Annotated in this window: 46 protein-coding genes and 9 pseudogenes; 23 read left to right on the top strand and 32 right to left on the bottom strand. The window is 63.0% G+C overall.

The annotated features are described in order from the left end of the window. The 3 genes from K408_RS39710 to K408_RS39700 form a co-directional block, all read left to right on the top strand. Nucleotides 1–574, top strand: a 574-nt coding sequence (locus K408_RS39710; RefSeq protein WP_035698850.1) for an integrase core domain-containing protein, incomplete at its 5' end; no start/stop codon positions are given. A gap of 42 nt (nucleotides 575–616) precedes the next feature. Then, nucleotides 617–991 carry a nucleotidyltransferase domain-containing protein gene (locus tag K408_RS39705; RefSeq protein ID WP_051160781.1) on the top strand — a complete coding sequence of 125 codons (375 nt, stop codon included), beginning with the start codon at nucleotides 617–619 and terminating at the stop codon, nucleotides 989–991. Then, complete coding sequence (locus K408_RS39700; protein WP_063828496.1) at nucleotides 984–1325, top strand: hypothetical protein; 342 nt, start codon at nucleotides 984–986, stop codon at nucleotides 1323–1325. The genes K408_RS39705 and K408_RS39700 overlap by 8 nt, the downstream gene beginning before the upstream one ends. Before the next feature lie 189 nt (nucleotides 1326–1514). Here K408_RS39700 and K408_RS0135035 read toward each other — a convergent pair whose 3' ends face one another. The 7 genes from K408_RS0135035 to K408_RS42475 form a co-directional block, all read right to left on the bottom strand. Next, nucleotides 1515–2330: a c-type cytochrome gene (locus K408_RS0135035; RefSeq protein WP_024343189.1), complete on the bottom strand. Its 816-nt coding sequence runs from the start codon at nucleotides 2328–2330 to the stop codon at nucleotides 1515–1517. Further along, entirely contained in the window at nucleotides 2330–3952 is a 1623-nt protein-coding gene (locus tag K408_RS0135030; RefSeq protein WP_024343188.1) for a b(o/a)3-type cytochrome-c oxidase subunit 1, read from the bottom strand. The genes K408_RS0135035 and K408_RS0135030 overlap by 1 nt, the downstream gene beginning before the upstream one ends. Then, on the bottom strand, nucleotides 3939–4502 hold the full coding sequence (locus K408_RS0135025) for a cupredoxin domain-containing protein (protein ID WP_024343187.1): 564 nt from the start codon (nucleotides 4500–4502) through the stop codon (nucleotides 3939–3941). The genes K408_RS0135030 and K408_RS0135025 overlap by 14 nt, the downstream gene beginning before the upstream one ends. Continuing rightward, nucleotides 4499–4678 carry a hypothetical protein gene (locus K408_RS0135020; RefSeq protein ID WP_024343186.1) on the bottom strand — a complete coding sequence of 60 codons (180 nt, stop codon included), beginning with the start codon at nucleotides 4676–4678 and terminating at the stop codon, nucleotides 4499–4501. The genes K408_RS0135025 and K408_RS0135020 overlap by 4 nt, the downstream gene beginning before the upstream one ends. A gap of 9 nt (nucleotides 4679–4687) precedes the next feature. Further along, nucleotides 4688–5938, bottom strand: a complete 1251-nt coding sequence (locus K408_RS0135015) for a c-type cytochrome (RefSeq protein WP_024343185.1) — start codon at nucleotides 5936–5938, stop codon at nucleotides 4688–4690. Nucleotides 5939–5954: 16 nt separating this feature from the next. Next, nucleotides 5955–6662 carry a c-type cytochrome gene (locus tag K408_RS0135010; RefSeq protein WP_051160780.1) on the bottom strand — a complete coding sequence of 236 codons (708 nt, stop codon included), beginning with the start codon at nucleotides 6660–6662 and terminating at the stop codon, nucleotides 5955–5957. A 925-nt stretch (nucleotides 6663–7587) separates the two neighbouring features. Further along, on the bottom strand, nucleotides 7588–7737 hold the full coding sequence (locus K408_RS42475; RefSeq protein ID WP_155248793.1) for a hypothetical protein: 150 nt from the start codon (nucleotides 7735–7737) through the stop codon (nucleotides 7588–7590). Nucleotides 7738–8792: 1055 nt separating this feature from the next. Between K408_RS42475 and K408_RS39695 the strand changes: the two genes are divergently transcribed. The 3 genes from K408_RS39695 to K408_RS0134975 all read left to right on the top strand — a co-directional run bounded on the left by K408_RS39695 (nucleotide 8793) and on the right by K408_RS0134975 (nucleotide 11392). Continuing rightward, nucleotides 8793–9740, top strand: a complete 948-nt coding sequence (locus K408_RS39695; protein WP_051160779.1) for a PDC sensor domain-containing protein — start codon at nucleotides 8793–8795, stop codon at nucleotides 9738–9740. Continuing rightward, on the top strand, nucleotides 9644–9844 hold the full coding sequence (locus K408_RS44220) for a hypothetical protein (RefSeq protein ID WP_349509784.1): 201 nt from the start codon (nucleotides 9644–9646) through the stop codon (nucleotides 9842–9844). The genes K408_RS39695 and K408_RS44220 overlap by 97 nt, the downstream gene beginning before the upstream one ends. Before the next feature lie 1194 nt (nucleotides 9845–11038). Beyond that, the gene (locus tag K408_RS0134975) at nucleotides 11039–11392 is read left to right on the top strand and encodes a hypothetical protein (RefSeq protein ID WP_024343182.1); all 354 of its coding nucleotides are present in this window, start codon (nucleotides 11039–11041) and stop codon (nucleotides 11390–11392) included. Nucleotides 11393–11555: 163 nt separating this feature from the next. Here the strand turns inward: K408_RS0134975 and K408_RS0134970 are convergent, their stop codons facing one another. Together K408_RS0134970 and K408_RS39685 are read right to left on the bottom strand one after the other, a co-directional pair. Beyond that, complete coding sequence (locus K408_RS0134970; RefSeq protein ID WP_024343181.1) at nucleotides 11556–12425, bottom strand: DUF3800 domain-containing protein; 870 nt, start codon at nucleotides 12423–12425, stop codon at nucleotides 11556–11558. Between the two features lie 1447 nt (nucleotides 12426–13872). Then, nucleotides 13873–15255, bottom strand: a pseudogene (locus K408_RS39685) (IS1380 family transposase). Nucleotides 15256–16015: 760 nt separating this feature from the next. On the opposite strand from K408_RS39685, the pseudogene K408_RS43775 reads away from it, so the two are divergent. Continuing rightward, nucleotides 16016–16374, top strand: a pseudogene (locus tag K408_RS43775) (hypothetical protein); the annotation flags it as partial. 128 nt (nucleotides 16375–16502) lie between these two features. Beyond that, complete coding sequence (locus K408_RS0134955; RefSeq protein WP_024343179.1) at nucleotides 16503–17852, top strand: caspase family protein; 1350 nt, start codon at nucleotides 16503–16505, stop codon at nucleotides 17850–17852. Nucleotides 17853–18461: 609 nt separating this feature from the next. Here the strand turns inward: K408_RS0134955 and K408_RS39680 are convergent. The 4 genes and pseudogenes from K408_RS39680 to K408_RS42465 form a co-directional block, all read right to left on the bottom strand. Next, nucleotides 18462–18908: pseudogene (locus K408_RS39680) on the bottom strand (low affinity iron permease family protein). A gap of 84 nt (nucleotides 18909–18992) precedes the next feature. After that, complete coding sequence (locus K408_RS0134945) at nucleotides 18993–19406, bottom strand: hypothetical protein (RefSeq protein WP_024343178.1); 414 nt, start codon at nucleotides 19404–19406, stop codon at nucleotides 18993–18995. 15 nt (nucleotides 19407–19421) lie between these two features. Beyond that, complete coding sequence (locus tag K408_RS0134940) at nucleotides 19422–19622, bottom strand: hypothetical protein (protein ID WP_024343177.1); 201 nt, start codon at nucleotides 19620–19622, stop codon at nucleotides 19422–19424. A gap of 592 nt (nucleotides 19623–20214) precedes the next feature. Further along, nucleotides 20215–20358, bottom strand: coding sequence for a hypothetical protein (locus K408_RS42465; protein ID WP_155248791.1), 144 nt, complete (start codon nucleotides 20356–20358; stop codon nucleotides 20215–20217). Between the two features lie 192 nt (nucleotides 20359–20550). Here K408_RS42465 and K408_RS40595 point away from each other — a divergent pair, with 192 nt between their 5' ends. Together K408_RS40595 and K408_RS40590 are read left to right on the top strand one after the other, a co-directional pair. Continuing rightward, a complete protein-coding gene (locus K408_RS40595; protein ID WP_024343176.1) occupies nucleotides 20551–20889 on the top strand; it encodes an ATP-binding protein in 339 nt (112 codons plus the stop codon). 27 nt (nucleotides 20890–20916) lie between these two features. After that, nucleotides 20917–21198, top strand: a complete 282-nt coding sequence (locus tag K408_RS40590; protein ID WP_024343175.1) for a hypothetical protein — start codon at nucleotides 20917–20919, stop codon at nucleotides 21196–21198. Between the two features lie 307 nt (nucleotides 21199–21505). Here K408_RS40590 and K408_RS0134910 read toward each other — a convergent pair whose 3' ends face one another. Then, the gene (locus K408_RS0134910; protein WP_024343174.1) at nucleotides 21506–21748 is read right to left on the bottom strand and encodes a hypothetical protein; all 243 of its coding nucleotides are present in this window, start codon (nucleotides 21746–21748) and stop codon (nucleotides 21506–21508) included. 690 nt (nucleotides 21749–22438) lie between these two features. Here K408_RS0134910 and K408_RS0134905 point away from each other — a divergent pair. Further along, complete coding sequence (locus K408_RS0134905; RefSeq protein ID WP_028146136.1) at nucleotides 22439–23584, top strand: YihY/virulence factor BrkB family protein; 1146 nt, start codon at nucleotides 22439–22441, stop codon at nucleotides 23582–23584. A 673-nt stretch (nucleotides 23585–24257) separates the two neighbouring features. On the opposite strand, the gene K408_RS39670 is transcribed toward K408_RS0134905, so the two are convergent. From K408_RS39670 to K408_RS0134875, 5 genes are all read right to left on the bottom strand, one after another. Continuing rightward, on the bottom strand, nucleotides 24258–26711 hold the full coding sequence (locus K408_RS39670; RefSeq protein WP_196232445.1) for a bifunctional diguanylate cyclase/phosphodiesterase: 2454 nt from the start codon (nucleotides 26709–26711) through the stop codon (nucleotides 24258–24260). 1086 nt (nucleotides 26712–27797) lie between these two features. Continuing rightward, nucleotides 27798–28871, bottom strand: coding sequence for a GGDEF domain-containing protein (locus K408_RS42460; protein WP_155248790.1), 1074 nt, complete (start codon nucleotides 28869–28871; stop codon nucleotides 27798–27800). Next, on the bottom strand, nucleotides 28865–29713 hold the full coding sequence (locus K408_RS42455) for a cache domain-containing protein (RefSeq protein WP_035698847.1): 849 nt from the start codon (nucleotides 29711–29713) through the stop codon (nucleotides 28865–28867). Before K408_RS42455 ends, K408_RS42460 begins: the two co-directional genes overlap by 7 nt. 1678 nt (nucleotides 29714–31391) lie before the next feature. Next, entirely contained in the window at nucleotides 31392–31811 is a 420-nt protein-coding gene (locus tag K408_RS0134880; RefSeq protein WP_024343170.1) for a HepT-like ribonuclease domain-containing protein, read from the bottom strand. Beyond that, nucleotides 31801–32127 (bottom strand): nucleotidyltransferase family protein, encoded by a 327-nt coding sequence (locus K408_RS0134875; RefSeq protein ID WP_029674730.1) that lies wholly within the window; start codon nucleotides 32125–32127, stop codon nucleotides 31801–31803. Before K408_RS0134875 ends, K408_RS0134880 begins: the two co-directional genes overlap by 11 nt. Nucleotides 32128–32634: 507 nt before the next feature. Between K408_RS0134875 and K408_RS39655 the strand changes: the two are divergent. From K408_RS39655 to K408_RS39640, 6 genes and pseudogenes are all read left to right on the top strand, one after another. Then, nucleotides 32635–33138: pseudogene (locus tag K408_RS39655) on the top strand (DUF2249 domain-containing protein). Beyond that, a complete protein-coding gene (locus tag K408_RS39650; RefSeq protein WP_051160778.1) occupies nucleotides 33135–33431 on the top strand; it encodes a metal-sulfur cluster assembly factor in 297 nt (98 codons plus the stop codon). Before K408_RS39655 ends, K408_RS39650 begins: the two are co-directional and overlap by 4 nt. 9 nt (nucleotides 33432–33440) lie before the next feature. Beyond that, a complete protein-coding gene (gene ccoG / locus K408_RS0134860) occupies nucleotides 33441–34865 on the top strand; it encodes a cytochrome c oxidase accessory protein CcoG (protein WP_028146134.1) in 1425 nt (474 codons plus the stop codon). 1319 nt (nucleotides 34866–36184) lie between these two features. Beyond that, the gene (locus tag K408_RS39645; RefSeq protein WP_024343167.1) at nucleotides 36185–36466 is read left to right on the top strand and encodes a helix-turn-helix transcriptional regulator; all 282 of its coding nucleotides are present in this window, start codon (nucleotides 36185–36187) and stop codon (nucleotides 36464–36466) included. Further along, a complete protein-coding gene (locus K408_RS0134845; protein ID WP_024343166.1) occupies nucleotides 36463–37824 on the top strand; it encodes a type II toxin-antitoxin system HipA family toxin in 1362 nt (453 codons plus the stop codon). Before K408_RS39645 ends, K408_RS0134845 begins: the two co-directional genes overlap by 4 nt. 320 nt (nucleotides 37825–38144) lie before the next feature. Further along, a complete protein-coding gene (locus K408_RS39640) occupies nucleotides 38145–38738 on the top strand; it encodes a 3'-5' exonuclease (protein WP_349509781.1) in 594 nt (197 codons plus the stop codon). Between the two features lie 235 nt (nucleotides 38739–38973). Here K408_RS39640 and K408_RS43765 read toward each other — a convergent pair whose 3' ends face one another. The 4 genes and pseudogenes from K408_RS43765 to K408_RS0134820 form a co-directional block, all read right to left on the bottom strand. Continuing rightward, nucleotides 38974–39273, bottom strand: a complete 300-nt coding sequence (locus K408_RS43765) for a hypothetical protein (RefSeq protein WP_024343165.1) — start codon at nucleotides 39271–39273, stop codon at nucleotides 38974–38976. Nucleotides 39274–39338: 65 nt separating this feature from the next. Further along, nucleotides 39339–39551: pseudogene (locus K408_RS43760) on the bottom strand (ImmA/IrrE family metallo-endopeptidase); the annotation flags it as partial. Nucleotides 39552–39608: 57 nt separating this feature from the next. Then, the gene (locus tag K408_RS44040; protein WP_283805301.1) at nucleotides 39609–39737 is read right to left on the bottom strand and encodes a hypothetical protein; all 129 of its coding nucleotides are present in this window, start codon (nucleotides 39735–39737) and stop codon (nucleotides 39609–39611) included. Then, a complete protein-coding gene (locus K408_RS0134820) occupies nucleotides 39734–40291 on the bottom strand; it encodes a hypothetical protein (protein WP_155248789.1) in 558 nt (185 codons plus the stop codon). The genes K408_RS44040 and K408_RS0134820 overlap by 4 nt, the downstream gene beginning before the upstream one ends. Nucleotides 40292–40786: 495 nt before the next feature. Here K408_RS0134820 and K408_RS44215 point away from each other — a divergent pair. The 6 genes and pseudogenes from K408_RS44215 to K408_RS44025 form a co-directional block, all read left to right on the top strand. After that, nucleotides 40787–41257 (top strand): annotated as a pseudogene (locus K408_RS44215) (phospholipase effector Tle1 domain-containing protein); the annotation flags it as partial. A gap of 66 nt (nucleotides 41258–41323) precedes the next feature. After that, complete coding sequence (locus tag K408_RS43755) at nucleotides 41324–41713, top strand: hypothetical protein (RefSeq protein ID WP_245265985.1); 390 nt, start codon at nucleotides 41324–41326, stop codon at nucleotides 41711–41713. A 22-nt stretch (nucleotides 41714–41735) separates the two neighbouring features. After that, nucleotides 41736–41972, top strand: a complete 237-nt coding sequence (locus K408_RS44035; RefSeq protein ID WP_349509783.1) for an SMODS domain-containing nucleotidyltransferase — start codon at nucleotides 41736–41738, stop codon at nucleotides 41970–41972. Beyond that, nucleotides 41950–42873, top strand: coding sequence for an SMODS domain-containing nucleotidyltransferase (locus tag K408_RS39625; protein ID WP_283805300.1), 924 nt, complete (start codon nucleotides 41950–41952; stop codon nucleotides 42871–42873). Before K408_RS44035 ends, K408_RS39625 begins: the two co-directional genes overlap by 23 nt. Nucleotides 42874–43152: 279 nt before the next feature. Next, nucleotides 43153–43365 (top strand): S-4TM family putative pore-forming effector, encoded by a 213-nt coding sequence (locus K408_RS44030; protein WP_024343160.1) that lies wholly within the window; start codon nucleotides 43153–43155, stop codon nucleotides 43363–43365. After that, nucleotides 43362–44017, top strand: a pseudogene (locus K408_RS44025) (S-4TM family putative pore-forming effector). Before K408_RS44030 ends, K408_RS44025 begins: the two are co-directional and overlap by 4 nt. Before the next feature lie 166 nt (nucleotides 44018–44183). Here the strand turns inward: K408_RS44025 and K408_RS0134780 are convergent. The 9 genes and pseudogenes from K408_RS0134780 to K408_RS39595 form a co-directional block, all read right to left on the bottom strand. Further along, the gene (locus K408_RS0134780; RefSeq protein WP_155248788.1) at nucleotides 44184–44408 is read right to left on the bottom strand and encodes a hypothetical protein; all 225 of its coding nucleotides are present in this window, start codon (nucleotides 44406–44408) and stop codon (nucleotides 44184–44186) included. A gap of 22 nt (nucleotides 44409–44430) precedes the next feature. Then, nucleotides 44431–44793: a CoA transferase gene (locus tag K408_RS43745; protein ID WP_080655003.1), complete on the bottom strand. Its 363-nt coding sequence runs from the start codon at nucleotides 44791–44793 to the stop codon at nucleotides 44431–44433. A gap of 128 nt (nucleotides 44794–44921) precedes the next feature. Continuing rightward, complete coding sequence (locus K408_RS43740) at nucleotides 44922–45308, bottom strand: CoA transferase (RefSeq protein ID WP_245265984.1); 387 nt, start codon at nucleotides 45306–45308, stop codon at nucleotides 44922–44924. Nucleotides 45309–45408: 100 nt separating this feature from the next. Then, a pseudogene (mog, locus tag K408_RS42445) lies at nucleotides 45409–45975 on the bottom strand (molybdopterin adenylyltransferase). 285 nt (nucleotides 45976–46260) lie between these two features. Further along, nucleotides 46261–46750, bottom strand: a pseudogene (locus K408_RS39610) (DUF2249 domain-containing protein). A gap of 22 nt (nucleotides 46751–46772) precedes the next feature. Then, on the bottom strand, nucleotides 46773–47105 hold the full coding sequence (locus tag K408_RS44210; RefSeq protein ID WP_024343156.1) for a hypothetical protein: 333 nt from the start codon (nucleotides 47103–47105) through the stop codon (nucleotides 46773–46775). 68 nt (nucleotides 47106–47173) lie between these two features. Further along, complete coding sequence (locus K408_RS44205) at nucleotides 47174–47467, bottom strand: hypothetical protein (protein ID WP_230646806.1); 294 nt, start codon at nucleotides 47465–47467, stop codon at nucleotides 47174–47176. 242 nt (nucleotides 47468–47709) lie between these two features. Next, nucleotides 47710–48069 (bottom strand): hypothetical protein, encoded by a 360-nt coding sequence (locus K408_RS44200; RefSeq protein WP_051160776.1) that lies wholly within the window; start codon nucleotides 48067–48069, stop codon nucleotides 47710–47712. 175 nt (nucleotides 48070–48244) lie between these two features. Continuing rightward, nucleotides 48245–48756, bottom strand: a 512-nt coding sequence (locus K408_RS39595; RefSeq protein ID WP_024343154.1) for a U32 family peptidase, incomplete at its 5' end; no start/stop codon positions are given.

Here is a 48756-nt window from a genome sequence, read left to right as displayed (position 1 = left end):
CCTCGACTTTCTGTCGGATGCCTTCGTCGATGGTCGGCGCTTCCGCATTCTCTCGGTCGTCGACGACTTTACCCGCGAATGCCTGGCGCTGGTCGCCGACACTTCCTTACCCGGCTTGCGTGTCGTGCGCGAGCTCGAGGCGATCGTCGCCCGGCGTGGCCGTCCGGCCATGTGTGTCTCAGACAACGGCACCGAGTTCACCGGTATGGCGGTTCTGCGCTGGTGCCAGGAGATCCGGATCGAGTGGCACTACATTGCGCCCGGCAAGCCAACGCAGAACGCCTTCATCGAGAGCTTCAACGGCCGGCTACGCGACGAGTTGCTCAACGAGACGCTGTTCACCTCGCTCTCTCAGGCTCACGCCGTTCTGGCTGCATGGAAGGACGACTACAACAACGTTCGTCCACACAGTTCGCTCGGCGATCTCACGCCGAGCGAATTCATCGATCGCAGTGCTTGCCGACCGCAACGGGGCGAGGCGCTGCGCTATGCCGGGGGCTCCGCGCCCCACCCCGTTGCTTCACCGAGCCCATTGGGCTCAAATGTCACCGGGACTCTACTCATCGGTGGATGAAAGTTGGGGCTCAGGTCACAAGCAGAAACATTACAGCGCGAATTGCAGTTCGCCAGTTTCCCCGAATTGCGTAGTCTGATCGCGAAAACGGTCGGCCTCCGCGAGCCGCTCCGCCGCGCACTGTTGCCGCATTCGGATCGTGTCGCCGCAGCCTTCGTGTTCGGGTCCGTCGCCAAGGCAAGCGACACGGCGACGAGCGATGTCGACGTGATGGCGGTCGGGGACGACCTCGATTATGCCCTCCTCTACGAGGTCTTCCAGGCGGCGGAGACCGACCTGGGGCGGTCCGTGAACCCAATCTTCATGACGCCCGAGGAATGGAAGCGCAAGAAGGCCAGGCCGGATTCCTTCGTGGACCGGATTTCCGGACAGCCCAAGATCTTCCTGATCGGCAACGAGGAGGAGCTGCATGGGTAAAGAGCAGCTCGATGCGCTCGTCGACAGGAATGTCTTGCATGTCGGGCCGCCTGGGCGGGACGAGTTCGACGGTCTCGTCGCTTCCGCGGGCAAACGGCTGAATGACGCGCGGAACGACGGCTTGTCTCCCGAAAGCCGTTTCGATCTCGCCTACAATGCCTCGCACGCGCTGGCATTGGCAGCCCTTCGGCGGCTCGGTGGTTCGCAGAACCGATACGTGGTCTTCCAGGCGTTGGTGCACACCGTGACAATCTCGATCCAACGGTATCTCGCGTGTTCGCAAGATGTCACAACGAGTGCAACAAGGTCGAATACGAGGGGATCGCCGAAATAGACGGGAAGCTTCTCGCTGCTCTGATTGATTGCGCGAGGAAGCTTGAGGCGGCCGTTCTCGCGCTTGATCCGCCGCCTCCCGCCGCGAAGCTCGCTAGGCTCCCGTCTCGCGCGCTGATGCGCCCCGCCTTCGTCAACGTCGACGACAACAAGACCTGCCGCAGCACGATCGAGAGGCCAGATTTTCCAGTCAGTCCACGGCCTTCACGACGTCGGGCGGCTGCGAGGCGTAATACGCCGCGGCCTCGTCGATCTCCTGTTGCGTCATCGCGCGCGCGATGTTGCGCATCTGCTGGCTGATGTCATTGCGGCGTTGCCCCGAGGCGAAGGCCAGCAGTTGCTCCCTCATGTAGACCTCCGATTGACCCTCCAGCCACGGACTGCCGACCTTGTTGTCGAGGCTGCCGTGGCAGGAGCCGCAGGGCGCGATGCCCCGCAGCGGTGCGCCGTAGATCACGATGCGCGGCTTGGGCGCCTTGCGCTCGGGATGATAGGCCGGCAGCCGCGGCAGGTAGGCGTAGTATGCGGCGACGTCGGCGATTTCCTGATCTGTGAGGTCGGCGGCGAAGGGCGACATGATCGCGCTGGTCCGCGCGCCCGAGCGGAAGTCGAGCATCTGCTTGTAGATCACGCTTGCGTACTGCCCCGCGAGATTGGGGGAATCGGCGCGGCTCAGGCCGGTCGGGCCGTGGCAGATTGCGCAGCGGTGCGCAAGCGTCGCGCCCCGTCCGATGGACTCCTGGCTCGGCCTGGCGAGCATCGTCGGCGTCAGGACCGCTTCGGTGAGGCGAGGTCCCACTTTGCCCGTCGCCACCGCGGCCGCCCGCTGCGGCAGCCCGGCCGCGCTGCAGATGGCGTCCCAGAGGCTGGCGAACCGAACTTCCTTCTGGAGATATGGCAACAAAATGAACCCGCCCAGCGCGGTCAGCACGAACAGACCGGCGGTGATACCTACGCTCGCAGAAAAATAGGCATTTTTGAACGTGAAGAGTTCGCGGGTGCTCATCACTGCGCTCCCACGTAGACGGCGGGAACGGACGTGTCCGAACGCGCGGCCAGCGTCAGGATCGGGTAGCCGTAGTTCGTGATCGTCAGCCCGATCATCAGCGCCACCCAGATGGCGAAGGTGTTCAAGGCGAGCGGGACCGACCGCACCGGATGAATGGGGAGGCTGAAGCGGTACTCGCTGGCCTCGGAGGCCGGCTGCCGATGGGCCGTCGCCAGAATGAACAGGAACAGCAGGCCGGAAATCAGCAGGATGAACGCTCCGATCGCCGATAGCGTGACGGAGAACGCCTGAGGCGCGATCGCCGGGTCCGCGTAGTCGTAGTACGCCATGCGGCGCGGCATGCCGAGGATGCCGACCCAGTGCCAGGGGAACGTGGTCACGATCATGCCGACGAACCAGAGCCAGAGCTGGGTGCGGACCAGCTTCAGGCTCGGCAGCGCGCGCCCGGTCAGGTGCGGCCACAGATCGTAGGCGATGGCGAAATACATGATGACGATGGCCCCGCCGAAGATCAGGTGGAAGTGCCCCGTGATCCACTGCGTATTGTGGACGGCACTGTCGAGCTGATAGCTCATGTTGATCAGCCCTCCGGCGCCGCCAAAACCGAGCAGCACGAACGAGAACGCCACCGCCAGCATGATCGGATTCCGCCATGGCAGCGCCGGGATCCAGCCGAAGGGACCACGGCCGCCGCGCAAACGGGCGGCGATCTCGACCGAGGCGCAGATCGTGAACACGGTCAGCAAGGTCGGAAGCGCGACCAGCGCGGTGAAGGCAGAATGGATGAACTTGAAGCCGGCACCGACCTGCGGGTCGGCGAAGGTGTGGTGAATGCCGATCGGCATCGCCACCACCAGGAACAGGATGAAGGCGATGCGCCCCATGGTGTCGCTGTAGAGCCGGCCGCCGATCGCGCGCGGCACGATGGTGTAGTAGGCGATGTAGGTCGGCATCAGCCAGAAATAGACGATGGCATGCAGCGTCCAGGAGAAGAACACGCGGGCGAGCCCGGCGTCGATCGTGGTCCTCCAGCCGAGCGCGACCGGAATGATCTGCAGCAGGAGCTCGAGCGCGGCTCCCACCGCGGTCCAGGCCCAGAGGTAGGATCCGGCGACGTTCGCGAACATCGCGAGCGGTACCGGCTCGCCGGGGTGTGTTCGGCGCCAGACCCGCAGGTTGATCGACATCAGCGCGACCCAGATCCAGGAGCCGACGACGACCAGCACGACGCCGATGTAGTAGAACGCGTTGCCGATCAATGGCGGATAGAACGTGTAGAGCACCGACGCCCGGCCGAGCGCCACGGGCACCATCGCCATGATGCTTCCTGTCACGATCAGCCAGAAGCCAACCCAGGCCCAACGCACGCCGACGAGGCGCTGCTTCAGCGCCGATTCGGTGATCGCATAGCCGAACCCCATGGCGACGAGGGTCGGAAAGACATAGCCCATCACCGTGCCGTGGGCGGTCAGCGACCGGTAGTACCACTCCGGATTGCTGATCCAGGTGTAGAGCGGGCTGCGGACGAACATCTGCCAGGCGCCCATCAAAAGGGCCAGGCCGAAGGCGGCGAACGCGAGCCAGAAGTGAGCGAGGATGAGCTTCCTATTCTCCAACACAGCTCAGCCTCCCGCCGTTCTTGGCGCGCTCCGCGAACGCCGCCTTGTCGATCACCTTCACTTTACCCCACATGCCTTCGTGGCCGAAGCTGCAGAACTCCTGGCAGGGCATCAGGTAATCGCCGGTCTTCTCGAACCGCATGAACTGTTCCGACACGTAGCCGGGCACCAGCATGGCGTTGACGTTGGTGGCCTGGATAAGGATGCCGTGGACCACGTCGGCGCTGGTCGCCCGTAGCGTGATCGGGGTCTGCGCCGGCACCAGGAGGCAGGCCGGCGTGAACGAGTATTGCTGGCCGATTGCCCTCACGGTCACCGTGCCATTCGATTCGAGCATGCTGCCGAGATTGGACTCGACGAATTCACCGGACACGTGCAGTCGTGTCGGATCGATGGTCTCGACGCGGGCCTGCGGCATGGTCGCGCGATGGATGCCAGCAAAGGCGGCCAGTACCGCGAGGAGAATGATGATGAGAACGGAGATAATCGCCCACCGCTTCTCGGTCCGCACGGCGACCTCGGCGCCGTGATGGTCCTCCTGCACCGTCATTGCAGCGGCCCGCGCGGCAGGAAGACGAACAGATAGAAGGCGAACCACATCGCTACCACCAGCGCGGTGGCTAGCCCGGCAACCATGAGCGCGCCGCCGGGTCCGGCGGCCACGATGCGGTTGACGCGATCGTCGGCGGTGTTCTCGACCTGCTCCGGAAGCTCCGAGTTGATCATCAGCATGCCTCAGTTCAGCGGAGCCGAGCGCAATTCGTTGGCTTCCCGCGCTCTCACCGGGGCGCCGCGGTTGCCCCATGCCGTCCGGATATAGGACACGACGGCGGCGACCTCGTTGTCCGAGAGGAGCCCCGCGAACGGCGGCATGCCGTAGGGGCGGGGATTTCCCTCGGTGCTCGGCGGGTAGCCGCCGTTCAGCACCATCCGGATCGCGTTGACCGCCGATTCCATCTCGATCGACTGGTTGTTGGCGAGCGGCGGCCAGTGCGGCGGCTTGCCTTCGCCCTGCGCGCCATGGCAGCTCGCGCAGCGCGCGTCGTAGACGGTCTTGCCGAGACTGATCAGGAGACTGCTCTCGCTCGTCGGCAACTTTGTCGCGGCTGGCGGAGGTGACGCGGGCTCCGCGATGCTCTTCAGGTAAACCGCCATCGCCTTGGTGTCCTCGTCGGTGAGGTACTGCAGACTGTTGTGCACGACCTCGGCCATCGGTCCATACACGACGCCGCGCGCCGATACGCCGGTCTTCAGAAGGTCGACGATATCCTTGATGCTCCAATCGCCGAGCCCGGCCTCGCGATTCGAGGTGAGCGACGGCGCGTACCAGTTCTGCATCGGAATGAGCCCACCCTTGAAGGCGTCGGACTGCGATGTGCCGCCGAGCGCGTTGATGGGCGAATGGCACATGCCGCAATGGCCGAGCCCTTCGACCAGATACGCGCCGCGATTCCATTCCGCGGACTTTGAAGGATCGGGCTTGTACTCGCCCTCGCTGAAGTACAGCGTGCGCCAGCCGAGGATCAATTGGCGGTTGTTGTAGGGAAAACGGAGGTCGTGCTCGCGGTTCTTCTGGTTCACCGGCGGAATCGACTTCAGGTAGGCGAAGATCGCGTCGCTGTCGGCGCGCGTCACCTTGGTATAGGAGGCGAACGGCATGGCTGGATAGATCAGGCCTCCGTCGGGGAAGCGGCCCCTGTGCATCGTGATGTAGAAGTCGTCGGCGCTCCACTTGCCGATGCCGGTGTCGCGATCGGGAGTGATGTTAGACGAGAACAGCGTGCCGAACGGGGTCGGCATCGCGCGTCCGCCAGCGAAGGCGCGGCCCTCAGGAGCGGTGTGGCACGCGATGCAGTCGCCGGCGCGAGCGAGGTACTCGCCGCGCTTGACGATCTCGCCGCCGGCCTCGGATTTCTGCTGCTGCGCATCCGCGGTGGGTGCCGCTAGGAGGGACAGCAGGGCCAGGCCTAGGATTCGTGAGGGCACGCGCATCTCCGCCTTCTCAGTCCGACTGGCTGCCGCAGGCGAAGGGGAGCACGTAGGCGCCCTTCTGGCCTGGAGCGTTGTTGATCGGAGCGGGCCGGCTCGCGAGATAGGCGGCTACGGCGGTGACGTCGGCCTCCGTGAGCCGCGCCGCGACCTGCTGCATGCAATCCGGGGCCTTCGCGGTCCGCGTGCCGTAACGCCATGCGCCCAGCTGCGCGCTGACGTAGTTCGGACGGAGTCCCAGCAGGCCAGGAATGCCGGGTTCCATGCCCGTGAGATTCGGTCCGTGGCAACTGCCGCACGCCGGTATCTGCCGGGCCGGGTCACCGCGCGTGACCAGTGCCTGCCCTTGCTGCATGACTGGCTGGCTCACGTCGCTCGCTGGGCTCGCAGGCAACGGCGGGCGCTGTTCGGCGAAGTGTTCGGCCATCTCCTGCAGGTACGGGTCGGCGAGGTATTCGAGCAGGTAGTTCATCGGCGGATACTTCCGCCGGCCGTTCTTGAAGGCTAGGAGCTGGTTGTAGAGGTAACCGGCCGGCTTGCCGGCCAGGCGGGGGAAGTAGACGTCGCTGGTGCCCTCGCCATCCTTGCCATGACAGGGCGTGCAGGCTTCGACGCGGGCCGCCATCGTATCCGGCGGCTGGCTGGGCGTCTGAGCAGAAGCGGGAGAAGCCTGAATGGATAGACCCAACCCGAACCCGAGAAGCACGTTTTGCAACCGCACGCGGCACCCCAAAGCTGCGCAAGAAGGTGCAAAACGTGCGGCCGTCCGATTTGTTCCTGTCGTCGGAACTGATCCGAGCGCAACGAGGCTCCGGAGTGCCTAGGAATCCAAAAGCCTCGCAACCGGAACGACACGCATTGCCGCTCGGTAGGGTCGCAAGGTACGCTCGCGACGACGGTTCGCATTGAGCGAAATGCCTGCGTGAAGCTCGCGCGTAGGTCCGCCGAGGGGCAGCGCCGGAATTTCCGATCCGGGCGTAGTCACGGGAAGACCCTCCTCCTGGAAACAGGTCCTCAACGAGGTCTGAGGCACGGGAGGTCTCGGACTGCTCGAGTTCGTGGGCCAGGACGCCGCCGATCTGACATCGATCTTCGCGGTGGCTGCCCGCGATCTGACGGATGCGTTCGGCTACGCTTTCCGGACACGATTCGGAGCGGCGACGATCCCGCCCCCCTTGAGCTGGACGTATTTTCCCGCGCGCGCGCATGATCCGACAACTTCTGAGAGCGTCACGCTCCATCAATTGCCTTGATCGGTGGCGTTGTGATGCCGTCGTGAGCAACGGTCCAGCATCCGAATTCACCGGTTCGGAGTTGTCGACGCCTGCGTTCAGCGTTCATATTTCGCAGCAGCCTGGCAAGGCCTCGTCTCGGCTCGGATTTCGTGGAGAAGACGGCTACCTCAAGGTCGCCGCCTCTCGTCGCCGCCAACATTGGAGTACAAGATGTGCGATGCGCCGCTGCGACGGCGGGACGCCAACCGCAGATGGAATGAACGCACGCCCGATCCTATCTCCTCCCGCTCATGAGTGGGGGTGCGGGTGGGATCTTCCGAGATGAACGCGACCCCAGCATCGATGATCCCGGCATAACGGCCGACTTGCTCATTACCGAAAGTCTATTCGTTTCCCGCAGGATTTTCTGATTTAAGCCGCTCCCTCTTCGATCACGCTCCGCGCGATGTCCATTACGCCGAATTCGGAAGATGCGCCGCGCTCAGCTTGCCGCAGGCCAGCCGCGAGTTCGCGCTTGAGAGGCTCCATCTTTTCGGCCTCACTTTCGCGGTCGCGCTTCATCAGCCTAAATGCATCGCGCACCACTGGCGGTAGCGTCGTCGCCGCTCGCAATCTCTTCCGCGGCGAAGCTCGTCATTTCCTCGGCGACGTTAACATTCATAGTGGGCATGTGATGGAGCTCCGAAAACCGCCAAGTAGATTCTAGCAACATTTGTCAAATCCGGTTGGTAAAACCCGTCAACGACGACAGCGTATCGGGCTCCTCGTGGCTGGAGGGAAACGAGGCAGCCGATAAGGGGACCGCGAGGAGCTGGGCAGCCGCGCCTCCCGGGTCGTAGGCGCCGGGTAGGTGAAGCCGGGGAAGGTCAACGACATGCGTGCAGCCCGCCCCACCGCAGGCCGCGGTCGGCGAGCCGACGCTTCCGGCTATCAGCCCAACAGACCCAAGGGCGGACCGACGGCGACTGCGCAATGCGGCCCTGAGCCCCGTTGCGCTTACGGAAAGCGGCCGGGTCACCATCCGCAGGCGCGCTGATTGTCGCGTCGACGACCTCCGGAGCCAAGGCCTGAAAGACCGAAACAGGGCGGGCCTCCATGGTGGTTGCGGCAGACACCGCAAGGCCGTCGACTGCTCGGATCGTTGGCGGCGCGCTGGCGAGGACATCTCCGTGCAGGCTTGAGCAGCCGCGCCTTCTCCGTTCCATGACATCCAACTCGCTCTCGCGGGCCAGTCGCGTGGTTAAGGGACGATCACCCTAAAACGTAAGATCCCGGACACCACGATGAAACAATGCTTACCCGGACGGCGCATCCTGTCGCCGCTGCAAATCCGCCGTTTACGCGCAGGTGCGAGCTTGGGCGAAAAGGAGCCATTGTCCGATGCCAACCACCCGCCGCGAGGTTGACAATGCTCGCTTCCCGCTGTGGGCGGCGGCATTCGTCGCGCTGGCCTGCGTGGCCATTCTGGCGCTGAGCGGATGGCGGGAATGGGAATCCCGCCAAGTCGAGTTGCGCAACGCGGAAGTCGACATGGCCAACCTCGCCCAGTCGCTGACGCAGATGCGGAAGACACGTTCGAGCTCGCCGACACCGTTCTCGCCGGAATGGTCGACCGGATGGAAGTCGGCGGGAGGAGCCCGGCCGCAGTTGCTAGAATCCAGACCTTCCTGCAGGCCCGCAAATACAACCGACAGCGCATCCCCGGCATCTTCGTCTACGACGAAACCGGCCGCTGGCTGGCGACCACCGAAGATGGCGATTTCTCCGACTTCAACAACAGCGACCGAGACTACTTCCAGCGCCACCGCGCCTCAGCGGATCGCGGCACCTTGATAGGTCGGCCGGTGAAGAGCCGGTCCGGCGGGCAGTGGATCATCACCGCGTCCCAACGCTTCGATCATCCCGACGGCAGCTTCGCCGGCGTGGTGACGAGCGTTGACGTCGCCTATTTCATGCACTTCTACCGGCGCTTCGACATCGGGCCGAACGGCGCTGTCTCGTTGCTGAACGCCGACGGCACAATGCTGGCCAGAAGCGGCGACGAGAGCGGCGACTACGTCGGCCGCGACATGTCGGGCTCTCCGTTATTCCGGACCATGGACCAACGTCCGGATGCGGGCGCCTACTACTTCAAGTCGCCGCTGGATGGACAGGAGCGGCTGAGCTTCTACCGGAAGAGCGGCCGGTATCCGCTCGTCGTGCTGGCCACGAAGGCGCAGAGCGATGTTCTCGCCCCATGGCGCCGGCAGGGCGTCACGCGCTTCGGCATCGTCACTGGTCTGACCATGTCGATGGCGCTGATCGGCTTCTTCCTGGTGCGTCATCTCGCGAAGGGACAGCGCATGGCGGCGGCGCTCGTCGCCAAGGAGGGTGACTTCCGCCTGATCGCGGAACAGTGCAGCGACGTCGTGATGCGGGTCGGGCTGGACGAGCGGATCCTCTCGCCTCCCCGTCCTGCGCCCGTATCCTGGGTTGGGACCCCGCGAGGCTGCTGGGGACCCCGGCTCTCGCCGGCGTCCACAGGGAGGACCGGCCGCGCATGGAGCAGGTCATCTCCGCTCTGAAGGCCGGAGAAGCCGAGGAGGCGCGCATCATCTACCGCGCCAACCACCGCCAGAAGAAAGAACTTCAAGAAGTTCAACGATCAGTATGGCCAGCAAGCGCGTGACCCGCATCGCCGTCTCCACCCAGATCTGGAGTCCCCACGGCGGCACCATTTCGCGGGAACATTTCTCGCATGCGGGAGGGCGTCACGTGCCAAATGGGGGCTGGCGCCGCAACTTGGGAAACTACGGGTGATTCAAGGGACCTCCCCGTTGGTTTGCCAGCACCTCGTTGAACATCTCCACCGCTTGTCCGTCGCATCGCGGACCGATGGCATCGCTCGCGCGACTTCCGCTACGTCAGGTCGGTGGGGCCGCCAGCAATGAGAAGCTGGGAAAGGGTGGTAACAAGCTGGGCAGGCGCGAAGGGCATGGCGAGAAGGATGCACTTGGGCACCCCGAGTCTGGCCCAGCCGCCGGCGGCGGTGCCGGTCATATAGATGACGGGAAAGTCGGGTCCCCCTTTCTGACGAGAGGGCGAGGTCCCACGCGCTCGTTGCGCGCTTCAGATTCACGTCGGTCCAAGGACTCGGAATTCTTATATTCCGGACTTCAGAGTCGAACTCAGAAACCAATCGTAGGTCGGCCCGCCGCACGGGTGTACAAATGCCTCCCGCGCCTGCGTATTACCTCTGCCTCTGTACGAGAACTGGGCGAGCCGTCTACCGTCGGCGCAAGCGGGGCCGCTGCGATCATGATCTTGAAATCGGTGCGCGTGAGTCCGTGACGCCGAACGCAAGCGAACGCGGCCGCGATCGCCGCGGCACGGTCGCCTCCGCTCTGCCGGGACGAAGCCGCGGTGCCCTCGAGCACATCGCTTGTCTTTCCGCACCAAATCCCGTCTGGTAGGTTGGCGGCGTTGGCGCGGGCATTCTGCGATGCAGGCGAGGGTTTTCGATCGCATCCAGAGGCTGGCGACGCTGGCCCCTGATCGCGCTCGCCGCAACAACGTCACCCGCATCGGCCGAGAAAGACAAGCGAGTTTGACGTCCCCGTCGAACCCGCCTGTTGTAAGCAACGCTTCTGATGCGCGACCGTCCGCTCACCGGCAATGCCTTCTCGGAGAACGAGTAGTCGACCCTGCGCCTCATGCTTCGGCGTGCTGCGCCGATGTGCGTATATGGCGCGGTTGCGGAGTTCGTCTTGATCGGTCAGGCGCTCAAGCACCCTGTCGTCTGAGAACACCTCGTTGATTTAGTGTATCGCCCAGGTAGGTCTCGAGCGCTGTCACGCTGCGAGAAGACCAGGCGGCTGACGAGATGACGGCCGTCCTCGGTGCCTTGTCCAGCGAGCAGACCTATCGTGCCTCGGTAGGATTGCATGAAAACCCAAAACGGATCATCGGGCGGCGCGGAGTCCAGTCATTCATCCAGTTCGCGCGGCTCATGTTGCAGGCCGTAGTCAAAGTCCTGCAGGAGCTCGTGCTGCCCGACATCAGTATCAGTATCTTGGTAATTCTCGACGCCGACTGGGTACTCCCACAGACTCCAAGTGAGGGTGCCGAGATCGGCATGTTCGACGACGCTTCGTGGCGGAACTCGGGCCCCATGTTCTGCTCATCGCTGCCGACCATGTCCCAGTCAAGCTCGTCGTCCTCCACTTCAAAGACTTGACCGGTCTGGCGATGCCGAATACGGACCGTCCCGGTGCAGTAGACTTCCATTTTTGCCTGTCCGTTAGTCCAAAAAGCTCATTGAACTTTTACGCATCCGATGTATTTAGATCGCAGGCATTGCCTGCAGGTCTTCCGTATGGGGGCCGCATCAGAGGTCGGGGTCACACCCGGCCTTTGTTGTTTCTGGACTGCTTAACCAATTCAAAACAATAGGTTTTCACACCCAGGATAGGGGCGTGCTCGATGGCGACCTGGCTGGTCACCAGGCGTCCTGATTCGGCCAGACGGCGGTAGATGCCGAACTTTCGGTCGTAGCTGCCCCGGGCGATGGCGTACACGTACGTGTCGGCGACTTGCATCAACCGGTTCGATTTGTCCTTCCCCTCAATGTCCAAAAGAAGGTGCTGGAAGTCGGCCGCGGTCAGCGGCAGGTATTTCGCCGAGTTATGCGCATCGAAGCCCATGCCAGCGGTTTTGATCCGGTCGAAATAGCCCTCGATCATCGCATTGGTAGCCGGGTCGGCCATTTCGTAGAATATCTTCAGGCGGCGGCCCTGCTGCTTGGCCAGCTTGGCCGCCCTCTCCACTACGATGTCGAAGGCGCTGCGGCACAGCAGCCACTTGGAATCGCCTTCCCGCTTTCCGTAGCCGCGGGCGACATAGCCGGGCCGATCGATTACGCACGCCGTCCCGGCTACCGGGATGCCGGCAAGGAAGGTCCGGAAGCCCGACCAGAACCTGTCTCTTTCGGTCCCTGAGAGTCTGCCGATCCACGCGAATTTCTTCTTTTCCGACCGCATGTCGGTGAGGTGCAGCGGGGCGGTGATCTGCGGCCAGTGCTTCTTGAAGTCGGCCAGCGCCGTCTTGACGGCCTCCTCGTCTTCCGCCCTCACCAGAAACCCGCCGATGGCGAACCAGTCGTTGCCATGCTTGGTCTGGACCGCGGCCCGGTCGGGATGACGGGGTCCGGTCTCGTCAAGATAAAGGTGCAGCAGCGGCTGCTTCGGATTCGGATTCGGTGCTGTCGGCATGCCGTCAGCGATACCATTGCTTCGGTTGCATTTCCAATGGCGGCACGAATCCGGGAAATCCGTGGATCTGAGCGACGGATCGCTTGGTCTGCATGTCCGGATTATTAAATGGCCGGCCTTTTGCCGCGTCGTGCGGCCGCGAAGGATTCGGCGTCTTCCGCATGTCCTCGGAGCTACGTTCGCCATGGTCTACCGGCTGGGAAAGCGTGCGATTTCGCAGTTCATCCGGTCCGATTGCCAGCGCCGAGTCCGGCTCGACCTGTACAAGGGGGTCGTCCGACCGCGCTGCGGCGCGCGCTCCTGAACGGGACGTCTTCCCCCCGGCTTCGCTCTGGCGATCCAGGTGGGACGGATCCATAACGGCGCAAGTTCAACGAACTGGCGGGTGTCCTGCCGGGACTGCTGGTGCATGGCAACATCCGCGAGTTTGCCGAGGGTGAGGAGCGTGCTTTCGGCGAGATCTCGCTCGCGGACCACATCGAGCGGGCGACGGACCACCAGATCTTCATCCAGCAGCCAGCGGGGCAAGTAAACTCGCTTCCCGGAGGTCCGATGAGCATCCAGCCAAGACCTGCGATCATCGTTGGGGTCTTTTCCTTCGACGTCCTTGATCGAGACCCGAGCGCTAGGCTGCGGGATTTTCGAAGCCTCGAAGCGTCGCCACTGTCCTGCAGATCGAAGAGGCTCTTCTCATGACCGTCCATAGGCGGCACCACGACGGTACGTGGACCGACGAATCGATCCAGGACCTCGGCACCGTCATCCCGCTTCCCTCACCTCGCGGCATCCATCACTGTGCAGGGGATCTACGATACGCTCGAAACAGGAAGGCGGGTTGGAAGAGACCATCGACTTCTCGCTGAACATGACGGCTAGGTTAGCGAGATTTGGAACGCGCCAGCGTACTAAGGCAAGCTAAGGCAAGCGCCGCGTCGGAGGGAACCATGAACTAGCCCCCTCGTCGCGACATTCCGGGCTCAGCTCGCCTGCAGCTCCACGATCAGGTCGTCGGACACGGAGCGGCCTAACATTTTTGACCGGGAGCCGCCTCATCCTCCTCCGAAAGAAATATCGGGTACCGGCGAACGGACAGGCACGAAGCCGATCTGGAAGCCGAAGGCCCGTCCGACTTTGAGGAGTGTCTCCGCCGTCGGGATCGCGGCCCCGTTCAATGTCCGCGACCTGGCGCGTCGTAAGCTTGAACAGCTTAGCGAATTCGGGCTGCGAAAGCCCTAGCCCGGATTTCTCACGCGACGGTGCATTAGGCATGGTTGCGAGCGAATTGCGGTCCTGTGGCGACTTCCGAGTTGGGGCTTCGAGCCGGCTATGGGCAAGCGGCTCGCGGCAAGCGAGTCTGAGATCGGGTGCGCACGGCATGCGGGTAAGTCGGGGCGCGCCGAGGCCACTATGGGCGCACGATCGGCGATATCGGCGAGGTCGTGCTGGCTCAGCCGGTATTGGCGGCAGCGGCGAGGGCTTGATGCGCGCTGGCAAAGACCGCCTTGTACGGACAGCCGGATGCCATGGCGAACTTGATGCGGCGGACCCGATCTTGAACAGCTTGCGGCGGATCGTGCCGCAGCTCGCATCTGCCAGGTCGGTCGCCCGCAAAGCGATGCGGCGCAGGTTCTCGACCAGCACATAGGCCATTGAGGCAAACCATAGCCGCAATTGATTGGCCTTGATGGTGCCGGCGGAGGTGCGATCGGCGAACAAGTCCATCTGGCATCTTTGATGCGGTTCTCCATCTCGCCGCGGGCGCAGTAGACCTCTTCATAGAGGTGGCGGCCGTCGCCATCGGCTGCCGTCAGCGAGGTGACGATGAAGCGCGGATTGGCCTCGCCCTTCGTCCACTCGGCCTTGGCGATGACCCGGCGCTTGCGGCTCCAGCTCTTGCGGGTCGACCAGATCAGCTCCTTGAAGCGGCGCGCAGGCTGATCGGTCGCCTGGCTTTCCTCGCGCGCCTCGGCCAGTTCGGCCTCGATCGTGCCGGCGAGCCGCGCGTTCCTGGCCAGTCCGAAGATGAAGTCCACCCCATTGCCTTCGCACACCACGTCATCAGCGCGTCGCGCGCAAAACCGGAATCGGCGCGCAGGATGATGCGCGTTTGCGGCCAGACCGCGCGGATCTGCGCCACGATCCGCGCGATCTCCCCGACCGACCCTGCCGAGGCATCGATGTTCGCAGGTCGCAGCTTCGCCGCCAGCAGGTGATCGCCGCAGAAGATGTACAGTGGCAGATAGCAGTAGCAGTCGTAGTAACCGTGAAAGAATCGCCCCTCCTGATGCCCGTGCAGCGGATCGTCCGTGGCGTCGAGATCGAGGATGATCTCCTTGGGCGGCACCTTGTGCGCCTCCAGGAACAGCGTGACGAATAGCCCTTCAATGGCTGCCGGGTCATGGCCGATCTTGTGATATCGCGTCACCCGATCGCGGCTCAGCTCGAGCCGGTTCAGTGTCGACTTGCCCGCCACCGGCGCACAGTCCGCCCGTCGGGCTCTAAGCTTGCCCGCCATCACCGCCATCACCGGATCGTGCCGCAGCTCGTCGTGGTCGTTGACGTCCTCATAGCCGAGCGCAATTCCGAATACGCGTTGCCCCACCAAAGCGGCGACCCGGTGCTCGACGTATTCCGCGCGCCGGCCATCGAGGAAGCACCCGGCAAAACGCCCGAGCAGACCGATCGCCCGATCCGTCGCGCCCAACAGCAACGCGCCAGCGTCCGACGTGATCGCTCCACCGTCAAATCCCGCCACCACGGCGCAGCCTTCCACAGGGCCAAACTCGAATAGTTCGCCGCGAACCGGTTCTGCGCTACACTCCGTCGGCATCGGGGCGCTCCTCGAATCATCGCAAAGTGCTTCTCGCAAAAGAACTTTCGCTGATTCGGCGCTTCGATGCGCTCAATCCTGTGAGATATCCGGGCTAGCGCGTGCCGCATCTCCGCTACCACATGCGGCAATCGGAGCGTCCCAGCACGCGCCTTGGCCGCGATCTCCGCGCGACGTGCCTGCATCTCGTCCTTGGTCAGTTTGCGCCATCTCGACATGTCGATCACCCGTAGGTCGGAAGGTTGCGAAGCTTGGCCACGCCGTCCGCCATCTCTTCGTGCTTGACGATGGCGAGGTCGACGACGGTCCGAGGGACACATGCCTTTGCGCGATCTCCGGAAGGGCGCGAAAGCAGATCTTCCTTGCCAGCGAGCGCCCCCTAACTGCTTCGGGCACCTCCGGACGCACAACGGCTTCGCAGACCTCCCGCCAATCCGGGCTGGTGTCCCGGTTGGATCGACGCATGCACTCCCAATTGGTCGCACGATGATCGACGAGGCGTCGATTCTCGTCGGACCGACGTCGAACAACGGCGCCAGGCGGACGCTGCCGTCCGAAAACTTAGGCAGGGCGGAATTGCGGCCCTGATTGTCCGGATTGCCCATCGCGAGATTGGGGATATCGCGCAACAGACATTCGACCATATCCTGAACCGGATTGGCGGAGACTTCCTGGATCATCGCGAGATAGGTTTCGTGCCGACCTCTGGCGCCGAACTCCGCCACGCCACAATACTCTCCTGCCCGAAGCGCACTACCCCTCGCGCCCGCTCGCCTGCTTCGTCGGCATCTGGACCAACTGGACATCCGTCATAAAGGTCAAGGAAGGAGACCACCAACGACCTCTATGCCCTCCTGACGACCGAGGCCAACGCCGAAGTCTTCGTCATCCACCCGAGGCGGTGCCGGTGATCCTGACGACCGCCGACGAGGTCGAGACCTGGACCGCGGGGCGACAAGGCCCCTGAAGCTGCAGCGCACGCTTCCGGACGGGACGCTGCGGATCGTAATCCGCTGCGTGAAGGAAGATGCGCTGCCGCAGCTTCGGGGCGACCCGCTATCGCACGGGCGCCGCTTACGCGACGATGATATCTGCCGTTGCCTGTCTGAAACCAACTAACACGACCGCCCGGCGACGCCGCCGGGAACGGCTGTCCGATTGCATCGAAAGCAGTGTTGCACGTTCGCTCCGTCTTTCCGCACGAAGCGCCGTCTGGTACGCTTGCCGCGTTTGTTCGAGGATTTTCGATGCACGCGAGGTTTTTCAGTCCCGTATCCTTCGTCGCCATAGCCCTGATGACGGCCCTTTGGGCCGCGCAAACGAGCCCAGCTGCCGCCGAGAAGCGCATCGCGCTGGTCGTCGGCAATTCCGCGTACAAGAACATCACGCCGCTTGACAACCCGTCGAAGGACGCAAGTCTGATGGCGGAGACGCTGGGTACGCTCGGTTTCACGCTGATCGGCGGCCGCGCCCAGCTCGATCTCGACAAGGGCGGGATGGACGTCGCGGTCCAGAGCTTCGGCCGGCAGGTCCAGGGCGCCGACGTCGCGCTGTTCTACTATGCCGGACACGGCGTGCAGGTCGCGGGCCCCAACTTTCTCGTGCCGGTCGGCGCCAATCCGACGCGCGAGGCCGATGTCGACTTCCAGATGACCGGCGTCAACATGGTGCTGCGGCAGATGCAGGGCTCCGGCACGCGCCTCAACCTCGTGATCCTGGATGCCTGCCGCAACAACCCGTTCGGATCGCGCGGCCTGCGGGCCTCGGACGGCGGCCTCGCCCAGATGCGCGCGCCGGAGGGCACGCTGGTCTCCTATGCGACCCAGCCCGGTAACGTCGCGCAGGACGGCACCGACGGCCACAGCCCCTACACCAGGGCGCTGGCCACCACGATCCGGGTCGCGGGTCTCGACGTGTTCCAGACCTTCAATCAGGTCCGCCTCGCCGTGAAGCGCGCCACCGCGGGCGCGCAGCAGCCCTGGGTCTCGTCCTCGCCGATCGACGGCACGTTCTATTTCGTGCCGCCGACGCACACGGCCCCGCCTCAGATCGCGACGATGCAGCCGGATCCCCTGTCCGCGGATCGCCTGCGCGCCGATCCCGACCGCGTCCCCTTGCGCGACGCCGCGCTGCTCAGCGAGGTCAGCCAACGCCTCTACGATCTCAATTTCGATCCTGACACGGCCGACGGTCTGACGCGCGCCATCACCAGGCTGCAGCAGCGTATTGCGATGGCGCCGACGGGCGAAGCGACCGAAGGCCTGCTGCTGCGGATGCGCAAGATGCAGGATCTCAAGCCTTGGGGCTCGATCGTCTACGGCCCGGACAGCAGCAAATGGGGCATCTCCTGGAATCACGCCTCGCGGCGCGCAGGGGTGGCGGACGCGCGCGGCAACTGCGGCGGCGCCAAATGCCCGATCGAGCTGTCGTTCTACGGCAAGAGCTGCGGCGCGTTTGCGATCTCGGACAAATCCTGGTCGCTGGTTCAGCGCGAGGGCGTGCAGCGCGCGAGGGACGCCGCGCTTGACGAATGCGGCAAGACTGGCAAAGCTTGCCGCATTGTCGGAGCGGTCTGCGCCGGCGGCTCCGGCCGCTGACTTCGTTCTTCTCCGTATTGCAGCTCATGACCATTGCCCTTCTCCGCAGCGTCGCTTTCGGCTCCTTGCTCGCTCTCGCGACCGCGGCGTCCGCACTCGCCCAATCCGGCAGCGCGGGCGGCTCGATCGGCAACGACGAGAAGTCGCTGTCGGGCTCGCGGCCGAATCGGTCGACTGAGCCTGCCCTGTCCACTAGGCGGAGCAAGCCTGCGACGGAGGAGCCGCGCCCCTCTCGACGGGTGAGCCGAGACGGCGGAGGCGCCGGTGCTTACGACGGCAGCTGGATATTCAACGGCACCAGCACGAATTGCCAAGGAAGCGGTAGCGGCGCCTTCACCGTGTCCGGCACCCGCGTCACGGTCGCCGGAGGAGGCGGAGGAAGCGTCAGCCCATCCGGATCATTTCAGGCGACGACGGTCACCGGCGGGGTGACCCTGACGGCGAGGGGCCGCCTGTCGGGCAGCAGCGGAGGCGGCTCCTACACGCGAAGCGATGCTGCGTCGGCCGATGGACGGCCTCCCGGTAGATCCCGCGGCGGAAGTCGTATCTCTCGGCGGCATGCAGCAGCCCGCAGTGCTGAAGCAGCTTCCAGCTCGTCTTGCACGTCACTTAATTCGCCGCCTGCTCGGCGGCCCGTCGTCCGGTCGTCTTGACATGCTCGTTCGTCACCTTCTCCGCCTTGGCGCGCGATTCGTATTTCTTCCGCAGGTCTTCGATCTCCTCGTCGGTGAGGTGCTCGATGCCGACCAGCGAATTCCGCGCCGCCCCGACCCGGATCAGTTCGTCGAGCTTGACTTACATGGCCGCGCTGTGGCGGTTGTGCGAATTCTGAATGAGAAAGACCATCAGGAAGGTGACGATGGTGGTGCCGGTGTTGATGATCAGCTGCCATGTGTCGGAATAGCCGAACAGCGGTCCCGTCACGGCCCACACGACGACCACGAGGGCGGCGAGCACGAAGGCCGACGCGCGGCCCGCAGCCTGCGAAGTACGGGTGGCAAACTCGCCGAAGAAGGAGGCAGCGCCGCCCTCCTTTTTCTTCCGCCTGTCGTTCATGAGACCTCCGACGACGGCAGAACGGGCGAAGGGGTTCGCGGGTTCCCGCTACGCAAGTTGTCCTGCCCCTGATCAGACAGTTACTCAAGACGCTTTGGCGCGGGCCCGCTCGCGCGCCTCGCGGTGCCGCTCTCGGCGCTCGCGCCTGAGCTTCGCCCTGTCGACCGGCTGCCTTAGAGCAGCCGCGGGCGCTGGCTCGCCTTCGGCCGCGGAAACCGCGACTGGTGCCGACGCGACCCCCACTGTCGGGCGCGCCTCCATGAACTCGAGGACCGCCCTTCCTTTCGGTGTGACCTTCCACCCTCCGGATTCACGATCCACCAGCCCCTGAGAGAAGATGTCCAGGTCCGGCACCCGCGCCGCAAGTCGCCTCGTCCGGTCCGCCCACTCGCGGCCGCTGGTCGCCAGGATAGCCATGTCCCGCTTGAGATCCTCCATCACAGCGAATCCTTCCGGATAACTCACCAGTATCTTCAGGACGGTCACCTGAAAATTCACGCACGGCTCCGGATGTCAAAGCCACATGGTGGGGGCGCGGGAAAGCGCGTCGCGCCCGACCTGACGCAACTGCTCTGGGGAAAGCTCCCCCTGCCTAGCGGCTTCGAGTATCTTGCTCGCGACGTGCGTGCGCATGCCCGTCTCGGCGGTCGCGACGTTTCGACAGACCTCATCCAGGACCGACCGCAAAAGAGCGGTCGTAGCGTCGTCAAACATGCAAACCCCTCCCCTACAATGCTCTTTCTGAAGTTCGCCCCTACGGGGACGTCTCATCTCATACGTAATCCGCGCCGAGGGCAACCGATTCAGACGCTGCGACGCAAAAAACGCATACGTGTTCCTACCCAGCCGGGATGAGAACGAACCTCACGTTGGAAGTGTCAGCTACAAGTTGGCAACCTGCGCGCCTAGACGGGCGTCATTCGGGGGGAAGTGACCATGCATAAGCATCATCTCGTCGACGAAAACCGATCCTTGGAAGAGCCTCCGGCCCGGCCCTGCGGATGCGCGAATAACGGCGAGCATGCGCCGATGGCGGCCCATCGACGACCGCGCGGTCTGAAGGAATCGGCGGGATGCAGGACATGGTCTCGCAGCCGGAAAAGCTCAGGACCGGCTCGGCCGAGTGCAAGCTGATCAGCGATCTTGCTACGGATCGACCAAGCGGGAACTCTTCGCGCGGATCGCCAAGCACCTCGCTGTTCTGGCCGACGAGGTCGAGCGCGCAATAGCCAAGCGACCCACCCGTACGGATTAGAGTCACTATCGCCGGCCAGACGTCGGTCGGCTCTCGCCGCAGGCGGATAGATTAGCCGGTGGCGTGCCGCTGCTGCGAAAAGCGCTCGACGGATGCGGAGCGCTGCAGCCGCCCATAATCGTCATGGCCGCACTTGGCGCATTTGAGCCGGAAGTCGCGCTGCCCGTAGTCGCCTTTCGGCTCGCGGGCGGCCATCGGCCAAGCTCCGCAGCTCGGACAGTTTACGAGGAGGGTCTCCGTTAGAATCATGCGCCTCTCCACAGGCTGCGCCCCAAGTCTGGTCAACGTGCGGAGTTCGGGTTGGTTTCTGGCGCCCTAGCCGTTACCTGAATGGCCTGGTTCGGGATATAACGGAGTTCTTGCATCACGCTTGGAGAGCAGATCGAGTTGGAAGGCCCCTCGCTTGTGGACAATGCGGACGCCAATCAGCTCGAGAGCGCGATCCTGAAGCTCGACGTAAACGCGCGAGATGCGATGCCTGACGGCGGCAAGCTCACGATCGGGACAGCGAACACGTTCCTCGACGAGCGGTATGTCGAGAACGCCGCCGAAGTCGTACCGGGCCAGTACGTGGTCATCAGCGTCGCCGATTCGGGCGCGGGCATTTCGAAAGACGGTGTCGGTTCGAGCCTTTCTATATCACCAAGGCAGCGGGACGGGGCACGGGCCTTGGGCTTAGCGTTGTCCACGGGTTCGGCAATCCGACGGTCACGTCACGTTCTATAGCGAGGTGGGTGAAGGAACCGCCGTAAAATGCACTTCCCGCGCTATCGCGGCGACGGTGAAGTCAAGGAAGCTGCCGATCGGGTCCTGGCCGGCGGCAGCGAGGTCATCCTGGTCGTAGAGGACAACGAGGAAGTCCGCACCTATAGCATGATGATCTTGAGCGAAGTTCTCGAGGCGAAGGCTGCCGACGCAGCAATCGGCTCTGCAGTCCGATCAGCGCATCGATCTCCTGTTCATGGACGTGGTGCTTCCTGGCAAGAGCGGCAAGGTTTAGCCGATGAGACCACGAAGCTTCGCCCAGGACTGTAATCGTGTTCACTACAGCCTACTCCAGAAACGCAATCGTTCATCATGGACGCGTCGATCTCGGCGTGGAGCTCCTCTCCAAGCCGGTCACTTATGAGCAGCTGCGGCCAGAGTCGGCGACGTCCTGGATAAGCCTTGAAGCTTCTGCCTCAAGCTACTGGCGACGGGGCTCAACGTGCTGGACCTGCCGGCGCCATCCTGTCGTCCTTCGGCGACGGTACGCCTCGGAGCCCTGTCCAAAGTCGCTGATGGCCGCATCACCTTGCGTTTGAGCGCCGATGGTCTGATCCGCCTATCGTTTTAGCCAAAGCTATAGTCCGCCTTCATCCGCCACCCGTACTCTGGTCTTATGGAAAATGAGCCAAAGAAACGGCGCCGGCGATTCAAGCAGACCGTTCCGCTGGCTGAACGATTGCGCGCGGCCGCCGACCTCGCACGCCAGCGTGCAGAAGGCGCAGCGGAAAGCGTGCAACGAGAGCTTCTGTTGAAGGAGGCGCTCGCCGCCGAGAACGTCGCGCAAATCGGGAATGTTCTGGCGGGCGGCCAGACGCATGTCCCGGCCCGCGCAAGGCCCTCGAGGCAGAAATTAGCCGCCCCCTGACGGACCGCACTGGAACCTCGATCTCGACCAGTTGCGGGATATCGGCTCGTCCGAGCGTTGGAGTCTAGGCCGATGTGATGTCCGACCGCCCGGACGAGGTGCTCCGCGCCAGGTCAAGCTCGGCATGGTCTGCGGCGCTCATTCGGCCGGCATCAGCACTCTCGAGCCCGATGCCGGCCCGCCCGCAGCGCGGAGACCAAGGAGGAATTCGCAGAAGCCTTATCAGGACGTCTGCACGCGGGCGGAAACTGACGCGCTGATCCGCCGATCCTCGGCACGAATGTGGCCGCGGTCGCCAGCTTCTCCGATGTCCTTCGTCCGCACGAGCGAAAGGCGTCGGTACTTGGAGGACCGCCTCCCTGAACCACGAGGGCGGCTCCATAACCGCCGCATGGTCGATGACAGGGGATCGTGTCCGAATGGAGTGGACCGAGAGCGGCGCCTGCAATGTCCAGGCGCCGGGAACCCGGCTTCGGCACCAGGTTAGTCGAGACAACCATCGAGCGCATCGACGGCAAGATCGCGCGCGACTGGCGACCGCAAGGGCTCCCACGTCAGCATCGAGCTACCAGTGAGCTCGCTGCGAAGCTGAGCCGGGAAACCAAATCCCCGCGATGCGATTGAGCTCGCGGAGGACCTTGCATGGCTCACACGCAAAAGACGGACGTACTACGGAATGACGGCATCGGATGGAGCTTGGCTGGAGCTCTCGGCCTCGTCGCGGTAGCGTTCCTGCTCGACCGCATCGCCACGCCGGACCATGGGGACCGGCCCGAAAGGGCAGATAAATTCCCGGAGACCAGAGAGGCCGAGCACGGCGCCTCGCCCGCGGCGACCGAACGCGGAGACCGCGGACGCCAAGCGACTTCGCCTAGCGACATCCCGGCAAGAGGATGGAAGGACATTCTCTGGCGGGTCTATGGCAATATCGGCACCCACCGCATCCTCGCGCTTGCCGCCGGCATCACGTACTACAGCCTGCTCGCGATCTTTCCCGCGATCGCGGCACTCGTCGCCATCTACGGCCTGTTCGCTGATCCGAGCACCATCGCAAAGCATCTCGACGACGTCGCCGGCTTCATCCCGGGCGGGGCCGTCGACGTCGCGCGCGAGCAGCTCACGCGCGTCGCGACGAAGGGCAACCGCACCCTCGGCTTCGCGTTCGCGAGCGGACTGGCGATCTCGCTGTGGAGCGCCAACGCGGCCATGAAGTCGCTGTTCGACACGCTGAACATCGTCTACGGCGAGCAGGAAAAGCGCGGCTTCTTCAAGTTGAACGCGATCTCGCTAGGATTCACAGTCGGCGGCATCGTTTTCATCCTCGCGGCGCTGGGCGGCGTCGTCGCGGTCCCCGTGGTGCTTCAGTACGTCGGTCTCTCGAACGCCGTCGACATCTTGATCCGGTTCGGACGCTGGCCCGCTCTCTTCGTTGCGCTCGCGCTCGCCCTCTCCTGCATCTACCGCTTCGGCCCCAGCCGGGACGCTCCCCGATGGAGGTGGATCACATGGGGAAGCGCGGCGGCCACCCTGCTCTGGCTCGCGGCATCGGGTTTGTTTTCCTTCTACGCCGCGAACTTCGGCTCCTTCAACGAGACGTACGGATCCTTGGGTGCCGTCATAGGCTTCATGACCTGGCTTTGGCTGTCCGCGATCGTGGTCCTATTAGGCGCGGAGCTCAACGCCGAGATGGAGCATCAGACCGCCCGCGACACCACGACCGGTCGGCCCAAACCGCTGGGCGCGCGTGGCGCCAAGATGGCGGACACCCTGGGAACGGCGAGATCCTGAACCGCCGCGCGCTGAAGGCTGACTCATGAACCGCTCATATCTCGTGCAGATTGCCGTGCCGAAGGAGACCGGCAAGGGCGAGCCGATCCCCCAAGGACCGGTCCGACGATCTCCTCCGGGAATCGACCGACAAGCTCGCGGCGCGACCCGCTTCGTACGCTCGTCCGGCCAAGGGCTTTGGCGCAACGGCGGGACGACATAGCCGTGGTCGAAGTCATGGCTTCGGTGCGCAGACTCGCCAGGCGCAGACGGCCTGGGCTCATCGTCCGGCCCGTCGGGCCGGCCGGCCTACGCGATCCAGTTCGGTGAAACGTAAAGTCCTTCCGGAACCACGTTCAAATCCGAATAGCCGAAATACGAACGGCGAAGCGCTGTTCTGCGGGCGGGACCCGCCGGCCCACATCGGCGCCGCCCGTTCGAGACGTCTCCGATCGCTCCGAATCCCAAGGTTGACGCCCCGAATCGCAGAACGGGTACACGGCGGCGGTCACAATCCCGACCTCGCTATTTCGGACCGCTTGTTCTGCGGCGGATTCCGCGCGATCGGTCTCACACTCTTCACTATCGATCGAAGCTTGACCGCATGCCCTCATCCTCATCGCACCGCTTCCGGACGGCCTTACTGAGCGTGACATGCACTAGCTGATATCATCAGACGCCGGAAGGCCAGGCGTCACGCATTCTTCCCCTTCGCCTGCCCAGACGAGGGAGGGAGATGGGACCTTCTGCTATCGCTGCCACCTAGCAACCGCGAAATTTCATCGGCCGAAACCGGGCGGCCGAACAGGAAGCCTTGAAATTCATGACAGTTGAAATCCTTTAGAATGGCGTCTTGTTCGGCGGTCTCGACGCCCTCGGCAACTACGGTCAGACCGAGTGCCTGTCCGAGCGTAATGATGGCTGCGGAAATAGCGCGATCTTGAGCGCTTTCACCGATTCCGCCAACGAAGCAACGGTCGATCTTTATCGTGTCGATCGGGAAACATTTCACCAGGGAGAGAGACGAATAGCCCGTGCCGAAGTCGTCAATTGCCAGACGAACACCGCGGCGATTGATGGCCTGCATGAGGCCAGTCGCACGCGCGACGTCCTGCATCACCATACTCTCGGTCACCTCGAGTTGCAGAAGCTCGGGAGCTAAGCCTGTCTCGCCCAAGACCCGGTCGAGAAACCCCAGCAGCTCATGATCAGTGAACTGCTTCGGCGATAGATTGACGGCCACAGAGATGGCCGGCAATCCCAGAGACTGCCACACAATACTCTGCCGGCAAGCTGTTTCCAGTACCCATCTGCCTATCGGGATGATCAGGCCGCTCTCCTCGGCCATCGGTATGAACGCTGCGGGGGCGATGATGCCCTTCTGTGGATGCTGCCAGCGCAAAAGCGCCTCAACGCCGACAATGCGACGCGCGGAATCTACCTTCGGCTGATAATGCAGAAACAGCTCGTCGCGTTCAATCGCTCGGCGCAGGTCCGCTTCCAGAACAAGGTGCTTCAGCGATTGTGACTGCAGTTCCATCGAAAAGAAGCGGTATGCATTCTTTCCACCTGCCTTGGCCGCATACATTGCGGTGTCCGCCTGCTTGACGAGCTCCTCGGGATCGGACGCATCATCCGGGAAAATGGCGATTCCGATGCTACCGCTGATGCGGCATTCGTGTCCGCACAGGGGGAAAGGTAGCTCGAGTGCTTCCAGAAGCCGTTGGGCAATCGCGGTGGCCTGATCCTTGCCGGCCAACTGGTCAATCAAAACCACGAACTCGTCGCCCCCCAACCTGGCCAGCACGTCCTCCGCCCGAATATTTGCACGCATACGCCTTGACGCTTCGATGAGCAATTGATCTCCGGCAGTGTGACCGAGCGAGTCGTTGACCATCTTGAAGCGGTCAAGGTCTACGAAAAGAACCGCGAACCGGCGCCCCGGTGCCCTACTCGCGCGCTGATGCGCTTCAGAGACCATCGTGTTGAACATCGAGCGGTTCGGGATGCTCGTCAAAGCATCGTGGGTCGCCAGGAAGCGGATGCGCTCTTCGGCGATCTTGTTTGCGTCTGCCCGGTCGAAATTGTGGAGGGCGAAGGAAACGTTTTCCGCCAACCTGGCCAGCAGTTCAACGATTTCGCAGGTGAAGATGCCTTCCTTGCTGGCCAGGAAGAGCAGAACTCCGATGGCCTCGCCATCCCTGAAGAGAGGAAAGCTCGCGCCAGCGCGTGTCCCCCCTTTCTCCGCAAGCTGGTGCCAGTGGCTTGTTCCTGCATCGCGCAAGAACTCGTTCTTGATGCAGGGTTGTTTCGTGCGAAACGAGGTGCCGGTTAGCCCCTTTCCCTGAGGATGGTCCGCCAAGACCGAAAACGCTGTGCTGCGGACCCGATCGGCGTTTTGTCCTTTGGTGGATACAATCTTCAAGAAGTGATCGTCGGGCTGGGTCAAGGCAATTGTCGTCGAGGTAAAATGCCCGCCCAGAACCGCTGCCTCGCAAACGAGATCGTAGAGCTCTTGACGTGAGCCGGCGCGCATCATGGCTTCGTTTGTCTTGCAAAGCGCGATGTACATACGGTGCAACGCAGCTTCTTTGTTCTCTGCCTCGCGCTGCGCGAGCTCCGCTCGGTTCTGACGTTCGGCCCCCTCGAACCTCTCCAGAGCGAATGCGACATTCTCGACCACGCGTTCGAGGAGCGCACTTATTTCGCCGGTGATAGAGTCGGGTGCTGCAAAGCAGAACAGAAAGACGCCGATGCTTCGCGCGCGCTGGATAATCGGGACCGCCAAGGCGGAACCAACGCCGCAGGCAATCGAATGCTCTCGCCACGGCTTCAACGTATCGTCCTGAATCACGTCATTGCTGAGAGCAGGACGCCCGGATCGATAGGCCCGTCCCGCAAGTCCGTGGCCGTGGACCGAAGCCTCATCGACGGAAACGCTAATTTGCGGGATAAATCCCCTCTCGCTCGTTGCAGCGACGACGTCTAGCGATCCGGCAACGTTTGGGACAAGGACAGCGGCAATTCGGATGTGGCCCCCGTGGACGGCGGCATCACAAACCCGCTGGTAAAGTTCGGAGCTACTCGTCGAACGTAGAATGGCTTCGTTCGTGGCGTTCAATGCCGCGAACATGAGTTCGTGGTTCATGGCTTCCCCCATAAACATCCTAATGAACTCGAGGAAACAACAAGTTAGAATTAATGCTTTAGGACTTCTTAACGGGATCGCGGGTCATTCGGACCGGCCAAGGCGCAATCTGTGGGCGCTCCGCCTAATGGGGGGGCATTTTGAAGAAAGACTGGTACGTACTCGGATGCTGCAGCTGTCCGGCCTCCGGCGCAGCGATGGACGCGGTCGCAGTTGAAGCTGCGAACAGGCTGACGGCAGCAGCTCCCAGCCATATGCATCCAGGACGTCCTGCACGATGGTAAGACCCAAACCCGCAGCGCCACCTCGCTCGTCCAGGCCAGCGTCACGCTCGAGCAAGCGCGAGCTGGTTCGGTTCGATTCCCTCGCCACCGTCTTCGATGACCAGGAATGGGCGAGCGTCCATGCACGCGGTATGACCGGTGGCCTCGCCGGAAACGGCGCCATCGACGCTTCTTGCCAGCCGTCGCAATCCGTCGACCCGCGCCCGGAGTTCCTTTATTCGCGAAGTTGTCGATCGAGGGTGCGGAGGCGCTGCTCGGCTAGATTGAATTGCACACTACAGAAGGGATTCGATTTAGTGCTCCATTTCCGGCAAGATCTGACCCGCCAAGACGCCGCTTGGAATTCGTCGAGAAGTAGACCGCGGTCAACCGTTCGATTAGACCAGTCCTCTCGGGCCCAAGGGTGCAAATGATCTCGTCGATGGCAGATTCCATCAATTCACTTATTGCTTCATCGGCGGCGATAACTCGCTTTGCGAGCGCGAGCCGGGAACGCGGTCACGACTTCAAGCTTGATAGAAGCAAGTCTTTCCGGGCGGAACAGAGGGGACCAGGTGACGAAGCGGACCCAATGCCTTCTTCCCGCGATCTTTGACCCGTCTGGAGACGTTTCCGTTCGGCGCAATCACCAGAAAAAAGGTCTTCAGTACGCCTCCGCCCTGTGAGGTCCCCTTAGATCGATAGTATGGCCCCCCCTCGAAGCGTTTCGCAAGCGTGCACCGAGGGACCAGGTGCCAGTAGTTTTCGAACCAGTCGAATGGCACGCGCGTCGCTGTACGCTCTTCCCTGCTGCTCATGGCGCCTACCCCACGTCGGATATTGCGGGCACCAAAGAGGCCAGCTCCAGACTACCCGGCACCAGGGTTGAACTAGCGACTGTGCAGTCTCTGCCATGCTCCTTGGCCTGATACAGAGCAATGTCAGCTTCGCGTGTGAGAGCCAACTCGCTCTCAGTGGTTGCACTCTTCTCAGCGACCCCCACGCTTATCGTGACTCGCTTCCGCGGTGACCGTGGGTGGTCGATGCTCAATCGCGAGACGAGCAACCGGATCGCGTCGGCTACCTTAACCGCCTTGGCTTCGGCGACGCCTGGCAGGACTACCGCAAACTCCTCACCGCCGTACCGCGCCGAAAACCCGCCTGTCTCAGCCGTTGCACTACCAATGGTCTGGGCGATTTGCTGCAAACATCGGTCGCCAGCTTGATGCCCCAGCGCATCGTTGAAACCCTTGAAGTGATCGATGTCGATGAGCAAGACCGAAAGCACCGGATATCTTGCGTACGCCTCCCGGAGGAAGGCATCGAAGCTCCGGCGATTGGCGAGGCGAGTTAGACCATCCGTCGTCGCAAGCTGGGCAAGTCTCAGGTTGGCTGACGACAGCTCTTGTTCGAGCCTCTGCTGTCTTGTAACGTCCCGGAGCACGCCGACAATTTCGGGTTTTCGGCCGGATGAGTATCCGGCCATTTTGAAGCGGCACTCCAACCAGATGGTCTCGCCACCACTGCGCTGCATGCGGAACCGAACTGACGGACAGGCCCCTGCTTCCTTCAGTCGTCGACTGGCTCCTGCAATCTTTTCGCGGTCGTCCTCATGGACCATCTCAAGACAGGCCCGCCCCAGGAAGGCGTTCTCTTCCATCCCCAGAACGGCTGCAACCGAGGGTGAAACGTATTGAAGGCATCCCTTGCGGTCAATCACGATGACGATGTCCGCGATGTTGTCCGTAAGCAGCCGAACGCGGGCCTCTCTGTCCCTGAGAAAATGCTCGAGTCTCGCGCGAAAATGGAATTGGCCGTTCAACAGTGCGGCCATTCCGGCCATGATCGCGACCAAAAGGCCAGCAACGAGAGCATCGGATGTTAGGTCGCTCACCATCCCTCCAGAATCTGCTGCTCCGATCGCGCTACAGTCACAACGACCGGATATTCTGAGGCCTGCTCATAGGCGATGTATTTCTTCAAACCGTCGAATGGCGACGCAATCAAGTAAGAGCCGGCATGACCTTCGTCGAGACGCTTTCGGAACAATGAAGTATCGGTGAGTTTCAGCAGAGACGAGGGCGCAGGCCAGCGGGCCAACACCGTTCCTTCCCTCAAAACAAGGGTGATCCCGCCTTCACTACCGATGTTGAATTCGCTGTAGAACGAGCTGAAGAACTCGCAGTCGATCGTCGCAATCAACACTCCGATAAAATCGCCGGCCACATTGCTGATCCGCTTCGACAGGATGATCGTGGGACGGCCGGTGAGACGAGAGTCAACCGGACCGCTAATCAGCAGTTTGGCGCTGGAATTGTCGCGATGATACGCGAAATATGGTCTGTCGGAGTTGTTGTGGTTCGGTAGTTGCGCCAAAGAGGAATAGCGCCAGGTTCCATCGGCATTGAACACACCGAAGAACTGGATTTGGGGCATTGCCCTGGTTGAAGCCTGCAAATACTCGTTGAACCGCTCGGGCAGGGGGTTCTGATACTTCAGCAGCTCCACCATCCCCGTCATCGCCACGTCGGGCGACTTGATAGTGTTAGCCGCATGTTGGGAGAGGGAACGGGCCAAGTTCATCAGGTCCTCCTGTGCCCGAACCAATGTGCTCTCCCTGAACGCGGAAGCCTTCCACGCCACCAGACCCAATACGCACGCGACCATCAGCCCCAAGAAGGCACCGACGATCACCTGCGGCTTGCGGTGAATAGATTGCTGCAGCGAGAGCGCTACCATCACACCTACCCCAATGTAGGCATCATGATCACCATCGTACCCTTAGAATTGAGCTAATCGACGACCGAGAGTTTCGAGCAAATGCGAACCTCCCTAACGATCGGTAGAATGGCGTGTCGAAATTTGGCAGCTGCCCCGCGATATCTCCGAACCGGGAGCTTCGGTCGGCCAATGTGGCTGGGTGGTCGAGCGGACGGATTGGCCTGTGACTGCAAGCGTCGAGCCTCGCCCTTCTCCCGATCGGTTGGGACCGTTCGTTCGATTGAACGGTAGCATGGTGCGACTGCTCTTCTTTGAGCTCCATCAATGCGATCCACAAACGACCGCAAACACCTAGACGCGGTACATTCGCCGAAATCCGATAGTCCGAGCGATTGATCATCAGTCTTCAAATGATATGCAACATATCATTCAAGAAAACATCTAGTCGGATCTGGCTACCGAAGGGGGCTGCATGATCGACGCAATACAGGAGGCTCCTCTCACGGCGAACGCCGGCAACGGCGCTTCGGCGGCATCGATGCGGACCGAAAACAGGGCCCCCTTGGCGCATCTTCGCAGCCGCTTCGCGCGCGATCCGCGCGAACAGGCTGTCGGTTGGACTCTCTCATGGCAATGCTTCAGGCGCACCGGAAAGCACGTTCACTCCCGAGGCTGGCCCGTTCCGTTCAGCTGCCGCCGACTGGTCTCTACTTCGATCCGTCTCTCGCGGCCGCTCTCCTCGCCCGGTTCGTTTCCGGAGGTCTGAATTCGGATGCGCTCCCGAAGCCGTTCGAAAACCCTCATATGACGTACTCCGATGGTCGATAGGCTTATCGCACCGCAGAAGCTCGGCTTCTTTGCGAGACCGCAAAGTTCTCGACGGCGCGTCCGGTGGCTTGCATCTCCCGCAGAGACTATCGAAGTCGGCCTGATCTGGACGTACCGTTGGCCACCTTGGAGAATGATCAGTCAATCACGATCAGCGGCGGTCGCCATGTTCATGCTCGCGCCTGACGTGGAGTACTGGCAGAGCCGCCTCGCGCTGGTTGCGGGCACGCTTGGCCTCACTGCGACCGTCGGCGGCGGAGCCGCACCGATCGGATTCGACTTGGGGCTGAGTACCGTGCTCTCGTTGCCTCCTTTTTCCGCCTTGTCTGCGCCGTCCTCTACGGGCGCGATCTCGTCCTCATCTTCCTAGCCCGCAGCCCCATCTCGAGCTCAACATGCGGATGGCCATGCCGTCGTTCGCGAGCCTGGCAGCAACCGGGCTGCCAGGAATCACGCTCGCTTCAACGGGAACGCTATCAGGGCATTTGGGCGCCTTCAGTTTTCTGGCAGCGTTCGGTATTCTTACGGGCTGGTGCTGGCCAAGTTATACATAGTCGTCGCCTTCATCGCTTGGCTCGAAACCTACGCTCGCTCTCCTGGCGGGAGAGCCGAACGACTTTCGGATCGCGGCGGCGGCGATGAGCCTTGAGGTTGCCGGCATCCTGCACGAAATCGTCCGGATCCGGCGTCTGGAAGGCATAGCGCCGCCGCTGCGTCTGCCTCAACGCGCCGTAACGCCCATCCGCTATTCGCGAAGCGATGACCGCCTCGCAACGATGCGGTGCCCGCCCGTTCCGCGCAAAGCGAGACGGTCTGCCTTGATACGTACTCGTCGTGGGGCGAAGGGACCGATCAAGCGGCGGCGAGGCTACCGCGGCCGAGTCGGACCGTGCCGCGCTTCATCGGTGTCGTCCTGCTGCAGGCGGACGATCTCTTGGTGCGCGGCGTCTCGGACCGGACTGATGCGACCTGTTGCGGTGGTCCAGATCAGTCTGACGTCAAGCTCGTCGTACACATGGCGAACAATGCTGGACAGGCCGCGGACATCTCGCCAAGGAACGTCCGGATAGAGCCTCTCCATCAGTCCGCACTCGCCGAGACGCCTTTCCTCCTTATCGAGTCGGATCGCGGCTTCGCCGACCGTCTGCAGGGAGTACAGCACTGCGTTGTATGTCCGGCGATCCGCCTCGAACGCCGCCTGCGTGAACCCGACAAGAAACTGCTCCACCTGATCGCAGTATTTCACGATGTCGCGCAGGCTATCGATCCTGCGTCGTTCAGTAGACATTCACCGCATCCCTGGCGATTTCTGCAGCCATCTCCGGCTGACGCTTCCCATTCTTTGGCGTGATATCCACGGGACGTCCGATCAGTTCCTGAAGCGTCCGCTGCACGCGGCTGTAAGCGAAGAGGTCGCCCACGATCTCGGGATCAAGATCGACCAGAATGTCGACGTCACTTGCGGACTCGTCTTCACCGCGTGCGACGGATCCGAAGATGTCGGCGTGGCGAAGTCCAATCTTCTCCAAATCAGTCCGATTGTGACGGATCAGGCGCAACACCTCGACCAATAAAGGGCGCGGCCTTTCTTCTAAGTCGCTCATCACGAGTTCCTCCAAGTAGGCCGTTAGATTCCTGCCGCCGGCTGAGGCCTTGGCGCGCGCCTGCGAAGCCGCCGAAGAGCTCACCCGGAATGATAGGACTTCTCTCATGCTATGCCTGTATACGTTGTATACATCTAATCATCTCACAGGCTCTTGTCGAGGCTTCCAGGTTCAAAGGCGGGAGCAGTTGGTCTGCCGCATCCTAGGCCGATGGCCGACCCAAGGTGTAGGGCCGCCGCGGTCATCGGTCGTTCGGAATCGACAGACGTTCCGCCGGCTGGCCAGGCAACAGAGTCTGTTCGATCTGATCGGGGTCCGCCGATTCTTTGCGATGGCGCAACCATTTCTCTCGAAGGTCGGGATACGTTGCCTCACGCATATCGGAGCGTGCAAAAACAGCCCATGCGAGCGCCAGTCGCCGGCCGTTTCGCCAAAGCTGAATTTCTGAGCGTCCGGCCGCGGACGGTCGTGCTGCATCTGTGGTCGCCCGCCCCTGAGGAGATCGCCATGACCGATTACTTAGATCTCGATGTACGACCGATCCTGCGCGGCGGCGGCGAGCCGTTCGCGGTCATCATGCGGCGGTGGAGGGCTTGGAAGAGGGGCGCGGGCTCCGCCTCTACGCGCCGTTCAAGCCGGTCTCTCTTCGCCGTCATGGCCGAGAAGGGGTTCGCCCACTCCGACCGCGCCCTCGACGGCGAGGATTGGTGCTGTTCACGCCTACGGAGGCCCAAGCCGGAGACCACATCGTTTGACGCAAACAATTCACCCTTCGGCCCTTGGCCCGAGCCTGTCGTGGAGCTCGACAACCGCGACCTCGACCCTCCAGAAGCCATGGTCCGAATCCTCGCTGCCGCGGAAAGGCTCCGGACCGGCGAGACGCTGTCCTCGCTTCTGCAGCGGGAGCCCGTCTTCCTGCTCCCGCAGTTCGAAACGCGCGGCTTTCGCTGGCTCGGTGGATTTCATCATGACGGCGCCACCTACGAACTGACCGTGAGGGCGCCGTCATGACAGATCAGCCCATCGCACGCGTCGGGGACGCGCTGTGCGTCGTGATCAATCCCGAACTGGGAGAGAAAATCGTCGTCTACGACATTGCGGTCGTGGATAGGGCGGTCCGCATCACGATGAGCCCAACGACGCCGGGGCGTCCAGCGACGTCCCTCCTGAAGGAAGGAGCGCATGAGGAAGCGTCGACCGTTCCAGGGGTCGTTTCCGTCGACGTGGCGATGACCTTCGAGCCGCTCGGACTCCCGACCTCCTCGGACCGGCGGTCCGGGCCTCGCTCGGCTTCGCCGCGGTGAACTGACGGTATGGCGGTCACTCTCGAGATCGATCATGCGAAGGCGCGCGCGAAGGCTGCAGCGGCGGCCGGTTTGCCCGTGGTGCCGCAGGCGGTCCAGGGGCCGATCCGCCGGAACAAATGGGGCATCCTGCTGCTGACGCTGTCGATCTACTACGTCACGCCGTTCATCCGCTGGGATCGGGGGCCGAACGCGCCCGACCAGGCGGTGCTGCTCGACTTCGCCAACGGGCGCCTCTACGCGTTCTTCGTCGAGATATGGCCTCAGGATCTCTATCTCGTCACGGGCCTCCTGGTGCTCGCTTCGACTATCCTGATCCTCACGAATGCACTGGCGGGCCGCCTCTGGTGTGGCTTCGCTTGTCCCCAAACGGTCTGGACCGATCTGTTCCTGCTCGTCGAGCGCCTGACCGAAGGCGATCGGCGCCAGCGCCTGAGGAATATCGGAGTGCCGCTCACGCCGAAACGAGCCGTCCGGATCGTCGCAAAGCACGCGACGTGGCTTCTGATCTCGCTGGCGACGGGCGGCACGCTAATCTTCTACTTCACCGACGCGCCGGGCCTGCTGCGCGGCTTGGGTGCCGGTAACTTTTCCGCCATCGCCCTTACCTGGATCGCGGTGTTCACGGGCACGACGTACGGGCTTGCGGGTTTCGCGCGCGAGCAGGTCTGCACCTTCATGTGTCCTTGGCCGCGCCTGCAGGGTGCGATCTGGGATCCGGAGGCCTACACCGTCAACTATCGGGACTATCGCGGCGAGCAGCGGACCTCCGCGAAGAAGGCCGCCGAGTTGCGCCTGCGGGGTGAGGCGGCAGGAGATTGCGTGGACTGCGGCCAGTGCGTGGCGGTCTGCCCGATCGGGATCGACATCCGGGAGGGGCCGAACTTCGCATGCATCAATTGCGGCCTATGCGTCGATGCCTGCGACGGCGTGATGGCGAAGCTCGGGCGCCCGAGAGGCCTGATCGATTACGAAAGCTGGGCGAACATCGAACGGGGCCGCAGCAAGGAATCCCTTCGCAACCGTCTGCTGCGGCCCAAGACAGTCGGCTTGGCGGCGGCCTGCCTGGCGTTGGCCGGAACCATCGGGGTCGCATTCGCGATGAGGACCACCGCGACATTGTCGGTCCAGCACGATCGCGATCCCGTAGCTGTCCGGCTATCGGACGGGTCGTTGCGCAATGCCTACACCGTGAAGCTGCTCAACAAATCGGCGAGCCCTCATCGTTACACGCTCTCCGTCGGCGGCATCGACGCAAGGCTCTCCATCGTGGGCGGTGATGGTGTCGCTCCCATCAAGGTCGCCGCCGAGTCCTCGGAGTCCTTGCGCGTCACCTTGACGGCGGCGGACGCCGAGCAGAAGGACGTCGTGTTCATTGCTCGGGACGAGACCGGTAGCACGCTCTACGCCACGGACCGGTTCGTTGAGAGGTAGCGTCCAAGAAGCGGGTCTAGAGCGAACGGCCGAAGGCCGAGATGTCGTTTCCGCCCAGGCTGTTGCGCAGATCGACCGCTTCCCAATAAGACGAAGGCGCCGGAATCCCGTTCCGTCGCTCGATCTTGATATCCGCGTTCGGAAACGTCAGTCGCGCATCGCGCTCGTCGTCGTCGATGAATGCGTGCGTAGATGCTGTCGGCGATCCGGCTGAGGCCGCCCAGCTTCAGCTTCGCTTTCTGCTTTTCGTCCTCAGACGCGTTTTCATCGAGGAGAGTGGCTTCGAGGTCGTCGCGCTCGGCGAGTTCAGCCAAGGTCCTGGACAGGGTTTTTGCCAGCCGGCCGGTCGAACGGGGCAGCCGCAGCGGCGTTCTGCTCGGGCTGGAGAACCCTCCCGGGCCCCGCCAGCTCGGCAAGGATCTCGGACCAGCGACTGGGCGGCATCGCGTTCAGGCGCGGCTCCAAACCTTCCATGACGAAGGGCGTGCGTGGTGGTGCCCGCGTATTTCTTGTGTTCGAGACCCTACGCTCGACCGCAGCCGCGTGGCTGCGCTCGTACGCGCTCTCAGAAGGCGTCATGCGTTCGCGAGAGTAGGTCCATCCTAAAATCCCTAGCCGATCAACAAGCTGGGACAGAGTGTCGAACGACCCGTAAAGGCCGCGACCGCCCACCATATTAGCTGACGGTTTGGTGAGGTCGGTCTTAACGCTGCTGACGCAATCGCGAGGAGGCACGACTCTCATAATACCGTTAGGGCGAGCGAGGGCGCGGGATCTTTGATCCAGGTCAATCGTCCCGGCGGGCCGCCGGTCGATCCTGAGCAGATGAAATCACCTAACGAGAGGCTGCCTAGCAGGAGGCCACCAAAACCGGCGCTGCCGAATCCGGACGAGATGCTTCGGAGGTCGAGGAATACGCGGACGATCTGCGGGAGATCAGGGGGCGCGTTCACTGAGCCTAAGCGGTCAGGGGTCGCTCGGCTCTCCGCTCCCGGCACTCGATCGCTATTCTGCCCAGGAGCGACGGCGAGGCGTGCTCCTTGAAATTGTCGATTTACCGACCGATAAATTCTGCGGCAACTTGCCTCCGACGCTGTCAGAGATTCCCGGTCGGTAAATTTCACGTCCTGGCTCCCTCCAAAAACCCACAAAAATTCCCGCTCGGGAAATTAGGTTTCTCATTTCCGATTACGCATCTATATTCCCGCGCGGGAAATTTCACGCCCTAGTTCCCCTCAAAAACCACAAAACTTCCCGCACGGGAAATTAATCTTGTCATTTACCATTCCGCAATCTATATTCCCGCTCGGGAAATTGGCATGGCAATAACATCCACCGCCGAAATCGGCGAACTGATCCGGAACCGGCGCGCCTCCTTGGGGCTCCGGCAGCAGGACGTTGCCTTGGCGGCCAACGTAGGCGTCCGCTTTATCGTTGATATCGAAAACGGCAAGGACACCAGCCAGATCGGCCTCGTCCTCCGCCTGCTGCAGGCGCTCGGCATCCGACTGACGCCGGAGATGAGCCCCGTGCCGTCGCCACCGCCGGCGGCCAAGGAATCCGAAGCATTCGATCCCGACAACTTCTCCCCGACACCATGACGAGCAAACCGAAGCCGGGCGAGGCCGGAGAGACCCTCGAAGTCCGGTACGGCGGTCTGCTCGTCGGGCTGCTGCGCCGGCGCTCGGAGGAGATCCAAGACATCGAGTTCGTCTACGACGAGGCGTGGACGAAGGATCCGAACGCGTTCGCCGTCTCGACCCGGATGCCGCTTGCGAAGCCCGTCCACGAACCGGACGTGGTGTACCGATGGTTCTTGAACCTGTTGCCCGAAGGCCGGACGCTGAAGACGGTCGGTACCATCCTCAAGATTCCGGAAGCCAACGTGTTCGCGCTTCTTGAGGAGTTGGGAGAGGATCTCCCCGGTGCGCTCGAAGTCTTGCGGCCCGCCGACCAGCGGCCGAAGCGGACGCCGCGCTACAGGCGGCTTTCCGAAGCCGAACGGGCCGCGGCCATCCGCCGCCTTCCCGAGAAGCCGCTTCTGGTCGGCGAGGAAGGCATCCACATGTCGCTCGCCGGCGCGCAGGACAAGCTTCCCGTCGCCCGGTATCCGGACGGAGGCATCGGCCTCGCGCTCGACGGCGCGCCGACGACGCACATCCTCAAACCGGCCAACAAGCACTTCCACAGCGCGGTCGAGAACGAGGCGTTCTGTCTTCGCCTGGCGGCGAAGGTGAAGCTACCCGTCGCCGAGTGCACGATCGACAAGGCCGAGGACCTCGACTATCTGCTGGTGAGGCGCTACGACCGCGTTCCTGAGGGACGCAGCCTACGCAGGCTGCATCAGGAGGATTTCTGCCAAGCGACCGGCCACATTCCATCCACGAAATACGAAGCCAACCCAGCGACGAGGCTGCGCGGGCCGAGCATGAAGGACTGCTTCGACGTCATCCGGAAGACGGACAACGGCGCGGCCAACGCCGCGCGCTTCCTCGACTTCTTCGTCTTCAACGTCCTCTGCGGAAACGTCGACGCGCACTCGAAGAACTATTCGCTGCTGCTGCTACCCGGCGGCGCCGTTACCATGGCGCCGCTCTACGACGTGATGAACGGCGACATCTATCCGGACGTGACCCGGAATTTAGCCATGAAGATCGCCGACAAGAACCGCGGTCGCTACATCCATGCGCGCCACTGGGACCACATGGCGGAGGAGAACCAGATCTCCGGCACTCAGGTGAGGCGCCGCGTCGGGGAGCTTTCCCAGGCGGTGCTGGATGCGCTGCCGTCCGTCGTCGATGAATTGAACGCGCTCAAGAAGTCGCCGGTCTATCAGCAGATATCGGACTGCGTCGCCGTCAATTGTCGGGACATGTTGCGGAATCTGAAGAGCGACGTCGAGGACGAGCCTGAGGAAGATCCGGAGCCACCAGGCGCGCGCCCTCCGGGCTTTTCCTGAGCGCTTGAATGTAGGAGACACACTCTTAAGCCATCCGCGGATGATCCGGGTGACCGCCGGATATTGCCCGCAGCGGGCTCCCCGCGGCACGACGGGATCGACTGAACGTTCCCGAAAAGCACTTGGATCGCCTGTTTTGCAGTACCTCATCGCGGGCGCGCCGGGTATTGTAGTGGCGGATGAACGCACTGCCGCACCCCCTCCGAACCGAGATGTTTCAGGGTACAGCAGATCTGGCGGCGATGGCCGACGCGCTGGCCCGGTCGCCGGACTACCGGATCCTGCAGCGTCTGGCTGCGCGCCCGAGATAGGTCCCCAGCATGGGACAGGAGGTCAGGACCTGCGTTCTGCTCGACACCGAGACGACCGGTCTCGATCACACCAAGGACGAGATCATCGAGCTCGGGATGGTCAAGTTCGACTACACGACGGACGGGCGGATCGTCGGGTTGCGAGGCACGCTCTCCGCGTTCAACGAGCCTAGCGCTCCCATCTCGGCGGAAGTGACGGCACTAACCGGCATTACCGACGCGGTGGTGGCCGGCCAAAGATTCGACGGCTCGGCCATCACGGCCTTCGCGGAGGATGCGGTCATCGTCATTGCGCACTACAGTGCGTTCGACAGGAAGTTCGCCGAGCGCTACAGGCCAGTGTTCGAGCACAAGGCCTGGGCCTGCAGCATGAGCGAGATCGACTGGCGCAAGCACGGATTCGCCGGCGCGCAGTTGGGTTACCTGCTGAACGGTGCCGGCTACTTCCACCACGCGCACCGCACCGTCGATGACTGCCACGCGCTGCTCGAAGTGCTCGCCTTCGAGCTTCCGACCACGGGCGCGCCGGCGCTGGCACTCCTGCTTGAGACGGCACGGAAGAAGACGGTCCGGCTTTGGGCGAGCAGTCGCCGTTTGAATTGAGGGATTCGCTGAGCGCCTTGGCTACCGCTGGTCCGACGGCGCGGACGGTCGTCCGAAGAGCTGGTACGTCGACGTCTGCGAGACCGCGCTCGATGACGAGATCGCGTTCCTAAAAGCCGAGATCTATCAGCGCGACATTTCGCCGACGATGCAGACGCTGACCGCTTTCACGAAGTTTTCGGCGAGGATCTAGCAAACTCAAGCGGCCGATGCTGTGTGGTGACACGGACGCGGTCTAAGCGACTGCTTCATCGGGTAACTTGAGGATCGTCAGGATCTCGTCGTTCGGCAGCAGGAATGACTGCTCCTCGACCTCCGAACGGTCGCAGCCTTTGAAGCTGAACCAGGTTTCCGCGGGCGTTTTCCTGGGAAAGTTCTGCTCGGCCTCGCCGTTGAACAGCATGCGTCCGGCATAGCTTTCGCGGTCGAGCGTATCCGACGGAAACACCAGTTCTGAATCATTTTCGAGCGCCTGAACCAGCGCCGACGCGTCTTGCCGTGACAGATCACGATTATGGGGAACTGATTCCGGCACGCGATCTTGACGGCCGTCGCCGTGTCGCTGACGCGAAACTCGTCGGCGAGTTCGCGAATGGCCGACAATGTGGGTCGCTTCATCTTGCGCATGCGCGGAGTGACCATGAAGTCCGGCAGGATGAGATCGGAGGCGAAGTCGTCGGCGTGGCGCTCGGGGTTGAGGGGGTCGTCGCGAAAGCTGCATACTTCGTCCTTGCCGCAGAAGTGAATGCGGCCGCGATGGTGATGCCAGTGGCCCAGTTCGTGGGCCAGGGAAAACCGCCTCCGCTCGGGCATGCTGAGGCTGTTCACCGAGATCACGGCCTTGCGCTTCGTGCCGATGATCCTCGCTTCTCATCCGTCCATCGGACGATAGTTGACGACCGCGCCTCTGGTCCACGCGATGACGTCCAGATCGATATCCTTCGGTTGCGATATGCCGAGATCGATCAAGATGCGTTCCGCGGGAGTGATTGCGGTCATTCCTCCGGGTCGCCTTCGTTCTCTAGCGCTTCCAGTTGGGCCAGGTCGTCTAGGGCGCCCTCTTCGTCGCGCGCCGAGAGCTTCTTTCCTCGGCGGGCCGCCGTCATCATGCCTTCCATGTTTTCGCCGGCGCCGGAACGTATAGCTCCGAGCTTGCCTCGGACACACTCCCTATCGATCGCGGAAACGTTCGAGGGCTCCGACCCGCGGGCGGCTATCGCGGCCTTGGCCTGATCGAGCTTGGGCCTTCCAAAGGAACGCTTCGCCTGCTCAAGTATGGCGTCCATTTCCGCGACGACCTTGGTCTGGTCCAGGCCTTCTTCGGCCAAGAGCTCCCGCAGTTGCGCCGGCGAGGCGTTCAGGATGTCCTCGTCGAAGGCGTCGGAAATGCGCTGCAGTTCGTTGCGTCCGCGATTCTTCCTGGTCATGACGAAAGCCCTTCTGGGAACCTCTCCTTCATGGCCTTCTTGATCCGCCGCATGGCGTAGTCGTACGCCGCCTGATCGATGGCTGAAGCGCGAGCGGAAGAACGCGAAATCGAACGCGGAGGACATCCAGGATCTGCAGGTCCTCACCGAGCACAATCCGGAACTGTCGCTCATCGAACAGGAAGATACCGACACCGTGACCGCGATCTACGGATGCCTCGACGGAGACGAGGAAGCGCAGTTCGTCCTTCGCACGACGGTGGTACGCTAGGTTCTGCATCGTCTTCGCGAGGAAGGCGATCAGGGGAACGTCGAGCGGGCACTTCCGCCTGCCGATCAAGGTGAGGCAGAGGGCTTCGTGGTAGAGTTCGCCCTCACCGAAATCGGTCGTCATGGCGATCGCGGACGGAAAACGAGGAAAGGAATTGAGGTACCGCAAGCAGGTCAAGGACATCGCCAGGGAGGCGGTCGACACCGTGCTAGAGCTCGGCACCGGCCATCCGCGCGAGCAGTACGAAAGCCGAGCGCCTCGAACTGGCGCGGCGCTTCCAGATCAAATACGGCTCCGGAGACGGCAGCGACTCCAACGTCGCACCCTACTTCATCGGGGTCTTCGACACCGTGGCGGCTCTCGGCGCGAGCGGCCTGCGCTACTTCGTCATCCAGGCGGGGCTGCCGCCGGCGTCGCCGCCGCGGCGTTCGTCGGCGGATTCCTGCCGGCCGTCGGGATCGCGCTGCTGTGTTCCTGGCTGGGCGCCGGCTTCATGCTCTCCGGCTTCCTCGCGCAGATCGTCATCGTCGCCGGCGCGCTCGGGGCGTTCTGGTATTGGCAGAACAAGTCCACGACCAAGACGATCGTCGACTACCCCACCCCCGGAGAATCCCGCTCGCACAAGGCAGAGTGGAAGGGAGCCAACTTCGACAGGCTGCCGCCACGTCGCGTTCGCGCGCTCCGCCAACGCGATCGACGAGCGGCGGAAGGACTTCGACCGCGTCGGCTGGGGCGGCGGCAACGAGGGCGCCCCGGTCTTCCCCGGGCACGAACGGCTGCGCCAGTGGTTTTTCGCCGGCAATCATTCCGACGTCGGCGGCTCCTACCCGGAGCCCGAGTCCCGGCTGTCCGATGTCGCGCTGGAATGGATGTGCCGGGAAGCGATCTTGGTCCCCGACGGCCTGATCACCGGCCCCATCTACGTCGACGGCATCCAGATGGAAAGGTCCGGTGACGTCGGCCAGGCGCTGAATATCCGCCCAGACGCCGGCGGCGAGCAGCACTGCGAAATCGCCGGCATGCGCGACACCATCGATGCCATGGCCGGCTCGTTGCCTAACTGGAGGTGGCTGCGCCACCTGCTCGGCCGTCAGACCTCGGAGGTCAAGATTCGCGACATCGGCAACGCTTCCAAGGTCTACCCGACGGTCGGCCGGCGGTTCGAGCTTCCGTCGGTCGTGCAGTGCTCGGCAGGATCGGCTCCGTATCGACCGGACGCGCTGGCCGGACACGACGACTTCAAGCGGTACTATCCGACCAAGGCGGACGCGACATGAAGCTGGTCTCGCTATTTGACGAATTCCTGAAGGATACGGTCAACCTCAACAAGACCCAGGATCGATCTTCCTGGAAGCCAGCATCCCGGCGCTCAGGTCGTTCGTCCGTGATTCCGACTGGAAGCCGAAGGTCCGCAGCTTCGTCGAGCAGGGATCTTGGGCGCACCAGACGATCATCCGTCCCGTCGACGGCGGCGAATTCGACGCCGACCTGCTCGTCATGGTGGATCCGGTCGATGGGTGGACCGCGGCCGACTAGCCTCGGCCGCGTCTTCTCTGACAGCAGGACCTACGAAGACAAGACGAAGACGTGGGACTACCGCATCACGATCACCTACGCCGGGGACAGCAGGGTGGACCTCGCTTCCTGCGTCGTCAGCCGGCTGTGGGAAGGTAGTCTGGAGGTCTGCAACCGCAAGGGAAGCTTCGAACTTACGTCGCCGGTCGAATACACCGAGTGGATGAAGGAGAGGAACGCGTATTTGGGGAACAATTCCTTCCGCAAGGTGACGCGCCTCGTGAAGTATCTGCGCGACATCAAGGAGACCTTCACCTGCCCGTCCGTCCTCCTCACGAACCTGCTCGGTAACGAGATCCAGTGGTTTGAAAAAGGCACCGACGAGTTCGCCGACGTGCCGACCACCCTCAAGACGCTGATGGGCCGTCTCGATAATCGACTCCGGATGTACCCGACGAGGCCGACAGTGACGAACCCGAAACTCCGGAGCGAGGATTTTTCGCCGCTCTTCGGCACCGACGAGCAATATTCGAACTTCCGCACGGTCATCGCGCGCTACCGGAAATGGATCGACGAGGCTCACGCGATGGAAGGGCGCCAGGAATCCATCAAGGCGTGGCAAACGGTGTTCGGACCGGAGTTCGCCGAGGCGGATGTGGTGAAGGCCGCAGCGGACGGGATGAGCGAAAGCGCGGGCACCTCCCTCGTCGGCCGATTCCTGGACTCGACCGCGGCCCATCTCGGGGGAATAGTTGACATGGTCCGCGACTATGGATTGTCGATCCTTCCGGCCGGCTTCGCGCGACCGCCCCACATCCAGGCGCAGCGTCGCGCATCCGGCGGAAATCGCCGTGACGGCCGAGTGGCGCTCCGCCAGCCACGTGCAGGGTGGACGGATGGTGGCCGCGGGCCAGTTGCTTAAGGGTCAAGGCGGCCTGTACTTCCGCGCCTCGCTTGCAGACGGTACCCCCGTGCCGCCGGAATATTCCGTCGATTGGCGCATCACCAACACCGCCGAGGCGATGTCCAAGAAGGCAGGCCGGGGCGGGTTCGAGATATCGAACAAGGGGCGGCAGATGGGAGCAGTTGATGTATCGGGGCAGCCACATGGCCGAAGCATTCGTCGTCCGGCGCAGCGACGATGTCCTCGTCGGCGTGAGCAAGCCGTTCTACGTCGTCATCGAATGAGCGGGAGCGCAGCATGAACGAGATCGCGCACGATCAGGACGCTCCCGAGTTCCAGCGGCTGCTGAAGGCCCGGCAGCGCGTCTATTCGTATGCCACCCACTATCAGATACTCCAGATCATCCTCACCGTCGTCGTACCCGTCGCCGGTGCCATGCTCGCATTTGCGCATCAGGCGGCCCGGCGCTACGTGGCGCTCTACGGTCTGATCGCACCGCCTTGGACGTGACGTGGATCGACCGGACGCAACGTCGACTGCTGAAGGTCGCCGCGAAGATCAGCGAGGAATTCGACTGCGGCGTCCTAAAGATGCCTTGGGACCCGTTCGTCGCCGGCAAGCGCGAAGACGCGGAGGTCGTCGATGCCTCCGCGCGGCGATGGAGCGACGAGGCTGGTATGTGGGAATTCCCCCGACCGCGCGGCACACCATGGCCCGTCTCGTCTGCCAGCGCATGAACCTGCAGTACGACGCGGCGCTGCGAAGGAAGTACGGTACCTATCTGATCGTCGGCGCCTGCATTACGTTCGTCGCGATGATCGTCGGGTCGGTCGTGGAGGATCTCAAGCTGATCGACTTCGCGGCCGTCGCCGCCACGATCTCGCCTGCGATCTTCTGGGCGATCCGCGAGCACTTCAGGCAGTCGGATTCTGCTGCGACTTATGAGACCCTAAAGGGCGAAGCCGAGAAATTCCTAGAAAGCGTTCGGGCCAGCGGATGCGACGATGCCGAGTGCGGAAAACGATCCCGGGAACTTCAAGATGCTCTATTCCAGCGGCGCGTCGCTAACCCCTTGGTGCTGCCACTCGTCTATCGCCTAATGCGCGACGAACTCGAAAAGCAGGCACAGGCCGGCGCCGATGCTCTCCTGAATCGAACCTGACGCCAAAGCCTCCTTGGCTCGAGAGCGGCGCGCCTACCGGCTATTTCACTCGGGAGTCGCAGTGTTCGCATGTTGCAGCAGTCCGCCGGCGGTTAAACGGTAGAACTCGATCAGCCTGGCTGCAGCCGCGAACGCGAGCTTCACTTTAGGAAGTCCGGCCTGAAACTCAGTCGGCGACCGCGAACTCCGGCGCCGCCACCCCGATCGCGGCCGCAGCGCCCGTCTGATGGACTGTCATGCCCGGTTGGATCAGATGTTTGACAGGAGGTTGGAACATGTGGGCGTTCGTGTTGGCAAACGTCAGGTCAACATGACCGTTCTTACCCTTGAGTTCGATGCTGACGCGCTTTGGCATCGTGGGCAGGTCGAGGGGCCTGAAGACGATCCACACCAAGTCCTTCGTCAGCGCTATGTTATGCGAAAGCAATTATCCAATAGTTTAATTGTCTCCTCCCCGTTTGGAGAGGACGTCGACTTAGTCCGCCGCCAGTCCAAATGCTCCTGCCCGGGCGAGGTCGGCGATTGCCCCCAACCGAAAGCCCGAGAACGCGCGAGAGCACCTCATTGCGATGAGCACTAATCGCGGGGATTTCCCGCTGCATCGAAGTGGCTGCCGCGCCCGACATTTTCCAGGGCGCATTTACGCCCATGAACTCCCCTGCTCCGCCAGCAATCGTCTCGAACACGCCGCGCTGCAGAAGATGCGGATCGGTGAAGGCCGCGCCGGGATCGCGATATTCGGCGGCGGGCACGCCAGCCTTCCCGAGAGCGTCCATGCATTCGCGGACGGGATGCCGCTCTGTCCATTCTCGACGGCTGCATCATCGCGGTCCAGTTAGCGCCGCGTGCCGGCACCGACCTGAAGCGGGGGATCATCAGCGAGTTCGCTCTGCCCCGTCACCTCTCAGAGCGCGGCAGAGTTCCGCGGCGCGATCGGCGCAATCAGGATATGGCCGTCGACGGCGCCACCGGCCCAATGAGCCGCCGGCGGTACAGAGCGCGGGAATTGCGCCTCCTGCAACTCGTAGACCAGTAGGTTCAGCATGCAATGCATCAATGCGACGTCAATCCGCTGCCCCTCTCCCGTTCGTGCGGGCTGGACAAGCGCGGTCTGGATCGCGGCGTAGCCGAAGGTGCCGCCAAGCACGTCCGCGACGAAGATCGCGCCAGCGGCCGGGCGATCGCGCTCGCCGGCATAGCGCATCATGGACCGATCGAAGCCGCTTTCGGCACGGACGATCATGGCGTAAGCTGCTCGCTCGGCCGCAGGGCCGGTCTGTCTGTAGCCCAAGATCGAGCAGTAGATCAGGTGCGGATTGATTGCGCGGATCGCCTCGTGGCGTGTCCAAGGCGATCCATTACGTCCGGCCGGAAATTTTCGACCACCCGGCTCACACAGGAGGGTACGTCCGTTCCTGCTCCGGACGAAATACAGCGCAAAACGTGGGACTTGCCTCGATGCGCCAGCGCCGATCAGATCCAGACAATAAGGATTTGCGGGAAACACCGCATTCAGGCAGAGCTCGATCGAGGACGGACGTCCCGGCAGATTGACAATCAGACATCTGCCGCGCGCGCCGGCCAGCTGACGCGACAAGATGGCTGTAGGTGTCTGCGTCAGGCTCATCTGCCGCATCGGTTCGCCGAACCCGGGCAGCTCCCGCTCGATGAGGGCGCGTGGCCTCGGGCGTAAGATCGCGCGGCTCGGGTTCCGTTCCTCCTGTCGTCAGCACGAGATCGCACCCGTCGCGATCGACCATCTCGGTCAGGGTTTTCGAAAGGCTCTCGATGTCGTCGGGAACGATCCGCAGGAGCGGCTTCCATTGCGAGGAGACGACCTTGCACAGAAAACCCTCAATGGCCTAGCCGCTCTAGTCTTCGTACTCGCCGCGGCTGGCGCGATCGGACGCGACCAGGATGCCGATACGCGCCGCGCCGCTCTCGCCGGGACTGATCATTCCACCCTCCAACGCGATCAATGTACGGGCGCGATGCCGAGACTTGATTTCGTCCGTCATCATCGATGGATCCCAGGGCGGCTCGAACCGCCGCACTGCGCGCGACCCCATCCTCAGGGAGCCAGAGGCGGGGCAGCGGGGGGTGGTCGCGGTCATGGTGGTGTGCGCGGCACCATCGTCGATGGTGATGTCATAGACGAAGCCGAGATCAACGATGTTGGGCGCCGAGCTCGGGATCGATCACGACGCGGAGGGGCTCGCGAACATGCTCGATGAGACCGCTGTTCATGGCCGCGCCCTCACTGTGAGCCCATAGGTCGCCCCATCAGGCAGGAAGCCTGCCAAGCCAGTTGTAGCCGCGCTTCTCAAGCTGCGGAAACAGGAACACGGGCTCGCGGCCGATCAATGCCGTGAGCGTTTCGCCGGGGCCAAGTTGTTCGGCTGCGGCCAAGATCCGTACCATGGGCTCAGGCGGATCAAGCTCCCTGGTGTCGAGCCGGACCTTCGACCTAGGCCATTTGTCGCTGAACGGCCCCGCAGCTGCTGGCGCGTCAGGGGCGTGAACAGAACCTGCCAGTCGCCTCCGCCGATTTCACTTGCCGAATGCGCAAAGCCCTTGCTCGCCATAACATCGAACAACGGCACGAGCTTGAATGGCGCGTAGAGACGGGTGCCCTGCACCGGCCGTACGCTTGCGACCGCTGCCATGATCGTGGAAGGGTTCTCCGCCCGTGCGCAGGATCGGTCGCACGTCTACCTCGAGATATTCGGTCATCAATTCTCTCCAGACACAGGCTTCACGAATGCAGCAGCCTCGGCAGCCTTGCGCCCTGCGGCAGCCGCACACTCTTCGTCACGTCAGCAAGCCGGCGCACACGCAGCAGCTCGTGCACGATACCCATCGTGGCCGCCATCATGCCGAGCGGCGCGATGCGATACGGCTGTGTTCGGCCCGCGAGCAGGAGTACCGTAGCAACCCAGACCCAGACGAAGTAGCCGACAAAGTATCGCGCCGCACGGGCTCCGACCACGAGATCCTGCACTCGCTGGGTCGGCACGCGGCCCGTCACCGGCCCGTAGGTTTCGAGCCAGGTGAGGAATGCGACGATCTTGTAGAGTTTTGCGAGCATTAGCCCAGAGAGCCAGCCGAACGTGATCAGGAAGGCGAACGCGTCGAGGTTAGCGGCAAAAGAGCCGTTCAGTGCAGGCGCAAGTCCGGGACCGAGCCGGCGAGACCGCCCAGCGCATAGAGCGCCATGGTCGTGTTCAGCTCCAGCGTGCGCCGCTTGCGGTTGCGGTAGAGAGCGACGACATCGCGGCCGTACAACGCGACGGTCGCGACACAAGAGACGCCCGCCAGCGACAGCACGCCCTCGAGCCGCGCCTGCACCGCGATGGCAGCCAATCCACCGGCCAGCGCAAGACCAAGCGTGCCGGCACTGGCGTAGAGGGTTGCGCGGCTTCGTCGTGGATCGACGTCCGGCGACAGCATGAACATCGCGAGGGACGATAGCTTACGCCCATCGTTGTCAGTGTCAGCCAGCCGCCGAGCCCCGCGATCGCGTGCAACGGAATGCTGGCGCCAAGCAGGACGCCGAGCGGCGCGCTGCCGGAGCCCCGCCAGTCCCCAGGCAAAGGAGGTGCCAAGCGCCGCCGTGGCGCCAAGGGGTGCGAGGCCGGCGAGCACGAACCGCGCCGGCCCAGACAGCGGGCGGGCGCGCCAAATGGTAAGGATCAGGTCTGGGGCCAGCAGGCCGAAGCCCGAGACGAGCAACGTCGCCCCGAACGGAAGCAGCCAGAGCCACGGCGGCAACCGGCCGCCGAGCGCCAGGAAGCCGAGCAGCAGCGGCCTGCGACAAGCAGACAGAGCACCGGCAGCGTCGCCGCTTCGCTGTATACGGGTTTGCCTACCAGCACCGGCATGAATTGCGTGAGGGCGCCACAGACGCACAGGCTGAGCCAGCCGATGGCGATGATTTGGACGAGGACGAGCGTATCAGGCGCGGCGATATCGACGGCCGGAAACCCAAAACCAGCAACCATCAGCGCCTCGGCCGCAAACAGCCACGCGGTCGCAACCGCGAAGCAGCTCATGGTCTATTCCGAGACGTTGCCGCCCATCATCATCTGACGTCCTCCCGAGCCCGGAAGGCCTCACCACGGTACGGCCACATCGGCGGTCCTCCTCATGGAGTTCTTACACATCAGGATAGGGGCGGCGGAGCACCCGACTCATTGTACGAGAGCAAACTTAGTGCAGGCTTTCAGGTCACGTCCCGGTGACAAAGCGCGCTTCTGATGCTGAGTGCGGCTGATACGAAACGCCAGCCGCGCCGTGGAGGAAACCATTGGAGAAGGGAACGTTCGGATAGAGTTCGGCCAGGCGCCGGGTTCCCCTTTCCGCGTCGTCCCGGCCCTCCACAACGTCGCGAAATGTCCGCGCGACCGCAATCATGTCGCAGTGCTGAGGCGACAGGCGTAGCGAGCTCACGGCAGCAGTGCGCAACGCGCCGATATCGCCAAGCAGATTCGTGCAGGTGTAAGACAGCGTCTGGACCCCGTTCACGGTCAGGAAATCCTGCTGCTCCAGCGTTTTCAGTGCAAGGCCGTCCGGATCCCTCTCGCAGACGAAGCGGCAATTGTCCTTGGCAAGCTTGTGCATGCGGGCGTGATAGCAGCGCGCGGAGATCGCCAGCGGTGCACGGCCGAATGCAAACACCTCGATGGCGACGTCCGGCAGTGCCGCCGCGATCGTGCCGATAGATGGTAGTGGCAATTCCG

It is taken from the genome of Bradyrhizobium sp. in8p8, assembly GCF_000426845.1.
GTDB classification, from domain to species: Bacteria; Pseudomonadota; Alphaproteobacteria; order Rhizobiales; family Xanthobacteraceae; genus Bradyrhizobium; species Bradyrhizobium japonicum_C.
The sequence above is the reverse complement of the archived record's forward strand: the minus strand, read 5'-3'. Positions and strand labels throughout refer to the sequence as shown.

Excerpts from the sequence above, each read along its gene's own strand:
- K408_RS0135020 (WP_024343186.1), bottom strand. The coding sequence starts at position 4,678 with ATGATCAACTCGGAGCTTCCGGAGCAGGTCGAGAACACCGCCGACGAT.
- K408_RS44210 (WP_024343156.1), bottom strand. The coding sequence starts at position 47,105 with ATGCTCGCAAAACTCTACAAGATCGTCGCATTCCTCACCTGGCTCGAA.
- K408_RS0134970 (WP_024343181.1), bottom strand. The coding sequence starts at position 12,425 with ATGCCGACAGCACCGAATCCGAATCCGAAGCAGCCGCTGCTGCACCTT.
- K408_RS42465 (WP_155248791.1), bottom strand. The coding sequence starts at position 20,358 with ATGGCCGCCCGCGAGCCGAAAGGCGACTACGGGCAGCGCGACTTCCGG.
- K408_RS43745 (WP_080655003.1), bottom strand. The coding sequence starts at position 44,793 with ATGGACGCTCTCGGGAAGGCTGGCGTGCCCGCCGCCGAATATCGCGAT.
- K408_RS0134905 (WP_028146136.1), top strand. The coding sequence starts at position 22,439 with ATGGCTCACACGCAAAAGACGGACGTACTACGGAATGACGGCATCGGA.
- K408_RS44030 (WP_024343160.1), top strand. The coding sequence starts at position 43,153 with ATGAACGAGATCGCGCACGATCAGGACGCTCCCGAGTTCCAGCGGCTG.
- K408_RS40590 (WP_024343175.1), top strand. The coding sequence starts at position 20,917 with ATGCACTTCCCGCGCTATCGCGGCGACGGTGAAGTCAAGGAAGCTGCC.
- K408_RS42460 (WP_155248790.1), bottom strand. The coding sequence starts at position 28,871 with ATGGTGAGCGACCTAACATCCGATGCTCTCGTTGCTGGCCTTTTGGTC.
- K408_RS0134875 (WP_029674730.1), bottom strand. The coding sequence starts at position 32,127 with ATGAGCGACTTAGAAGAAAGGCCGCGCCCTTTATTGGTCGAGGTGTTG.
- ccoG (WP_028146134.1), top strand. The coding sequence starts at position 33,441 with ATGGCGGTCACTCTCGAGATCGATCATGCGAAGGCGCGCGCGAAGGCT.
- K408_RS0134820 (WP_155248789.1), bottom strand. The coding sequence starts at position 40,291 with ATGTCCTCCGCGTTCGATTTCGCGTTCTTCCGCTCGCGCTTCAGCCAT.
- K408_RS0135035 (WP_024343189.1), bottom strand. The coding sequence starts at position 2,330 with ATGAGCACCCGCGAACTCTTCACGTTCAAAAATGCCTATTTTTCTGCG.
- K408_RS42455 (WP_035698847.1), bottom strand. The coding sequence starts at position 29,713 with ATGGTAGCGCTCTCGCTGCAGCAATCTATTCACCGCAAGCCGCAGGTG.
- K408_RS42475 (WP_155248793.1), bottom strand. The coding sequence starts at position 7,737 with ATGAAGCGCGACCGCGAAAGTGAGGCCGAAAAGATGGAGCCTCTCAAG.
- K408_RS39650 (WP_051160778.1), top strand. The coding sequence starts at position 33,135 with ATGACAGATCAGCCCATCGCACGCGTCGGGGACGCGCTGTGCGTCGTG.
- K408_RS44040 (WP_283805301.1), bottom strand. The coding sequence starts at position 39,737 with ATGACCGCAATCACTCCCGCGGAACGCATCTTGATCGATCTCGGCATA.
- K408_RS0134880 (WP_024343170.1), bottom strand. The coding sequence starts at position 31,811 with ATGTCTACTGAACGACGCAGGATCGATAGCCTGCGCGACATCGTGAAA.
- K408_RS0134975 (WP_024343182.1), top strand. The coding sequence starts at position 11,039 with ATGACGGCCGTCCTCGGTGCCTTGTCCAGCGAGCAGACCTATCGTGCC.
- K408_RS0134940 (WP_024343177.1), bottom strand. The coding sequence starts at position 19,622 with ATGTTTGACGACGCTACGACCGCTCTTTTGCGGTCGGTCCTGGATGAG.
- K408_RS0135025 (WP_024343187.1), bottom strand. The coding sequence starts at position 4,502 with ATGACGGTGCAGGAGGACCATCACGGCGCCGAGGTCGCCGTGCGGACC.
- K408_RS44205 (WP_230646806.1), bottom strand. The coding sequence starts at position 47,467 with ATGCTGTCGCCGGACGTCGATCCACGACGAAGCCGCGCAACCCTCTAC.
- K408_RS44200 (WP_051160776.1), bottom strand. The coding sequence starts at position 48,069 with ATGAGCTGCTTCGCGGTTGCGACCGCGTGGCTGTTTGCGGCCGAGGCG.
- K408_RS0134955 (WP_024343179.1), top strand. The coding sequence starts at position 16,503 with ATGCACGCGAGGTTTTTCAGTCCCGTATCCTTCGTCGCCATAGCCCTG.
- K408_RS39625 (WP_283805300.1), top strand. The coding sequence starts at position 41,950 with ATGGGTGGACCGCGGCCGACTAGCCTCGGCCGCGTCTTCTCTGACAGC.
- K408_RS39640 (WP_349509781.1), top strand. The coding sequence starts at position 38,145 with ATGGGACAGGAGGTCAGGACCTGCGTTCTGCTCGACACCGAGACGACC.
- K408_RS39695 (WP_051160779.1), top strand. The coding sequence starts at position 8,793 with ATGGAAGTCGGCGGGAGGAGCCCGGCCGCAGTTGCTAGAATCCAGACC.
- K408_RS39645 (WP_024343167.1), top strand. The coding sequence starts at position 36,185 with ATGGCAATAACATCCACCGCCGAAATCGGCGAACTGATCCGGAACCGG.
- K408_RS39670 (WP_196232445.1), bottom strand. The coding sequence starts at position 26,711 with ATGAACCACGAACTCATGTTCGCGGCATTGAACGCCACGAACGAAGCC.
- K408_RS39700 (WP_063828496.1), top strand. The coding sequence starts at position 984 with ATGGGTAAAGAGCAGCTCGATGCGCTCGTCGACAGGAATGTCTTGCAT.
- K408_RS0134845 (WP_024343166.1), top strand. The coding sequence starts at position 36,463 with ATGACGAGCAAACCGAAGCCGGGCGAGGCCGGAGAGACCCTCGAAGTC.
- K408_RS0134910 (WP_024343174.1), bottom strand. The coding sequence starts at position 21,748 with ATGCGTCTGGCCGCCCGCCAGAACATTCCCGATTTGCGCGACGTTCTC.